Source organism: Rhizobacter sp. SG703, assembly GCF_012275445.1.
GTDB lineage: Bacteria > Pseudomonadota > Gammaproteobacteria > Burkholderiales > Burkholderiaceae_C > Rhizobacter.
The window spans coordinates 1-56915 of sequence record NZ_JAAZQK010000011.1; the positions used below are offsets into that span (position 1 = coordinate 1).

50 protein-coding genes and 1 pseudogene (1 of these 51 running past the window's edge) are annotated in these 56915 nt (G+C 69.9%); 12 read left to right on the forward strand and 39 right to left on the reverse strand.

Annotation, left to right across the window (positions count from 1 at the left end; genetic code table 11):
- Positions 1 to 266 precede the first annotated feature (266 nt).
- Together FHT26_RS22210 and glk are read left to right on the forward strand one after the other, a co-directional pair.
- The gene (locus FHT26_RS22210; protein ID WP_349238204.1) at positions 267 to 1952 is read left to right on the forward strand and encodes an alpha-amylase family glycosyl hydrolase; all 1686 of its coding nucleotides are present in this window, start codon (positions 267 to 269) and stop codon (positions 1950 to 1952) included.
- Positions 1949 to 3793 (forward strand): glucokinase, encoded by a 1845-nt coding sequence (gene glk / locus FHT26_RS22215; RefSeq protein WP_168562285.1) that lies wholly within the window; start codon positions 1949 to 1951, stop codon positions 3791 to 3793. The genes FHT26_RS22210 and glk overlap by 4 nt, the downstream gene beginning before the upstream one ends.
- 12 nt (positions 3794 to 3805) lie before the next feature.
- Here the strand turns inward: glk and FHT26_RS22220 are convergent, their stop codons facing one another.
- Positions 3806 to 6292, reverse strand: a complete 2487-nt coding sequence (locus FHT26_RS22220; protein WP_168562286.1) for a hypothetical protein — start codon at positions 6290 to 6292, stop codon at positions 3806 to 3808.
- 442 nt (positions 6293 to 6734) lie between these two features.
- On the opposite strand from FHT26_RS22220, the gene FHT26_RS22225 reads away from it, so the two are divergent.
- The 3 genes from FHT26_RS22225 to FHT26_RS22235 all read left to right on the forward strand — a co-directional run bounded on the left by FHT26_RS22225 (position 6735) and on the right by FHT26_RS22235 (position 10371).
- Positions 6735 to 7667 (forward strand): LysR substrate-binding domain-containing protein, encoded by a 933-nt coding sequence (locus tag FHT26_RS22225; protein ID WP_168562287.1) that lies wholly within the window; start codon positions 6735 to 6737, stop codon positions 7665 to 7667.
- A 114-nt stretch (positions 7668 to 7781) separates the two neighbouring features.
- Positions 7782 to 9317: a catalase gene (locus FHT26_RS22230; protein ID WP_168562288.1), complete on the forward strand. Its 1536-nt coding sequence runs from the start codon at positions 7782 to 7784 to the stop codon at positions 9315 to 9317.
- Positions 9318 to 9435: 118 nt separating this feature from the next.
- Positions 9436 to 10371: an FAD-dependent oxidoreductase gene (locus FHT26_RS22235; RefSeq protein WP_168562289.1), complete on the forward strand. Its 936-nt coding sequence runs from the start codon at positions 9436 to 9438 to the stop codon at positions 10369 to 10371.
- A gap of 21 nt (positions 10372 to 10392) precedes the next feature.
- Here FHT26_RS22235 and FHT26_RS22240 read toward each other — a convergent pair whose 3' ends face one another.
- The 6 genes from FHT26_RS22240 to FHT26_RS22265 form a co-directional block, all read right to left on the reverse strand.
- Complete coding sequence (locus FHT26_RS22240; protein ID WP_168562290.1) at positions 10393 to 10797, reverse strand: hypothetical protein; 405 nt, start codon at positions 10795 to 10797, stop codon at positions 10393 to 10395.
- A 120-nt stretch (positions 10798 to 10917) separates the two neighbouring features.
- A complete protein-coding gene (locus FHT26_RS22245) occupies positions 10918 to 11382 on the reverse strand; it encodes a hypothetical protein (protein WP_168562291.1) in 465 nt (154 codons plus the stop codon).
- Positions 11383 to 11447: 65 nt separating this feature from the next.
- The gene (locus FHT26_RS22250) at positions 11448 to 11846 is read right to left on the reverse strand and encodes a barstar family protein (RefSeq protein ID WP_168562292.1); all 399 of its coding nucleotides are present in this window, start codon (positions 11844 to 11846) and stop codon (positions 11448 to 11450) included.
- Between the two features lie 6 nt (positions 11847 to 11852).
- Positions 11853 to 13859, reverse strand: coding sequence for an RHS repeat-associated core domain-containing protein (locus tag FHT26_RS30535; protein WP_168562293.1), 2007 nt, complete (start codon positions 13857 to 13859; stop codon positions 11853 to 11855).
- A gap of 172 nt (positions 13860 to 14031) precedes the next feature.
- Positions 14032 to 14685, reverse strand: a complete 654-nt coding sequence (locus FHT26_RS22260) for a HEAT repeat domain-containing protein (RefSeq protein WP_168562294.1) — start codon at positions 14683 to 14685, stop codon at positions 14032 to 14034.
- 1 nt (position 14686) lies between these two features.
- Complete coding sequence (locus FHT26_RS22265; RefSeq protein WP_168562295.1) at positions 14687 to 15085, reverse strand: SpvB/TcaC N-terminal domain-containing protein; 399 nt, start codon at positions 15083 to 15085, stop codon at positions 14687 to 14689.
- Between the two features lie 196 nt (positions 15086 to 15281).
- Here FHT26_RS22265 and FHT26_RS22270 point away from each other — a divergent pair, with 196 nt between their 5' ends.
- Entirely contained in the window at positions 15282 to 15800 is a 519-nt protein-coding gene (locus FHT26_RS22270) for an energy transducer TonB (RefSeq protein ID WP_168562296.1), read from the forward strand.
- Here FHT26_RS22270 and FHT26_RS22275 read toward each other — a convergent pair.
- The 24 genes from FHT26_RS22275 to FHT26_RS22395 all read right to left on the reverse strand — a co-directional run bounded on the left by FHT26_RS22275 (position 15787) and on the right by FHT26_RS22395 (position 44657).
- Positions 15787 to 18822, reverse strand: coding sequence for a serine/threonine-protein kinase (locus tag FHT26_RS22275; protein WP_168562297.1), 3036 nt, complete (start codon positions 18820 to 18822; stop codon positions 15787 to 15789). The two genes, FHT26_RS22270 and FHT26_RS22275, sit on opposite strands and share 14 nt — an antisense overlap.
- Positions 18819 to 19373 carry an ECF-type sigma factor gene (locus FHT26_RS22280; protein ID WP_168562298.1) on the reverse strand — a complete coding sequence of 185 codons (555 nt, stop codon included), beginning with the start codon at positions 19371 to 19373 and terminating at the stop codon, positions 18819 to 18821. Before FHT26_RS22280 ends, FHT26_RS22275 begins: the two co-directional genes overlap by 4 nt.
- Positions 19374 to 19727: 354 nt before the next feature.
- On the reverse strand, positions 19728 to 20273 hold the full coding sequence (locus FHT26_RS22285) for an eCIS core domain-containing protein (protein ID WP_168562299.1): 546 nt from the start codon (positions 20271 to 20273) through the stop codon (positions 19728 to 19730).
- Positions 20270 to 22720: a hypothetical protein gene (locus tag FHT26_RS22290; protein ID WP_168562300.1), complete on the reverse strand. Its 2451-nt coding sequence runs from the start codon at positions 22718 to 22720 to the stop codon at positions 20270 to 20272. The genes FHT26_RS22285 and FHT26_RS22290 overlap by 4 nt, the downstream gene beginning before the upstream one ends.
- Positions 22721 to 22725: 5 nt before the next feature.
- Positions 22726 to 24093, reverse strand: a complete 1368-nt coding sequence (locus tag FHT26_RS22295) for an ATP-binding protein (protein ID WP_168562301.1) — start codon at positions 24091 to 24093, stop codon at positions 22726 to 22728.
- Positions 24077 to 25855 carry a contractile injection system tape measure protein gene (locus tag FHT26_RS22300; protein WP_168562302.1) on the reverse strand — a complete coding sequence of 593 codons (1779 nt, stop codon included), beginning with the start codon at positions 25853 to 25855 and terminating at the stop codon, positions 24077 to 24079. The genes FHT26_RS22295 and FHT26_RS22300 overlap by 17 nt, the downstream gene beginning before the upstream one ends.
- On the reverse strand, positions 25848 to 28385 hold the full coding sequence (locus FHT26_RS22305; RefSeq protein WP_168562303.1) for a baseplate wedge protein: 2538 nt from the start codon (positions 28383 to 28385) through the stop codon (positions 25848 to 25850). The genes FHT26_RS22300 and FHT26_RS22305 overlap by 8 nt, the downstream gene beginning before the upstream one ends.
- Complete coding sequence (locus FHT26_RS22310) at positions 28382 to 29176, reverse strand: hypothetical protein (protein ID WP_168562304.1); 795 nt, start codon at positions 29174 to 29176, stop codon at positions 28382 to 28384. The genes FHT26_RS22305 and FHT26_RS22310 overlap by 4 nt, the downstream gene beginning before the upstream one ends.
- The gene (locus FHT26_RS22315; RefSeq protein WP_168562305.1) at positions 29173 to 33012 is read right to left on the reverse strand and encodes a baseplate J/gp47 family protein; all 3840 of its coding nucleotides are present in this window, start codon (positions 33010 to 33012) and stop codon (positions 29173 to 29175) included. The genes FHT26_RS22310 and FHT26_RS22315 overlap by 4 nt, the downstream gene beginning before the upstream one ends.
- A complete protein-coding gene (locus FHT26_RS22320) occupies positions 33009 to 33431 on the reverse strand; it encodes a GPW/gp25 family protein (RefSeq protein ID WP_168562306.1) in 423 nt (140 codons plus the stop codon). Before FHT26_RS22320 ends, FHT26_RS22315 begins: the two co-directional genes overlap by 4 nt.
- Before the next feature lie 21 nt (positions 33432 to 33452).
- The gene (locus FHT26_RS22325) at positions 33453 to 33752 is read right to left on the reverse strand and encodes a PAAR domain-containing protein (protein ID WP_056809833.1); all 300 of its coding nucleotides are present in this window, start codon (positions 33750 to 33752) and stop codon (positions 33453 to 33455) included.
- 27 nt (positions 33753 to 33779) lie between these two features.
- Positions 33780 to 35576, reverse strand: coding sequence for a type VI secretion system tip protein VgrG (gene vgrG / locus FHT26_RS22330; RefSeq protein ID WP_168562307.1), 1797 nt, complete (start codon positions 35574 to 35576; stop codon positions 33780 to 33782).
- A 3-nt stretch (positions 35577 to 35579) separates the two neighbouring features.
- The gene (locus FHT26_RS22335; RefSeq protein ID WP_168562308.1) at positions 35580 to 36272 is read right to left on the reverse strand and encodes a CIS tube protein; all 693 of its coding nucleotides are present in this window, start codon (positions 36270 to 36272) and stop codon (positions 35580 to 35582) included.
- Between the two features lie 33 nt (positions 36273 to 36305).
- Positions 36306 to 36476 carry a DUF5908 family protein gene (locus tag FHT26_RS22340; protein ID WP_168562309.1) on the reverse strand — a complete coding sequence of 57 codons (171 nt, stop codon included), beginning with the start codon at positions 36474 to 36476 and terminating at the stop codon, positions 36306 to 36308.
- Between the two features lie 22 nt (positions 36477 to 36498).
- Positions 36499 to 37101 carry a phage tail protein gene (locus tag FHT26_RS22345; RefSeq protein WP_210427536.1) on the reverse strand — a complete coding sequence of 201 codons (603 nt, stop codon included), beginning with the start codon at positions 37099 to 37101 and terminating at the stop codon, positions 36499 to 36501.
- Entirely contained in the window at positions 37101 to 37559 is a 459-nt protein-coding gene (locus FHT26_RS22355; RefSeq protein ID WP_056809839.1) for a phage tail protein, read from the reverse strand. Before FHT26_RS22355 ends, FHT26_RS22345 begins: the two co-directional genes overlap by 1 nt.
- A 49-nt stretch (positions 37560 to 37608) precedes the next feature.
- On the reverse strand, positions 37609 to 39237 hold the full coding sequence (locus FHT26_RS22360; RefSeq protein WP_168562310.1) for a phage tail sheath family protein: 1629 nt from the start codon (positions 39235 to 39237) through the stop codon (positions 37609 to 37611).
- 33 nt (positions 39238 to 39270) lie between these two features.
- Entirely contained in the window at positions 39271 to 40128 is an 858-nt protein-coding gene (locus FHT26_RS22365) for a hypothetical protein (RefSeq protein WP_168562311.1), read from the reverse strand.
- 2 nt (positions 40129 to 40130) lie between these two features.
- Positions 40131 to 40703 carry a Pvc16 family protein gene (locus tag FHT26_RS22370; RefSeq protein ID WP_168562312.1) on the reverse strand — a complete coding sequence of 191 codons (573 nt, stop codon included), beginning with the start codon at positions 40701 to 40703 and terminating at the stop codon, positions 40131 to 40133.
- 91 nt (positions 40704 to 40794) lie between these two features.
- Positions 40795 to 41226, reverse strand: coding sequence for a response regulator (locus tag FHT26_RS22375; RefSeq protein ID WP_168562313.1), 432 nt, complete (start codon positions 41224 to 41226; stop codon positions 40795 to 40797).
- A gap of 228 nt (positions 41227 to 41454) precedes the next feature.
- On the reverse strand, positions 41455 to 42138 hold the full coding sequence (locus FHT26_RS22380; RefSeq protein ID WP_168562314.1) for a response regulator: 684 nt from the start codon (positions 42136 to 42138) through the stop codon (positions 41455 to 41457).
- Between the two features lie 52 nt (positions 42139 to 42190).
- Positions 42191 to 42991: a sensor histidine kinase gene (locus FHT26_RS22385; RefSeq protein ID WP_168562315.1), complete on the reverse strand. Its 801-nt coding sequence runs from the start codon at positions 42989 to 42991 to the stop codon at positions 42191 to 42193.
- A 131-nt stretch (positions 42992 to 43122) separates the two neighbouring features.
- Positions 43123 to 44352: a type II toxin-antitoxin system HipA family toxin gene (locus FHT26_RS22390; RefSeq protein WP_168562316.1), complete on the reverse strand. Its 1230-nt coding sequence runs from the start codon at positions 44350 to 44352 to the stop codon at positions 43123 to 43125.
- A complete protein-coding gene (locus FHT26_RS22395) occupies positions 44349 to 44657 on the reverse strand; it encodes a helix-turn-helix domain-containing protein (protein WP_168562317.1) in 309 nt (102 codons plus the stop codon). Before FHT26_RS22395 ends, FHT26_RS22390 begins: the two co-directional genes overlap by 4 nt.
- Before the next feature lie 231 nt (positions 44658 to 44888).
- On the opposite strand from FHT26_RS22395, the gene msrP reads away from it, so the two are divergent.
- Entirely contained in the window at positions 44889 to 45767 is an 879-nt protein-coding gene (gene msrP / locus FHT26_RS22400; protein WP_168562318.1) for a protein-methionine-sulfoxide reductase catalytic subunit MsrP, read from the forward strand.
- Positions 45736 to 46302 (forward strand): annotated as a pseudogene (locus FHT26_RS30405) (protein-methionine-sulfoxide reductase heme-binding subunit MsrQ); the annotation flags it as partial. The gene msrP and the pseudogene FHT26_RS30405, both read left to right, overlap by 32 nt.
- A gap of 154 nt (positions 46303 to 46456) precedes the next feature.
- On the opposite strand, the gene FHT26_RS22405 reads toward FHT26_RS30405, so the two are convergent.
- From FHT26_RS22405 to FHT26_RS22415, 3 genes are read right to left on the reverse strand one after another with little or no spacing between them, the layout of a single operon-like run.
- Entirely contained in the window at positions 46457 to 47131 is a 675-nt protein-coding gene (locus FHT26_RS22405; RefSeq protein WP_168562319.1) for a DUF799 domain-containing protein, read from the reverse strand.
- Complete coding sequence (locus tag FHT26_RS22410) at positions 47128 to 47502, reverse strand: DUF4810 domain-containing protein (protein WP_056809856.1); 375 nt, start codon at positions 47500 to 47502, stop codon at positions 47128 to 47130. Before FHT26_RS22410 ends, FHT26_RS22405 begins: the two co-directional genes overlap by 4 nt.
- The gene (locus FHT26_RS22415; protein WP_168562320.1) at positions 47499 to 48176 is read right to left on the reverse strand and encodes a CsgG/HfaB family protein; all 678 of its coding nucleotides are present in this window, start codon (positions 48174 to 48176) and stop codon (positions 47499 to 47501) included. The genes FHT26_RS22410 and FHT26_RS22415 overlap by 4 nt, the downstream gene beginning before the upstream one ends.
- Before the next feature lie 260 nt (positions 48177 to 48436).
- Here FHT26_RS22415 and FHT26_RS22420 point away from each other — a divergent pair, with 260 nt between their 5' ends.
- Complete coding sequence (locus FHT26_RS22420) at positions 48437 to 49324, forward strand: hypothetical protein (protein WP_210427537.1); 888 nt, start codon at positions 48437 to 48439, stop codon at positions 49322 to 49324.
- Positions 49325 to 49344: 20 nt separating this feature from the next.
- Complete coding sequence (locus FHT26_RS22425) at positions 49345 to 50508, forward strand: hypothetical protein (protein ID WP_168562321.1); 1164 nt, start codon at positions 49345 to 49347, stop codon at positions 50506 to 50508.
- Between the two features lie 173 nt (positions 50509 to 50681).
- Here FHT26_RS22425 and FHT26_RS22430 read toward each other — a convergent pair whose 3' ends face one another.
- Positions 50682 to 51953: an HrpF/NolX family T3SS translocon protein gene (locus FHT26_RS22430; protein ID WP_168562322.1), complete on the reverse strand. Its 1272-nt coding sequence runs from the start codon at positions 51951 to 51953 to the stop codon at positions 50682 to 50684.
- Between the two features lie 195 nt (positions 51954 to 52148).
- Between FHT26_RS22430 and pgm the strand changes: the two genes are divergently transcribed.
- Entirely contained in the window at positions 52149 to 53810 is a 1662-nt protein-coding gene (gene pgm / locus FHT26_RS22435) for a phosphoglucomutase (alpha-D-glucose-1,6-bisphosphate-dependent) (RefSeq protein WP_168562323.1), read from the forward strand.
- A 10-nt stretch (positions 53811 to 53820) separates the two neighbouring features.
- Here pgm and FHT26_RS22440 read toward each other — a convergent pair whose 3' ends face one another.
- The gene (locus tag FHT26_RS22440) at positions 53821 to 55320 is read right to left on the reverse strand and encodes a CYTH and CHAD domain-containing protein (RefSeq protein WP_168562324.1); all 1500 of its coding nucleotides are present in this window, start codon (positions 55318 to 55320) and stop codon (positions 53821 to 53823) included.
- A gap of 5 nt (positions 55321 to 55325) precedes the next feature.
- Positions 55326 to 55553: a hypothetical protein gene (locus FHT26_RS22445; RefSeq protein WP_168562325.1), complete on the reverse strand. Its 228-nt coding sequence runs from the start codon at positions 55551 to 55553 to the stop codon at positions 55326 to 55328.
- A gap of 101 nt (positions 55554 to 55654) precedes the next feature.
- On the opposite strand from FHT26_RS22445, the gene FHT26_RS22450 reads away from it, so the two are divergent.
- A complete protein-coding gene (locus tag FHT26_RS22450; RefSeq protein WP_168562326.1) occupies positions 55655 to 56104 on the forward strand; it encodes a hypothetical protein in 450 nt (149 codons plus the stop codon).
- 34 nt (positions 56105 to 56138) lie between these two features.
- On the opposite strand, the gene FHT26_RS22455 is transcribed toward FHT26_RS22450, so the two are convergent.
- Together FHT26_RS22455 and FHT26_RS22460 are read right to left on the reverse strand one after the other, a co-directional pair.
- Entirely contained in the window at positions 56139 to 56357 is a 219-nt protein-coding gene (locus FHT26_RS22455; RefSeq protein WP_168562327.1) for a hypothetical protein, read from the reverse strand.
- A gap of 137 nt (positions 56358 to 56494) precedes the next feature.
- Positions 56495 to 56915, reverse strand: the end of a protein-coding gene (locus tag FHT26_RS22460) for a bifunctional metallophosphatase/5'-nucleotidase (protein WP_168562328.1). Its footprint extends 1451 nt past the window's final position; the window shows 421 of its 1872 coding nt (coding positions 1452–1872); its start codon lies off the right edge, out of view; it ends in the stop codon at positions 56495 to 56497.

Sequence of the window (56915 nt, forward strand, 5' to 3'; positions counted from 1 at the left end):
GGAGACTTCGCGGCGGCCGCCATCCTCTCCGGGCTGCCGATCACCATCGTGTTCATCCTGGCGCAGAAGTGGATGATCTCGGGGCTCACGGCCGGGGGGATCAAGGGATGACGATGAACGCGCGAACGCCCCCCCGCACCGTTCGCCCTGAGCCTGTCGAAGGGCCTGTTCGCATGGCACCAGGGCTTCGACAAGCTCGGCCCGAACGGTTTCTTTTCGACCGACTTCTCGCCCTGATCGCCGCCCTGTTTCTGGTCGCATGCGCGGTGCCAGCACCCGCCCCGAAGCCCCCTGCCCCGCCGCCGATCAGCGGCCCGATCTCGGTGCCCGGCGCGTTCGCCGACAACCCGATCGTCTACTTCGCCGTCACCGACCGCTTCGCCAACGGCAACCCGGCCAACGACCATGCCTACGGCCGACACCGCGAAAGCAACCCGGCCGACGATGTCGCCACCTTCCACGGCGGCGACCTGAAAGGCATCACCGACAAGCTGAACGAAGGCTGGTTCCGCGAACTCGGCGTCAACGCGATCTGGATCACCGCGCCGTACGAGCAGATCCACGGCTGGGTCGTCGGCGGCGACAAGGCGTTCAAGCACTACGCCTACCACGGCTACTACGCGCTCGACTACACCGTGCTCGACCAGGCGATGGGCACGCCCGACGAGCTGCGCGAGATGGTCGCCACCGCGCACCGCCAGGGCATCCGCATCCTGTTCGACGTGGTGATGAACCACCCCGGCTACCTCGACCTGCAGACCGCGCGCGAGCTGGGCCTGAAGGTGCTGTGGCCCGGCAGCGAGCGCGCGACGCTGCGCGACTACCACGGCTTCATCGACTACAACAGCTTCAACTTCGCCGACTGGTGGGGCCGCCCATGGGTGCGTGCCGGCCTGCCCGGCTACCTCGACGGCGGCCGCGACGACCTGACGATGCAGTTGGCCTACCTGCCCGACTTCCGCACCGACAGCACCGAGCACGTGCGCCTGCCGGCCTTCCTGCGCCGCAAGCCCGGCACGCACGCCCGCGACCTGCCCGACGCAACGGTGCGCGACTACCTCGTGACCTGGCTCAGCGACTGGGTGCGCGAGTACGGCATCGACGGCTTTCGCGCCGACACCGTCAAGCACGTCGAGCCGGCAGCCTGGGCCGCGTTGAAACGCTCGGCCACCGCCGCGTTGGCCGACTGGAAGGCGCGCCATCCGGCCGACAAGATCGACGACCAGCCGTTCTGGATGGTCGGCGAGTACTGGGGCCAGGGGCCCGAGCGCAGCCCGCTGATCGACAGCGGTTTCGACGCGCTGATCAACTTCGAATTCCAGGACCAGGCACCGCAGTTCGCGCAACCCGAGGCGCTGTACAGCCGCTACGCGTCGCTGCTGTCGGGCCGGCCCGGCTACAACGCGCTGAGCTACGTCTCGTCGCACGACACCCGGCTGTTCGATCGCCGCCGCCTCGCCGAAGCCGGTGCCGCGCTGATGCTCGCGCCCGGCGCGGTGCAGATCTTCTACGGCGACGAGACGGCCCGCACGCCCGGCCCGGCGCCCGCATCGGATCCGCAGCAGGCGACCCGCTCCGACATGAACTGGGCCACGCCCGACACCGCCCAGCTGGCGCACTGGCGCCGCCTCGGCAGTTTCCGCGCCCGCCACGTCGCATTGGCACGCGGCGTGCATCGCCCGTTGTCGTCAAGCCCGTATGTGTTCAGCCGCGTCGACGCGCAGACCGGCGATGCGGTCGTCGTCGCGATGGCGGTGGACGGCCTCGTCACGCTGCCGCTGGGCGGCACCTTCGGCAACGGCGAGGCGCTGCGCGATGCGTACAGCGGCCAGCGCGTCGACGTCGTCGACGGCCGGGTGACCCTCGCCGCTGCCGGCTACGTCCTTCTCGAACGCGCGCCCGCGCCCATGCCGGCCGCCCCCCTCGCACCCGCCGTGTCCCCTCCTCCATGACCATCGACCTCAGCCTTCGTTCGACGCCATTCACCGAAGTCCGGCTGCTGGCCGACATCGGCGCGACCTACGCCCGCTTCTGCATCGAGCCCGCGCCGGGGCAGTTCGAGCATGTCGCGGTGCTGCCGTGCAGCGACCACGCCGGCATCACCGAGGTGATCCAGGCCTACCTCGGGACACTGCCCGAGCTGAAGCCGCGCCACGGCGCCGTGTCGATCGCCAACCCGATCCAGGGCGACCAGGTGCGCATGACGAATCGCGACTGGGCGTTCTCGATCAAGGAGGTGCAGCAGCAGCTGAAGCTGTCGACGCTGCTGGTCGTCAACAACTTCACCGCGCTGGCGATGGCGCTGCCCGGCGTCGGTCCGCAGGGCCGGCTGCAGGTGGGCGGCGGCGCGCCGCAGGCCAACGGCGTGATCGGGCTGCTCGGGCCGGGCACCGGGCTCGGGGTGTCCGGCCTGATCCCGTCGGGCGACCGCTGGACCACGCTGGCCACCGAAGGCGGCCACGTCAACTTCGCGCCCAGCGACGAACGCGAGATGCGGGTGCTGCAGCATGCGTGGAAGAGCATGTCGCGGGTGTCGGCCGAGCGGCTGATCTCCGGGCCGGGCATCGAGCTGATCCACCAGGCGCTCAGCTCCGGCCGCGAGCTGTCGACCGCCGAGATCGTGCGGCGCGCGCTGCAGCACGATGCCGCGTGCGTCGAGACGCTGGAGGTGTTCAGCGGGATGCTGGGATCGATGGCCTCCGACGTGGCGCTGACGCTCGGCGCCACCGGCGGCATGTACGTCGGCGGCGGCATCGTGCCGCGGCTCGGGCCCCTGTTCGCGCAGGCCATCTTCCGCGAGCGCTTCGAGGCCAAGGGCCGCATGAGCGACTACGTGGCCCGCATCCCGACCTATGTGCTGACGGCCGAGAACCTGGTGTTCCAGGGCATCTCGACGCTGCTGTCCGACCACGTGCCGGACGCCGGCGGCAGCCACCCGCTGCTCGAACGCGTGCGGGCGTCGGTGGCGACGCTGTCGCCGGCGGAGCGGCGGGTCGCGAACTTCGTGCTCGACAACCCGCGCACCGCGTTGAACGACCCGATCGCGCTGATCGCGCACGGCGCCGAAGTGAGCCAGCCGACGGTGATCCGCTTCTGCCGCTCGCTCGGCTTCCAGGGGCTGGCCGACTTCAAGCTGAAGCTCGGCTCGGGGCTGACCGGCACGCTGCCGGTGCAGCGCACGCAGGTGCGCCGCCAGGACGGCACCGCCGACCTGTGCGCCAAGGTGCTCGACAACACGATATCGGCCATCGTGCAGTTCCGCGAGGCCTTGAACGTCGACGCGGTCGACCGCGCGATCTCGCTGCTGCGCGAGGCGCGGCGCGTCGAGTTCTATGCGATGGGCAACTCGGCGATCGTCGCGCTGGATGCGCAGCACAAGCTCTTCCGCTTCCGGATCTCGTCGGTCGCGCACACCGATCCGTCGATGCATTCGATGGCCGCCGAGCTGCTGGGGCCGAGCGACGTCGCGGTGTTCATCTCGAGCTCCGGGCAGCCGCCGGAGTTGTCGCGCGCGGCCGGCCTGGCACTGGAGCGCGGCGCGAAGGTGATCGCGATCACCGCGAGCCAATCACCGCTCGCGCGCAAGTCGACGGTGTGCATCCCGGTCGAGCACAGCGAGGACGCGAGCACCTTCGTCTCGATGATCTCGCGCATCCTGCACCTGCTGGTGGTCGACATGATGTCGGTCGGCGTCGCGGTGCGGCGGCTGCCGTCGGCGAGCGTCGGCAGCGAGGCCCCCGCCGACGGCCAGCAGCAGCCGGCGCCGGGGGTGCTGATCTCGCACGTGGAGTGAGGGCCTCGTCGCTCAGCTCAGGCGCTTGTCGGCGATGCCTGCCCATCCGTCGGCCAGCGCCGCCAGCATCTGCGCCCGATGGGCAGGATCGGCCGAGGCGGTCGCGATCCCGAGCAGCGCCTGCTGTTGTTGCGGGTTCAGCTGCGAGGCCACCGGGCCGAGGCCTGCCATGGCAGCCACTTGATCGGCCCCCTTCAGGTGCTGCACGATGTCGTCGACCATCTGCTGCTTGTGCGCGCGGCCGAGTTGATCGACCTTCGGGCCGAGGCCTGCCCAGACCGATGCACGCTCCTCGGGTGGCCGCTTGAAGACCGCGTCGATGCCCTGAGCGCTCAGGTCCTGTGCTTTCGGGCGAAGCGCAGGCACCGAGCCGGCCAGCAGCGCAGCGGCGCCGGGGTCCATGTGCGCGAGCAACGGTGCGAAATGCGCCAGGGCAGCCTCCCGATCTGCCCCTGCAGGCAGCGCGAGGACCCCCTTGGCGATCTTCTCCTGCAGAGGCGCTTCAAGCTTGCCGATCGAAGGCCCGAAGCCCTTCAGCGCAAGCACCACGTTGTCGTCGCTGCCCATCTGGTTGAGCATCATGCGCACCACGTGCGCCCGCTGATCCGGTGCCAGCAGGTGCAGCCCCCCCTGGGCCATGGCGGAGAGGACTGCGGCATGGCCATCGGGATTGGGCGTCAGCGTCACTGCCGCCATCTGGTACACGTCGGTCCTCTGGCTCGGCGTCAGGTGCTGAAGCTCGCGGCCCATCGCGGACAGCATCGAGATCTGCTGGGGATTGCCGTTGTTCGACTTGTCCCATCCCGCTTTGCTGATGCCCGAGGCGTTCGAGGTCAGGATGACCATGCCCTCGCGCTGCTGCGGCGACATCAGGGCCAGCGGTACGCGTGCCGAGGGCGTCGTGAAGATCTTCGGCAGATCAGCCGGCGTGAACGTGTCGGTGACGGCATGCGTCAGCGGCTGCAGGAAGCGCACCGCCGCGTCGCCCGAGAGCACCGCCTGCAGCGGGCGCGACGTGTTCGACATCGCGTGCATCATCTTGCCCAGCTGGCGCGGATCGTCAGAGTGCACGTGGCCGGCAATCCGCTGCAGGAGCTCCGGCGGCAGGCCGTGAAGGCCTTCCAGGCTGCTCGGCGTCCCGGGCCAGTGGGCCAGGAACGCCGTATTCGCGTCGGCTTTCGCCGCCGAGTCGGGCAGCGAGTGCAGCGATGCCGCCAGCGTGTCGCGCTGTTTCTCGCTCAACAGCTGCAGGTTGGGTGCCAGCCGCTCCAGCACCGCCGCCTGCTCGCCACCGCGCAGGTTCTGCACGATGTCGTCGACCATGGACTGCCGCTGCGCCAGCGGCATGTGCGCGAGCGACGGGCCGAGGCTGCCCCACACCTGGGCGCGTTCCTGGGCGGTGCCGAGATCGAAGGCCGCATCGAACACGGCTTGGCGCTGGTCGTCGGTCAATGCCGGCATGCCGCTGGCCATCGCGCGCAGCGACGTCGCGCTCTTGCGGTCGCCCGTGGCATGCGCCAGCAGCGCCGACAGCCGCCCCTCGTCGAGACGCTTCAGGCCTTCCCACGCCGGCGGGAAACGACCCGGCGCCACGGAGGCCCCCTGGCTCGAGAACAACCGCATCGGGTCCGCGGACTGCATGACGGCATCGAACGCGGTTTCGCGGTCTTCCTTCTTCAGGTATTCCAGGGCCGACATGAAGCCCGACATCACCTGGGCCTTGGCTTCCACGCCTTGCACCTTCTGCGCCTCGACGAACAGCAGTTCGCGGTACTCCGGCTCCAGGTGCGCAAAGCCCTTGCACAGGGCCGACGCCATCGTGCTCGGCGTTCCGGTCTCGTTCGCAGCCTCCAGCGACGCCCCGACGATCTGGACCAGCGCCAGTCGCACATCCGGATGCAGATCGGCCATGCCCTGGCTCATGCAGTGAAGCGCGGCCTCGCGCGCTGCCGGATCCGTGACGTTCACGAAGATCGCATTGGCGAGCCCGAACTGCTGTTCGCCGGGGATGGAGCCCAACGACGGGCCGAGGGCTTGCAACGCCGCGAGCATGCGGGGCACGTCGTTCCCGCTCATCGCGAGGACCTCGTGGACCAGCGCGCTGCGTTGCTCGGGCTGCAGATGCTGTGCGCCCCCTTGCAGGAGCGCCACGACGCCGTCCCGCAGGCGCGCCGGGTCGGTCTCTTGCCCGACCTGCGCGACCAGCGCATCGCGCTGCGTGCGGTCGAGCTGCCCGATCTGCCGTGCCAGTGCATGCCGCAATGCCGGCGACCCCATGGCGAGGTCGACGACTTCGTTGCGTCTCGGGTGCGTCATCGCCATCACGGGAAACCTGGACGGCGCAGGGTGGCCGGCGAAGGTCTTCGCCAAGGCCTCGGGACTGAACTGCGCGAACAGCGTGTGCGCCACTGCCGGTGGGAGGCCGTCGATGAAGCCCCGCGGGGTCACCGGGGCCGCAAACGCCTGGCCGGCATGCCCCACGCTCTGCATGAGGGACATGAAAGCGCTCCTCAGCCCGAGAGGCTTGACATCGACGGCCGTGCCGCCGCGCGGCGCCCGCCCCGCGCCCGCCGCGCTCGACGCGCGGTTCGTGGATCCCGCCGAAGGCACGCCGGCCGGCCGCGTGCGCGCCGTGGACGCTGGCAAGTCCCCGACACCCGGCCGAGCCGGCTGCGTCGTGCGCGATGGGCTCGACCATTGCGGGTCGGGCGTCGAACTGCGGCGAACGAACGGGGGCACGGCCATCGAGGAACCTTCAGCTTTTTGCGATCCGGGGGCAGTCTGGCGCTGGCCCACCGCGCTCGACACGGAAAACGCGAAGCCGCCCGCACCCACGCGAAGTCAGGCGCCTGCGATTCAAATTGCCAATCGGCGCGCATCACAAAAGAAATCGCCGCCCGCCCCGGCGCTGGCAATACTCGCGCGGCAAAGGGAGACAACGATGACACTGCGCGAACTGCGCTACCTGGTGGCGCTCGCCGAGCACCGCCATTTCGGGCACGCGGCCGAGGCCTGCCACGTGACCCAGCCGACGCTCAGCACGCAGCTGCGCAAGCTGGAGGACTACCTCGGGCTGGCGCTGCTCGACCGCCACGGCAAGCAACCCGGGCTGACGCCGATCGGCGAGCTGGTGGTCGAGCGGGCGCGCCGCCTGCTGGCCGAGGCCGACCAGATCCTCGAGTTGAAGAACCTGCGCAGCGGGCCGCTGCAAGGCGCGCTCAACATCGGCCTGATCCCGACGCTCGCGCCCTACTACCTGCCGTGGCTGCTGCCGCTGGTGCGCCAGCGCTACCCGAAGCTGCGGCTGGTGGTGCACGAGGAGATGACGCGCCACCTGGCCGACAAGCTGGCCGACCAGTTGATCGACGTGGCCATCGTCGCGCTGCCGGGCCCGCTGCCCCAACCGGCCTTCGTCGAGCAGGCGCTGTTCGACGAACCGTTCTTCGTCGCGGCACCGCCGCAGCACGAGATCGCGGCGTACGACGCCGTGCCGCTGCACGTGCTGGCCGAACTGAAGCTGCTGCTGCTCACCGACGGCCATTGCCTTCGAGGCCATGCGCTGGAAGCCTGCGGCCAGCATGAATCGACGCAAGACGACGGGTGCGACTTCCGCGCCAGCAGCCTGGAGACGCTGCGGCAGCTGGTGGCCGCCGGCATGGGCTGCACGCTGATGCCGGCGCTGTCGGTCCGGCGGCGCGGCGACAGCGGGCTGGTCGTGCGGCCCCTGGCGCAAGGGCAATCGCGGCGCATCGGCATGGTCTGGCGCCCGGGCCATCCGCGCGCGACCGACCTGCAACTGCTGGCCGACACGCTGGGTGACGCGCTGCCCGACGGCGTGAGGCCGCTGCGCCGCACGCTGGCCACCGCCGCCTGAGCCCTGCGAGCGCGATCGCGATTGAAGGCGTGAATCGAGCCCGCTGAGGTTTTCAATTTCCCGGCGCGCACGCGGCTTCATAAGCTCCGCGCTCCTACTTCAGTGGAGCAGAACATGAACAAGCTTCTTCGTTGCAACGCGCTGCCGGTGCTGCTGGCCGTGGCCGCGGCGGCCGCCCAGGCGCAGGCTCCGGCGCCCACGCTGACACGCGACAACGGCGCGCCGGTCGGCGACAACCAGAACTCGCAGACCGCCGGCCCTGGCGGGCCGGTGCTGCTGCAGGACGTGCAGCTGATCCAGAAGCTGCAGCGCTTCGACCGCGAGCGCATTCCCGAACGCGTGGTGCATGCGCGCGGCACCGGTGCGCACGGCGAGTTCGTCGCGAGTGCCGACCTGTCGGCCGTCACCCGCATGAAGATCTTCGCGGCCGGCACGCGCACGCCGGTGTTCGTGCGCTTCTCCACCGTGATCCACGGCAACCATTCGCCCGAGACGCTGCGCGACCCGCGCGGCTTCGCGACCAAGTTCTACGGCAGCGACGGCAACTGGGACCTGGTCGGCAACAACCTGCCGGTGTTCTTCATCCGCGACGCGATCAAGTTCCCGGACATGGTGCACAGCCTGAAGCCGAGCCCGGACACCAACGTGCAGGACCCGAACCGCTTCTTCGACTTCTTCTCGCAGCAGCCCGAATCGACGCACATGCTGACGCGGCTGTACTCCGACCTCGGCACGCCGGCCAGCTACCGCCAGATGGACGGCAACAGCGTGCACGCCTACAAGTTCGTCGACGCGCAGGGCCGCTACACCTACGTCAAGTTCCACTGGAAGACGCTGCAGGGCGAGAAGAACCTGAGCGCGACCGAGGCCACGGCGCTGCAGGGCCGCAACTTCAACCATGCGAGCGAAGACCTGATCGCCGCGATCAACGGCGGCAACTTTCCGAAGTGGGACCTGCACGTGCAGTTGCTGAAGCCCGAGCAGCTCGACGGCTTCGACTTCAACCCGCTGGACGCGACCAAGGTGTGGACCGGCGTGCCGGAGACCAAGGTCGGCACGATGACGCTGAACCGCAACCCGGCCAACATCTTCCAGGAGACCGAGCAGAGCGCGTTCGCGCCGGGCAACCTGGTGCCGGGCATCGAGGCATCGGAAGACCGGTTGCTGCAGGGGCGGCTGTTCAGCTACAACGACACGCAGCTGCACCGCGTGGGCACCAATGTGCAGCAGTTGCCGATCAATGCGCCGAAGGCCGTGGTGGCCGCGAACAACCAGGACGGCAATGCGAATGCCGGTGCGCGCACCGGCGCCGTCAACTACGAGCCGTCGCGGCTGCGGCCGCTGCCGGCCGATGCGGCCTACAGATCGAGCAGCCTGCCGCTGGCCGGCAGCACGCAGCAGGCGCGCATCGCGAAGACGCTGAACTTCCGGCAGGCCGGCGAGTTCTGGCGCTCGCTGTCGAAGAAGGAGCAGGCGAGCCTGGTCGCGAACCTGGCCGGCGACCTGGGCCGCGTCGACAACGACGCGGTGAAGTACGCGATGCTGTCGCACTTCTACAAGGCCGACAGCGGCTATGGCAGCGAGATCGCGAAGGCGGTGAAGGCGGATGTGGGGCGGGTTCAGCAGTTGGCGCAGGCGCTGGCGGAGTGACCGGGATCCCGGACTGGCATCCGGGCTGCTTCGGTGGCGAGGCGGCGGCTTCGCGATCTGCACACGCCGCCTCGCCCGACATGGGCATCCTGTTCTGATCGAAAGAAAGGATGCTCCGATGAACGATGCCGTGGTGATCGGCGGCGGCCCGGCCGGTGCGGCCTGTGCCTTGTGGCTGCACCAGCTGGGGATGGACGTGCGGCTGCTGGAAGCCGGGCCGGCGGTGGGCGGATTGCAATTGCGCAGCCCGTACACGAACCGATGGATTCCCGGCATGCAGGGACGCACCGGGCAGCAGGTGGCGGCCGAACTGCAGGACCACCTGCTCGATGCGAACGTGCCGCACACGGTGGGCTTCGAGGTCAGCGCGATCCGCCAGTCGCCGGGGGGCCGGCAGTGGGACGTGGCGGACGGTCGGACAGTGCACCGGGCGCGCCATGTGGTGATCGCGACCGGCTCGAAGCCACGGCGCGGCGGGTTCGTCGAATCGGACTGCATCGGCATCGGGCCGGGCATCGCGATGGAGCGCATCGCCGTGGAAGGCCGCCGCGTCGCGATCCTCGGCGGTGGCGACAACGCGTTCGACCAGGCGGGCTTTGCGCTGCGGCGCGGGGCGGCCAGCGTCGAGATCTTCTGCCGCCATGCGCCGCGTGCCCAGCCGATCCTGCAGCGGCAGATTGCAGCGGAGGCGGTGCATGTCGGGCCGTTCCAGGCGGATGCGCAGGCGATGACGGTGAACGGCCAACCGTTCGACGTGTTCGGCGTGCAGTTCGGCTTCGAGGCCAGCATCCCGGGCGGGCTGCGATTGGCGCTGGACGACGGCTACATCGAGGTCGACCGCAGCGGTGCGGTGCCCGGTCTGCCGGGGCTGTATGCCGCCGGCGAGGTGACGAACTTCTGGCACCCGTGCGTGACGACGGCGTATGCGCATGGGGTGCAGGTGGCGAAGTCGATCCAGAACGCGGAGATGGCGGGGGTGGCCGGCTTGGGGGCTGCGATGCCGGTCGGGATGGCGGGTGAGGCGCAACGGCGGGGGAGCGTGGCGTTGTCTTGAAGGCGATTTTTGGCTGACGGATCAGGTGTCGGCAGTCTTCTTGGAATCCTCATCTTCCAACGCAACAGACTCTGCAACCACTTCGAGGCAACCGAAGCTGTCGACGAACACCATGAAGTGGCGCATGGCCCAACGGTCTCGCCACTCCGGCACGGCGTCATTGCGCAGTTCCGCAACCCAATCAGATTCCGGCAATTCGCATACCGCTTCGTGGACGTCATCGACATGCCAGCCGGTGCAGTAGATCTCCGACCTTTTCCGAAAGGCGCGTTGTTTGACGAACCGCAGGCAGACTGACCGTTTCTGTCCTTCATTTTCAAAGTCCATGGACAACAACAAGTCGCCACGATCAATGCAAAGCGCAGGCCCACGAATCACCTCTGCGGACGAACACGGCAACGCAAAAAGTTCTTTCTTGTATGTCATGGTGATCAGCGCTGAGTGCCGGACTTCAGCATCTCGGTCAACCGTCGAAGTTCGGAGATAAGATAAGGGACATCCTGCCGAGCAGTTGCCATGAATTTGATTTCAGTGTCCGAAGCGCCATCAAGCACCATGCCGTTGCTCACTGCGACCAGCGTTAAGCATCGCGCAGACAAAAAGGGCGACCTGCCGCGAAGATCTCACTTCGTCATAGTGCTCCAGGAACGTGAGAAGTTCTACTGAGAGAAAATAGTCGACGTCCCGCGCCAGCCTGCTCTCTGTGTCCAATGGAAGATTGTGGATCAAATTGAGAATCAGTCCTGCACTGCGAAGATCAGACGCCTTGACTTGATCTATTGCAATTGCGACACATCGCTCGAATGTTATTTTTATGGCGGCATCTTCTATTGCATCGATCTCAAGTAAAACTGCCTCCAACGTGTGCAGAACATGCTCTGTCAATCGCCCGGACAGCAACAGGTTTCTGCATGAGATCACCGCCTGAGATATTTTCCTCCTGGGAGGCATCGTATCTTTCCGCCTCAACCTTTTAACCATTGCCGCGCCCGCTGCATTTACGAATAACATAGACCGGCATCATCGGTAGCCTGTGGTAAGCGCTCAGTCATCGCGTCGAGACGGCTCGTCCCTCATTAAATAGATCTAATTATCAACAATTGCTTCGTTGGCCCAGCCGTGACGTTTTTGTCAGCGAGCGAATCTGGTAGCGCCCTCAAAACATCGACTGCAATTTCGTAGTCTTTGGGAGACCTCAATTCCATTATTGACGAATCAGGCCAAATGATAACAATTTTCTCCTCATCCAGGCCATCCAATCCGGCCCATAATGAATCCGCAAGCGCATCCCAACTCCGATTGCTTTGCAAAATCGGGTCTAACGGCAATACACGACGCACGCCTTCAAAGAACTCGTCTTTGGATGACAGATTGGTTGGCAGGCGAAATACACGCCAGCCCCGTCGTTCGCACTCGGCCACGACTTTCTCTACTTCCAATTCGTCAATCGAAAAAAGACCCGCCTTGTTAATCATTGCAAATCACCTTATCTTCACAAATGCTGGTTGAGCCGTATCCCCATAGTGTGTCCACGTATAGTACACCTCGCCGGTTTTGCCGTTTACAACGATGCGGTTGGGTCCGGCACCCGGTGTGCCCGCAGGTGGTGCGACTCGATACTCTCGATACGGCGAGGCAGTTCCCTGCCCCCCAGGTAAATCGCCAGCCCAGTTCTTAAACTGGGTACCCCATTTCTTCGCCAAATCGCCCAGCGGCTTGGTACCAGCATCTATATGTTTTAGCGTGTTCAACGCAGCAGCTTCTGCTGCAGAAGGTAAGGATCCAGGCGTGATCCGCGAAACCGTAGGACCCGCGCCAGAGTTTGGCCCCGGTAAACCTGCGCCGAGCATTCCGCTGCCGAGTGCCGCACTCGCCATAGGTGCAAGCGAAGAGAGATCATAGTTCCCTTGCCTCGCCTGAGCGCCCATTATGGCAACACCCATTCGCACGACATTCGGTGCCGAGCTAGGATCATCACCTTTCAACGCGACATATTTGTCGTACAAGGCTTGCATCGTGGCGACATCGCCAGCTGCGAGCGCCGTTTCGAAATGCCGATTGATCCTCCGAATCTCGGGGCCCGGGTCAGTCGAGGACTCCTGCTGGGACGCTGGTGGTGCACCCGAATTCAGTTGACTCGCTGCTGCCGGATCCTTCTGACCTAGAGGTGTCGCATGGAGATACTCCGTGATGGCGACACCCATATGGTGACCTTCTGTCTGCGTCGCGTCCTCGCCACTCGGCGCAATGTATACGGCGCACTCCGGCCGCCCGCCGCAAATGCTATCGCTGGTGCGATTGACATGTTCGGCCTCCAGTCCCGTCGGGTCGGTGAAGACCAACGCGTTGTTCAACACATAGCTGTAGCGATTGAACGCCTGCACGTTCGTCGGATCCGGCACCGTCGGGTCGGCGCTGGTGTGCCGCCCGAGCAGCGGGTCGTACATCCGCGCGTTCATGTTCACCAGCCCCAGCTGGTCCAGGTGCTCGTGGCCGGTGTAGCCGCTGTGGTCCTGCGCGTTCTTCAGGCTGCCCCATTGCGGGCCGGTGTCGTCGCTGCCGTCGGCGTTGCGACGGCGGCCCCACGCGTCGTAGCTCATGCGCTGCAGCACCGCCTGCGCCTGGTCCATCTCGGCGAGCGTGGAGCCGAGGTGGTCGGTCAGGAAGTAGCGCAGGTTGCGCGTGCCGTCCGCCGTCGGTGCGACGCTCGTGCCGCTGAGCTTCTCCTCGATGAAACCGAGCTGCGCCGGCAGCACCGTGCGAATCGTCGTCGTGTTGGCCGCGGTGTCGATCTCCTTTTCAATGGCGCCGCCGTACCAGATCGTCGTGGTCGGGCTTCCCGCCACCTCGCCGCTCACCGGGCTGATGGTCTGCCGGGTTCTCGCGTGATCTGGGCCGTACAGGAACGCCGTGCGCTGCACCGCGTTCGTCCCGTCCAGCTTGTCGATGCTCGACGGCATGTCGTAGGCCGTCCACGCATAGCGGCGGCCCATGCCGGTCTTCAGGTTGCCGTTGACCTCGTAGCTGAAGCCCGGGTTCGCCAGCCCGGCCACCGTGCCCAACACCGACGCCACCGCGTTCGGCGCGGTGCTGCCCGCGCCCGACGGCGGGTAGCGGTACAGCCCGACGCCGGTCTTGCTGGTCAGGTTGCCCAGTTCGTCGTAGGTGGTCGTCTTCGTGACCCCGCCGATCGTGCTGGTGTTCAGCCGGTTCAGCGCGTCGTAGGTGAAGCTCTCGTTCAACGCCGCGCCGCCGTTGCTCATCAACTGGCTGCGGCTCTCCAGGTTCCCGAGCACGTCGTAGTCGTAGCTGTCGTTCTGGTACTGCGCGTCGGCCGCCGACACCCCGCTGCGGATGCTGTTCAGGCGCCCGGTGTACGGGTTGTAGCCCCGGCGGGTCACCGCGCCATTGCCCAGTTGCTCCTGTGTCAGCCGGCCTTCGGCAATCATTGCCTGCGCAGTCCACAGCGTGATCGCCGTGATGCCCACGCCTTCGTAGCGGTCGATGCAGTCCAGGTAGCCGAACGCGTTGTCACGGCACGCCGCTCATCCTCAAGGCAGACGCACTTCGCATGCATGCGCAGGTATTCAGGTTCTTCATGGCCGACAACGGTACGTGGCTGGCGGATCAGGTGCCGGCCCGAGCTCGCGCTCGACCCGTTTAAATTTGAGGCCGCCCACCCCTTAACTTCTCAACAATCCGCTCAATCCCCTGCTCCTCCAAAACCGAGTTTTCCACCCTCTCCAATATTGGACCATGCTCCAACCTTACATAAATATAAGTCGCGGCCGGATCAGCCGGACACATATAATAGCCATCTCGAATGAGCCCAATTTCGATCAGCATTATTTTCCGTGTCTCAGGGTGATTCTCAATCTTGACTGCCTCCTCCATTCTTTCAACGACAGATAGCAGATTCAGACGTCCAGCCCAATCCGCAGCTTTCTGACGAACAAGAGAACTCTTGTCTTGTAGGCTTGAGCCGATGATCGCATTCACGAGCTCTGTAGATGAAGTCTCCGAGAGACACAGAATAGCATTTCGCCTAACGTGAGCAAGCTTTGATTGAGACATACCAAGGACCACCTGCTTCGCACTTTGCTGGCGCCCCAACAAAATATTTAATATTTCTGTTCCTATGTTGTACAAAGCTGGACTTTTTTCAGAGGCAACAGAGGCAACCAATGAGAGTGTTTTATCGTCAAGATTCTCATTCGAATTCAATAAACTAATCGCCCGCAACAGCCCAACTGAAGCATCAGGCCAATGCGGAGTCACATAACTTTGAATCGCATCGATGAGCAGGCTCAGCAATTTAATGTCCACCATCAGAACTGGACCATCTCACGAACATTAGGACTTGGGATCCCAGCGTCTTGCCGCAGCGCGCAATGCTCGACTGACCGCCCATGGCCCAGCCGCGCCCGAGCGTGCTCGTGCCGGACTGGCTTGAATAGTTCAGCGACACGCCGGGCGCCATGCCCGCCGTGCCCGGCGGCACCGCGATCGACACCGAATAGGTCGCCGCACCGGCACCCACCGAGGCCCGCCCGGCGAGGCTGCCGGACACCGCACCCGACAGGTTCGGCGGCTGGATCGTCACGGCGGTCTGCGCGAGCGACAACGGTGCGAGCGCTCCAAGCAGGGGCACACAGAAAAGCGCGACGCGCGCGCGGCGGGTCGCCCACGCGGCGATGGGGGTGAAATGCAGCAAGAGATCCTCCTCGAGGGGCTGTCGGTCAGTCCGCGCCGCTAGGTCTGCAGCGCTGGCCCTGCCGGGCCCCGGCGTCGCGATGAGCCCGCATCGGGACCCACCGCAACGCGGCGCATGTTAACGATGCGCCGGCTCGTTTCAACAGGACATGTGAATATTCACCAAGGCCAGCGCAGCAGATTGCTAAGCTTCGAGCATGCGAACCCATTCGATGCCCCTGGCCGCCGCGCTGCTGCTGTTCGCGCCATGGATTGCCTGTGCTGCGGACCCCGCGACGCCGCCGCGCTATTCGCTCAAGCAGGACAGGCCGGACACCGGCTCCCACATCCTTCGCGACATCGTCAGCGGCAGTGCCCTGCCCCTCGACAAGCCCTACGGCGAGCTGTCGCCTGAACAGCAGGCCCTGGTGAAATCGCAGTACGAGGCGCTGGGCGCGAACGACGAGCCGCCGTACCCGCTGAACGGACCCCGCGGGCTCTACAAGGCGATGTCGGCCGGCCAGGACAGGGTGCAGGTACACGGCCGCCTGTCGCTGCTCGTCGACGTCGACAGCCACGGCGAGGCGCAATCGGTCTCGGTGCTGGCCTCGCCGGATTCCCGCCTGACGACCTACGCCGCCGGCGTGCTGATGAAGGCGAAATACAAACCGGCCCGCTGCGACGGCGCGCCGTGCGCGATGCAGTACCCGTTCCGCATCAACTTCACGATGCGCTGAACTGCGCCCCCAGTTCGGCCTGCGCTGCATAGGCGGCACGCGCCTGCCGCAGCAACGCTTGCGACGCCACACGCTCGTTCAGCATGCGCAGGCAGCGCGCGAGCGCCACCCGCGCCTCGGCCACCCACGCGCCGCCCGACGGCACCAGCCGTTCGCGCAGCGCCACCGCGCGCTGCAGCGGTGCGCGCGCGGCCTTCGGATCGCCCTCGTCGAGCCAGGCCTGGCCGAGCAGCAGCAGCGCGTCGGCCTGCCGGTCTTCGAAGCGCGCCGGCTCACGCTCGGGCTCCAGCAACGCCAACGCATGCCGTGACTGCATCCGCGCATCGGCCGGCCGGCCGAGCTGCAACGCCGCCTGCGCGCTGAACAGCAGCCACTGCACCCGGTCGAGCGGCGGACCGCCGGCGTCCACCAGCACGATCTCCTTCAGCCGCTCGACGGCCTGCGCGCCCTGCCCTTGCGCCAGCAGCAGGCGCACCGCCTCGAAGACGAACGGGTTGTGCGTGGCTGGCGCCGCGACGCCGCGGCCCACCTCGCGCCAGATGCGGTGCGCCTCGTCGATCTGCCGACCGCTGTCGGCATAGCGGCCCATCGCTGTCCAGTTGCGCGCCTGCAGCAGCATCTCGCGCGCCAACGGCACCGAGCCGGGGTAGTGCGCGCGCAGGTCGTCGAGCTCCGGCGCGTAGTCGCGATCGGCGGCGGCGAAATCGCCGTCGGCATGGTGCGCGTCGCCGCGAAACCGGTTCACCGCGCCGACGGCCGGCGGCGTGGCATTGGCATCCGGCCGGCCGATCGCGGCGTGCGCATCGTCGAGCAGCCGCCGGCCTTCGTCGCGCCGACCCAGGGTGTGCAGCAGCCCGCCGAGCTTGGCCTGCGTCTGCAGCGTCGCGCCGTCCAACGGGCCGCTGAGCTTGGTCGACAACGCGAGCGCGCGCCGCAGGTGGCCTTCGGCCGCGCCGAAATCGCCGGCCGCGGCCTGCGCCTCGGCCAGTTGCACCAGCGGCGTCACCGACCAGGCCGACGGCTCGTGCTCATGGCGGTCGATCTCGGCCAGCGCCTCCTTCAGCAAGGCCTGCGCGGTCGTCGCATCGCCGGCCAGGTAGTGCGAGCGCGCCAGGTTGCGCAGCGCCTCGTAGCCGCTGGACCATTGCGCCGGGTGGTTCCGGAAATGCGCCACCGCATGGCGCGCCGCATCGCGCATGCCCGCCAGCGACACGTACTGCTCGATCTCGGCCCGGTTGATCCACATCCAGCCGCGCGTCTCCGACGCGTCGTCGCCGATCGCATCGAGCACCTGCCGGGCTTCGTCCATCGCCGCCAGTGCGCGGGCGCGGTCGTCGGTGTGGTTGACGTCGCGGGCATACGCCAGCAGCGCGTTGGCAACCCGCGCATCGCGGGGGCCGAAGGCCCGCCGCGCCGCCTCGACGCGCTGCAGCCGCAGCTGCCCGGCCTCGTCGAACAGGCCGAGCTGGAAGTGCATGTCGGCCAGCGTGTCGAGCACCTCGTCGAGCGCCTCCGGCGAATCCTTCAGGGCCTGCGAGGCCTGCTTCGCACCGACCTCCAGCAGCTCGCGCGCGGTGGTCTGGCGCGCCCGCAACGGATCGGCCTGCTGCAGCGAGTTGGCGGTGAACAGCCGGGTCAGGAAGCCCTGCACCGCCTGTGCCCGCTGGCTCTCGCGCTGCGCGAGCGCGGCCTGCTCGCGCGAACGCTGCGCCTGCTGCAGCGATACGGCCACTGCAGCGGCCAGCAGCAGCCCGGCGGCGGCCACCGCGGCCACCTGCCGGCGGTGGCGGCCGACGAACTTGCGCAGCCGGTAGGCGGCACTGTCGGGCCGGGCCAGCACCGGCTGGCCGCCGAGGTGGCGCACCAGGTCCTCGCGCAGCGATTCGGCGGTCGGGTAGCGCTGCGCCGGGTCCTTCTTCAGCGCCTTCAGCACGATGGTGTCGAGGTCGCCTGCCAGCATCTGGCGCAGGCGGCGCACGCTGGTGCCGCGCGCCTGCGCGGCCTCGTCGGTCAGCACGCGCAGGCTGGGCCGCTGCGGCTCGACGCCCAGCACCGCCTCTTCGAGCGCCGCGCACGAGGCGCGCACCGGCTCGTATGGCCGAGCCCCGCTCAGCAGCGTGTACAGCACGACGCCGAGCGAATAGACGTCGCTGGCCGTCGTCACGCTGCGCCCGGCCACCTGCTCGGGCGACGCGTACTCCAGCGTCAGCGCTCGGCCGGCCAGCCGCGTCAGCTCGGTCTCGTCGGCCTGGCCGTCGGTGGTCAGCTTCGCGATCCCGAAATCGAGCAGCCGCACCTGGCCGTCTTCGGTGACGAGGATGTTGGCCGGCTTCAGGTCGCGGTGGATCACCAGGTTCTGGTGCGCGTATTGCACCGCCGTCAGCACCTGCAGCATCAGCACCAGGCGCTGCATCAGGCCCAGCCTGCGCCGGTCGCAGAAGGCCGCGAGCGGCTCGCCCTGCACGTACTCCAGCGCGAGGTAGGGCTGGCCGTCGTCGGTGATGCCGGCATCGAGCAGCCGGGCGATGTTGGGGTGCTCCAGCGCGCCGAGGATGCGGCGCTCGCGCGCGAAGCGCTCGTGCACGTGCGGGCCGGGCAGATGGGTGCGCACCAGTTTCAGCGCGACCTGCCGCTCGTACAGGCCGTCGTCGCGCTGCGCGAGCCACACCGTGCCCATGCCGCCCTGCCCGATCGGCCGCAGCACGCGGTAGGCGCCGATGCGGCGGCCGACCAGCGACGGCCCATCGGCCGCGCGGGCTGCCCGTGCCGCGCGGTCGATGCCGCGCGCGACCAGGTCGTCGGTCTCGACGCGCCGCGCGACGGTGGTTTCATGGACACCAGTCAGGTGCAGCTGGTCGCGCATCTGGTCGTGCAACTGCGCGACCACCTCGGCGAGCTCCGGTTCGCGGCGGGCCAGCGCGGCGTGCCAGCCCGCGCGCTCGTGGCGCGGCAACTCGCCGACCTCGTCGAGCAGCAGCGAGATCCTGCCGACCTCGGCGGGCGTCAGCTCCCGCAGTTTCATGCCTCGTCCATCAGGCGCAGCAGGAAGGCCCGCGCCTTCTCCCACTCGCGCTCCACCGTGCGGGTCGAGGTGCCGCGCGCCTCGGCCACTTCGCGGATCGACAACCCGGCGAAGTAGCGCAGCTCGACCAGCTCGTGGAACTGCGGCGACAGGCGCTGCAGCACGTCGAGCGCGGCGCCCATCGCCATCAATCGACGGTCGTCATTCGCCTCGGCCTCGATGCCGGTGGTCAGCGTGACCAGCACATCGCCGCTGCCGCGCTTCTGCGCCTGGCGTTCGCGCACATGGTCGATCACGACGCTGCGCATCACGCGGGCCACGTAGCCGAAGAAGGCCGGGCGGTCGGAAGCCTTCAGCCGCCCTTCGCCGGACAGTTTCAGGAAGCTCTCGTGAACCAGCGAAGTCGTGTCCAGGTCGTCCAGCCCGCCGCTCCTGTAGAGCCGGTTGTGCGCCATGCGCTTCATGTCGGCGTAGACCAGCTCGAACAAGCGGCTTGATGCCTGCGGTTCGCCGGACTGGGCCGACCGCAGCAGATCGGTCATCTCCGTCATCGACGTGTCTCTCGTTGTCTGCCTGCCACTGCAAGGCACTCCGCCCGAGTATCGGGAGGGCGCCTTGCGAGCGTCAAAGTACAGATTGAGGATGGCGCCCCACCCATTGGGGGGCCCCGCGTCGGATACGGTTCGGTGCGCTGCTCAGTGATGCGCTCGACCTTGGCGCGCAGGTCGGCTTCGGCATGCAGCGTGTCGTCGGCCTCGGTGGTGAAACCAGCGACGAGCGAGCGGAGGAAGGCGGTCGTGCGACGCAGGAGCGCAGTGAGAGGGAGGCTGCGTGACCTGATGCGCACCCGCATCGATGCATCCATCACGGCGCCTCCCGCGACGCGTTCTATCCGACACCCTCGCTCAAGGCTCGTCGGTCTCGAGCCCCGCGCCCTGCAGGGCCTGCGCGCCCATCCTGTCGGCCTCTTCCTCCAGTCCTGCATCGTCGTTGATCGACACCCCCGCCATCTGCATCGTCGGCTCGACCCGGCCCTGGCGCTGCTGCACCACGTGCCAGGCCTCGTGCGGCAGGTGGTGGTCCTGGCCTGGCGCGAGGTGGATGTCGTTGCCCTGCGCGTAGGCCAGCGCATTCAGCTGCGCCGGCTGCGACGAATTGCGGTGCACCTGCACGCCGGACACGTCCATGCCGGACAGCGCCTGGATGCCGGCCTGCAGCCCGGCGGGCAGGCCGCCGTGGCCGGGGTCGGCCTTGGCCTGCATCGGTTCTTCTTCCTCCTCGAGTGCGCCCAGGTCTTCGGCGCGTTGCGCGGCCTCGCCGAAGGCAGCATCGATCTGCGCGCGCTGCGCGATCATCCGCGGGCTGTCGCGGAACGGGTCGGCCGTCGGGCGATGGGCGGCGGTCGAGGGACTGTTGCCGTCCCGGTCGTTGGCATGCAGTTGAACCTTCATGGGGCCTCCACTCTCGGCTTGAACGTCACGTAAACGCCTGCGGCGAACAGCAGCAGGATCAGTCCGTACAGCAGGTAATTCTGCTCGCGCCAGTGCTGCAGCGCCGGGTCGCAGCTGAACACGACGAAGGCCAGCGCGAGCGTCGCGAGCGCACCGGCCCACAGCATCAGCAGGTAGCGCCGGCCGATGCGCCGCACCCGGCAGTTCCATGCATACAACGCGATGCCGATGCCTTCGGCCAGCACCAACGCCTCGAAGAACAGGCGCAGCGGCAGCCGGTTCGGGCATGCGAACTCGCACAGCCCGGCCAGCGCGCCGCGCGGCACCATGTAGTTGTGCGTCAGCAGGCTGCCGACGGTCTCGCCGCTGCCGAGGCCGCTGGTCGGCAGCGGCCACAGCCCGATGCCGCCGTAGGTCCACTTGATGTAGGCCAGGTCGCGGTCCAGCTGGTCGCGCTCCTGCGGGGGCAGCAGCACCGGCTTGTCGCCGCGCTGGTGGAACTCGATCGGCACCACGCTCTCGAGAAAGGCGATGCGGCGGTGCCCGGCCAGGTTCGGCGTGGCATCGATCTGCGCGCGCAGCGCCATCGTGCTGGCGCCGGTCGGCTCGCTCAGCAGCACCAGGAAGTCGACCGTCAGGTCGGTGGTGCCGCGGTAGCGCACCTTGGCGCCCTCTTCGACGCCCTTGCTGCTGCGACGCGGCTCGGCGCTTTCGAGCACGTCCATCAGGTCCGAGAAGTTGTAGGCGCCGGTGTCGCCCAGCAGGTGGTCGGGCACGACGATGTTGGCCTGGTAGCTGCGGCCCGATGCCTGCATCTCGGCCACCAGCCGCTGCAGGAACAGCTTCAGGAAGCGTGCGAAGGCCTTCTGCCGCGGCCCCTCGGTCGGCGAATCCTCGAAGAACACGGTGATGCCGTCGTACACGTAGGCCGATTCGCGCCACTGCGGCAGCAGCAGCCCGTCGAACCGCGATTGCAGGTCGGTGTGGTGCGTGTCGGCCAGCACCACCGCATTGCGCGCCGCGTTGCGCGCGACCGCATCGGCCTGCGCCTCGGGCAGCGCCAGCAGCGAGGCCCAGTCGCGCCGGTACAGCACCAGGTCGACGCGCGTGCCGTGGCGCCGCGTCTCGCGCGCGAAGCCGCCCGACTGGCCGTCCCATCCGGGGGGCAGCACCCAGTTGCCGCTGTCGCCCAGCACCACGCCCATGTACTCGAGGCGGGTGAACAGGCTGAAGTCGACTGCCAGCGGCGCGTCGGTCGCGAGCCAGTACGGCACGAAGCCGATCACCTCGTTGTCGGTGCGCTGCGGCGTGCAGCCGCAGCCGGCACCGGTCAGGCGCAGCGGCTTCACGTCGGTGAACGGATGCCGCTTCTCGGCCACCTTGACGATGTCGTCGCGCAGCGCCGCCGGCAGCAGGTCGTCGTAGAACTCGCGCAGGCTCAGGCCGCTGGATGCTGCCGCAGGCTTGCGCGATGGGCCCGATGCGGGCGCCGGCGCAGCCTGTGGCGGGCAACGGGTGTCGACGCTCAGCTGCTTCTTCAGCGCCATCTCGTTCACATGCACGCGGTAGTAGTCGCAGCGGCTCTGCTCCAGCGCATCGACGAACAGCGCGCGCGTCGGGTACTCCACGTCGGTCAGCGGCAGCAGCACCGCCTGCAGTTGCTCGGCGCTCGGCACCACCGGGGCGGGGTCGGCGGCCGCGGGCGCTGCGGCCACCCCCGCAAGCGGCGCCGGGCCGTCGGCGGGCACCGGCCCAGTCTCCGGCGCCGGCACCAGCCCCGGGGCGGACGCCGCCGCCTCGGGCACCAGTCCGGCCTGGTCGGCCGGCGTCAGCTTGTAGGTCGCGGGCTGGCCAGCGCGGGTGTTCGCGGTGGCCTCGGCATCGGCGGTGCCGAGCGTCGTCATCGCACGCGGTGCCGCCGGCACCGACGCGGCCGATGCCGCCGCGGCCGGCTTGGTCGCTGGCGTGTAGACGTTCAGCACATAGGCCTGCTGCGCGACGCGCGGCGGCGATTCGGCGTCCTGCACGCCGAGCACGAAGCGGAAGCTGCCGTTCTCGGCCGGCAGGCCACCGAGCCGGCCGTCTTCGGTCAGCACCAGCCCCGGCGGCAGCTTGCCGTCGACCGTGAAGCGGTACGGCGGCGTGCCGCCCTTCACGACCTCGCGCGGGCCGTAGGGCGCGCCGCGGCGTGCCGACGGCAGCGTGACGGTCTTGTAGACCAGGCGCATGTCGATCGCCGACGCCGCCGGCCACGCGGCCAGCGGGACCATCGCGGTGTCGGGTGCGCTGGCCGGCGCTGGCGCAGGTGCCGCAGTCGGCACCGTCGCCGCGCGCAAGCCGAGGCTCGCGGCCATCACCAGCACGGCACCGGCCACCGCGATGCGCAGCCGCCGGCAGCGCGCGCACGGCGCGGCACGGGGAAAGGGTTGATCTCGACGGGTGTCCATGGCGGCTACGCGGTGCGTCCTTCCTTGCGCAGTTCCTTCGCGATGCCGCGGCGCAGGTCCGCCATCTCGATTCGCTCGCGTCCGCCTTGCAGCGCGCCCAGCGCGCCGAAGCGCACGACGTTCGCGATCGCCCCGCCCGACAGCTCGTGCCGCTCGGCCAGCCCGGGCAGGTCGACGTCGTCGGCCAGCCGGCCGGTGTGGCGCACCATGCCCTCCCACAGCAGGCGCCGCTGCTCGGCGTCCGGCATCGGGAAGTGCACCAGCGACTGGAAACGCCGCGCGAACGCATCGTCGATGTTGGCCTTCAGGTTGGTCGCGAGGATCACCGTGCCGGGGAAGTCCTCGACCCGCTGCAGCAGGTACGACACCTCCTGGTTGGCATAGCGGTCGTTCGAGCTGGAGGTCGCGGTCCGTTTGCCGAACAGCGCATCGGCCTCGTCGAAGAACAGGATCCACTGCCGGCTCTGCGCCTGGTCGAACACCTGGGCCAGGTTCTTCTCGGTCTCGCCGATGAACTTCGAGACCACCATCGACAGGTCGATGCGGTAGACGTCGCTGCCGACCTCCTGGCCGATCAGCGTCGCGGTCAGCGTCTTGCCGGTGCCGGGCGGGCCGTAGAACAGGCTGCGGTAGCCGGGCTTCAGCGCCTTGTCGAGCCGCCAGTCGCGCAGCAGCCGCTGGCCGTGGCGGAACCAGGCGACGATGGCCTGCACCTCGTCCATCACCTCGGCGTCGAGCACCAGGTCGCTCCAGCCGAGCCGCGTGGTGATGAGCCGCGCCGGGAAGCCGATGCCGTAGTCGGGCTTGCGGGCTTCGCCGGTCGCGAGCCGCTCCAGCGTGTCGCCGCTGACGTGCAGCGCGGCGCTGAGCCAAGGCTCGCCGGGGCCGTCGTGCTGCAGCCGCAGCAGGCCGTGGCGGCGCAGCGGGCGCTCTTCGTCGAGCAGTCGCTGCAGCGCGAAACGGTGCGCCAGGTCTTCGCCGGCGACCAGGAAGGCCGCGGTCTCGCAGGTCGGCAGGAAGCCGCCGTGCGAGCGCCCCTTCCAGCCGCCGAACTCGCTGAAGCCGCGGTCGAGGTTGCGGTTGCGCACGAACAGCATGTCGAGCAGCTGCGGCTTCAGGTGCGGCGCCAACGCCAGCGCGAGCACCAGCCGCTCGTCGTGGCCGAGGCCGGCCGCGAGCACCAGCTCGGCATAGTCGCCGTCGTCGCGCGCCAGCGCGGGCGCGGCGATCGACGCGGCGGCCGGCGCGCCGGCCTGGCCGAAATGCAGGCCGATGCGCGCCTGCAGCACCCGCTCCAGCCACGCGAGCTCGCGCCCGATCACGCGGGCATTCAGTTCGACGCGCAGCTGCCGCAGGTCAGCGCCATTCGACATGCAGCACCTCCTTCATCCACGGGTGGCGCACCGTCGCATAGCCCCACGGCAGCTGGTCGATCAGCATGTCGAACGGCCGCGGCGCGACGTGCAGCTGCCAGTGCTCGTCGGCATGCTGCAGCCGGCCGTCGCGCTGCAGGAAGGTCTCGCGCAAGCCGGCCACCGAGGTGCTGCCGAGCACCTTCCAGTGCTGGATCATCGCGGCCAGCAGCCCGTCGACCGCGCTGCGCTCGGCATCGGTCGGCGGCAGCGCGCGCGCCACCGGCGTCGCGAGGTCGATGCCGCACAGCAGCTTGTTCAGCACCAGCGCCGGCTCGGGCGCCGCCGCCTCGCCGGTGGCCACCAGCTGCAGCAGCAGCGCGGCGCGCTCGGCGGCCTCGGAGCCGGTGAAGGCGCGTTCGTCGGACAGGCCCAGCATCATGAAGAGCCGCGGCAGGTACGGCGCGGCCAGCACCAGGCCGGCATTGCCGACCGGCAGCAGCTCGCCCGGCGGCAACGCATCGATCCCGGGCTCCGGCGCCGGCCCGGCGGCGGGCTCGCGCGGCAGCTCGGCCGCAGAACGCCGGCCGAAGCCCAACTTGGCGACCGCCGAGGCCAGCACCGACGTGGCCGCGCGCACCACCCGTTCGAACCATGACGGCGGCAACGCCGGCACGCTGGCCGCGGCAACCTGCGAGCGCACGTGTTCGACGTAGCGCCACGCATCGAACGGTGCCTCGCCGCGTTGCAGCGCATGCTGCAGCGTGGCTTGCCACATCAGCTGCCGGCGCTCGGCGCGTTCGTCGGCCGACGCCGGCGCGCCCGACGCCACCGCCGCGATCCAGTCGTCGACCACCGCCGTCACGCCGCTGCCCAGCCACAGCCCGAGCACCTGGTGCAGCAGTGCCGCCGGCAGCGCGCGCACGATGCGCTGGCGCAGCGATGCGCGGTCGCCCAGCCGCTGCAGCGTGGCCTTCAGCCAGTCGCGGTCGTCCCTCAGCAACGGCGCCCAGGCGGACGCGACCGACTGCAGCGGATCGCTGCTGGCCGAATACGCCGAGTCCGCTTCGAGCGCCGCCAGCAACTGCGCGCGCAGCAGCGCCCGCCCGGTCGCCTGCGGCGCGGCCGCATGGGCCAGCGCCTGCCCGAGCACCGCCTCCCACAGCGCCGCGGTGCCGAGCGCCGCGGCCTTCAGCAGCCGGTCCGCCGCGGCCGGTTCGCCGGGCATCAGCGCATGCACCAGCGCGCCCAGCCAGCCGGCGTCGAACTGCGCCACCAGCCGGCGCAGCAGGCGCGGCCGGTCGTCCATCGTGCGCAGCGCGTCGGCCAGCGCGGCCGCGCCGTGGCACAGCACCTCGGCGGCGAGCGTGGCCGGGTCTTCGCCACGGCCCTGCCACGGCAGGTGCCCGTGCCGCAGGTAATGCAGCAAGGCTTCCAGCCGCGCCTGCGGCAGGCTGCGCCGCACGCCGCCGGAGCCGCTGCGCGCCGCGGCCGCGCCGCCTGGCCCGCGCAGGTCGGCCAGCCGCTCCTGCAGGCGCTCGCGCAGCCGCTCGGCCCAGGTCTCTTCCAGCCCGTCGAGCGCGACCTCGCCGAGGTCGATCGCCAGCTCGTCGATGCGCCACACCTCGTCGGGGCCGCAGGCGGCGTCGAACAGCGCATCGATGATGCGCAGCGCCGGGCCTTGCGCGAAGGCGGCGAGCCGCGCCTCGGCCTCCGGCACCGCCAGCCCGCCGACGAAGCCGACCTCGACGTGCAGGTGCTCGACCAGGTGGGCGTCAGGCATGGCCTTGCAGCCAGGGCTCGTCGCCCTCGCCGTCCTGCGGGTTGCCATCGTCGTCGCCGGGCTGGCGCAGGCACTGGATGACGCGGCAGGCCGCTTCGTCGGCCAGCGCGGCCAGCTGCGTGTTGCCGGGCGCGGCCGCGAGGTTCCTGCGCGCGACGAGCCACGGCAGCCAGCACCCCTCGAAGCGCTGCATCGCATCGACCTCCAGCCACAGGCAGCGCAGCGACAGGTGGGCCGGGCAGTTGATGCGCAGCGTCTCCTGCGCGAAGCGACGGAACGCCGGCTGGCGGGTGCGCGCGGTCCAGCCCGGCATCAGCACGCTGATGCGCAGCGCATGGAACCCGGCCGGCAGCTCCAGCGCCGCATGCGCGCGGCCGCCGTCGGCGAGCGGCCGCAGCAGCACGTGCTCGACCACGTGCAGCCCTTCGCTCTCCTGGTGCAGGTGCAGCAGGAAGAGCCGCAGGCTGCCGGCGGCGCGGCGCGCGCTCGCGGCATCGGCGTGTTCGCCGAGGTCCCACCAGCGGCCGTCGTCGTCGGGGCCGAGCACCAGCCGGTGCGGTGCGCCAGGCGAGGCATCGCCACCGGCCAGCAGCCGGTACCGGTCGCGCCACAGGCCCGCGTGGAACACACCCGCCGGCAGCGGGCCGCGCAGCACGGCCATGCGCTGCAGGTCGGCCTGCAGCTCGGCGCGGGTCGGCGGCGTCGTCGCCTGGCCGGCCGCGCCGGCGGCCTGCGCCTGCTGCGGCGTGAGCTGCAGCGACGCATGCTGCGGCAGCGGTTGCGGCACCAGCCGCAGCCGCTGCTGCTGCAGCGCCTTCGCCAGCGGCCGCGGGTGGCCGATGCGCAGGCCGAGCAGCAAGGCCACGCGCCGCTGCAGCCCGCTGCCGTTGTCCGGCGTGTCCCAGGCGTCGCGGCCCAGGTCGAAGCCGGCGGCGCGGTCGCGCGTCAGGCCGACCACGTCGCGCAGCCAGGCCGCCTTGTTCTCCAGCAGCAGCGATTCCAGCTCGTGCGGCGAATGGTGGCCGCAGAACTGGCGCATCGAACTCTGCGCACAGGTCTCGCCATACAGCGCCAGCAGGTGGTCGAGCGCGCGGCTCTTGCGCCGCGCCGAGCGGTCGAACGGCGGGTACATCGCCTGCTCGACCTGCGCGGCCGGCGCGAGCAGCAGCCGCTCGACGCCGGGCACGCTGTCGGGCCCGATCATCTGCGACCACAGCGTCTGCCGCGAGCCGCCGTTCACCGAGAACAGCTCGCGCAGGTGCTGCACCTGGGCCAGGCCTTGCGCGATCACCTGCTCCATCATCAGCAGGTAGGCCTGCAGCTGCTGCGCGCGGGCCCGCGCCTGCGGCGGCGCCGAGCGCGACACGCCATGCCGGCCGACGCCATAGATGGCCGGCAGCAGCCGCTGCACCGAGTGGTAGCGCTGCAGGTCGCGGTGCTGGCCGCGCGGCAGCGCGGCGGCGGCGCGGCCGGCCTGGTCGGCCTGCTGGCGCGCGCGGTTCGAGCGGCCGGCGGCGCGCAGGTCGTCGAGCTTGCGGCGCAGGTCGTCGGGCGTCACCGCGACCCGGTTGCCGCGCCGCGTGACCGCGATGGTGGCCGGTGCGCCGTCGGTCGGCATCGCAAGCCGCAGCGCCCAGCCGTCGCCGCGCCAGGCGACCGAGCCGTTGCTGGCCACGTCGTTGGCCGGCCGCAGCTCCGACAGGCGCGCGAGCGCGACGCCCGGCACCGCCTGCACCACCGCGGCCAGGTCCGACAGGAACAGCCGCTGCGTGCCGTCCTGGCCCTCGGGCAGGTCGTCGATGAAGCCGTGCTTCAGCGCCGGGCCGGTGTAGATGTCCTCCAGCGACGCGCCGGCGCGCCGACGCTCGTCGAGGCTGCGGCAGGTGGCGGCGCGGGCGATGAAGCGGTCGCAGCGGTCGTAGACCTCGGCCAGCACGTCGGCGGCGTCGCGCGGGCCGTCGATCTCGATCTGCGCATGCAGCTCGCAGGCCACGTCGCGCACGCAGGTCACGACCAGGTCGAGGTCTTCGCCGAGGTTGCGCTGCGCATGGAAGGCCTCGCGCGCGGCCGCGATGCGCTGCGCCGCGCCGTCGACCGCGCCCTGCGACAGCTGCAGCACCAGGCGCAGCACGCCGTCGTCGCGCGGCTGCAGCGTCGCGTCGTCGAGGCCGGGCACCGCGTCGAGCAGCACGCGGCGCATGTCGGCCGGGGTGGTCGCGCGGCACGGGAAGATGTCGGCCGGTGGGTGCAGCGACAGCCCCGCGTAGTCGATCGTGCCGTCGGGCCCGGTCAGGTGGTCGGCGACCGGAAAATCGGCGCGGTACACCAGGTCCGTCAGCGCGTAGCACAGCTGCTCCAGCAGCGTGATGCCGGGGTCGTGCAGGTTGTGGTCGGTCCAGGTGTGGCCGCTGACGGCCTGCAGCCATTCGAGGCCCTGCTCGCGCAGCCTCGCGAAGCTCGCATCGCCGCGCTCCTTCGCGGGCGGCCGGGCGGGTCCGGGCTCGGGGCGGGGCAGCGGATTCGAGATCATGGCGCCGAGCCTTCCATCGTCTCGTCGAACCACAGCCGAGTCAGCGTCGCGCGGATGCGCACGCCGCTGCCGTAGTCGCACTTCGAGCGCACCTGCAGCCGGTAGCTGGCGTTGCGCCCGCTGCTGCCGTCCCAGCGCAGTTCGAGCTTGTCGCAGCGGCGCCCATACCAGGCGTTGTCGCAGCGAATGCGCTTGCGACGCGACAGCAGGTCCAGCCAGCCCGAGCTCGGGTTGTAGGTGTTCATCGCGATCGCATGCATCAGCGCGAAGCGGCCGCCGCCCGGGTGCCCGGCACCGGCCATCACCTCGAAGGCCTGGCAGCCGGCGAGCGGGCCGGTCAGGTCGTGCCATTCGCCGTCGGCCAGCGCCGGCGCCAGGCCCGGCCAGCGGCACGAACCGATGCGGCCCTGCGACGCGATCACGCCGGCCACGTCGAGCGCCTGGCTCGGCTCGGCGGTGCCGATGCCCACGCGCTCGCGCGGATCGAGCGCGAGCACCGGCGCGCGGCCGCGCGATGCGGTGACGCCGGCGCGGTGGAACAGCAGCTGGTCGCGGTCGCCGCCATGGCTGATCGACCACAGCGCGGTGCGCGCGCTCTGCTCGCGGTAGAAGCTGACCAGCGCGTCGTAGCCGGCCGGCGTCGACACCTCGATGCCGTTCTCGGCCGACTTGCGGAAGCCCTCGTCGCTCATGTTGAGCATCGAGTCGATCAGGTCGCCGAAGTGGTCGCGCGTCGGCAGCTTCCCTTCGTCGAAGAAGTGGCGCAGCGTCTCGCGGTTGCGGATCGTCATGCGCCGCCTCCGTCGAGCGTGCCGATCACGAAGGTGCTGCCGACCGACAGCCGCGCGATGCCGGTCGGCTGCGGCGCCGGGTCGGGGAACGCGGTGGCCGCGGTGACGATGTGCGTGGCCATCGGCAGCGCGAGGCTCCACGGCGCGAGCGAGGTCGCATGGCCGCGGCCTTCGGTGTTGGCGCCGAGAGGGGCCGGCGCGCGGCGCGCGGTGTCGCCCAGCGTGTAGACGCCGTCGTCGCTGCAGGCCACGTGCAGCAGCGACAGCTGCGTGACGTAGTCGACGCAGTCGAGCGCGCGCAGCCGGGCCTCCAGGTCTTCGCCGCGCACGACCCAGTCGAACTCGGCGCCGCAGCCGTCGTCGAACCACGGCGACAGCGTCTCGACCACGCTGCGGTTGATGCGCTGCAGCGACGCGCCCTCGTGCGCGCCGCGCACCAGCCCGACGGTGCAGCGCAGCTGCAGCCGGTCGTAGGCCGGGTTGCGCACGACGATCTTCGCGAACGGCGACGCGCGCTCGCGCAGGTGCTCGGCCATGCGGCCCAGCTGGATCGCGTTGAAGCGCGGCGCGGCGCAGGCGAAGTCGGGATCGTTGCGCGGAACCTGCGGCACGACGACGACCACCACCTGCCCGGCCGGCGGGCGCGGCTGGCCGGTCATCGCGATCTCGTCGCCGGACAGGCAGCGCACCTTGAACACCTCCGGGAAGCGCGCCAGCAGCAGGCGCTCGGCATCCCAGGCGACGCTGGCGCGCTGCTTGTGGCGCAGCCGCTCGCCGGCACGGGTGTAAAGCAGGCCGGCGTCTTCGGCGCTGCGCAGCCCGAACGACGGGCCGACCTGCTGCACCCCGGCCAGCCCCGGCACCGACGCCAGCGACCGCGTGATGCGGCCGTGCGGCACGATGGCCAGCGGGGCCGCTTGCGGCAATGACGACAGCGACTGCGGCAGCACGCGCCGCGCGCGCAGCGCATGCGCCTGCACCGACTGCAGCGCCGCGAAACCCTCGAAGCCTTCGGCGGCCGAGGCGCGCAGCCAGAACAGGCCGGCCGGCATCACCTGGTTGTCGCGCGTCAGGTCGCCCGGCAGGTCGAGCGTGACGATGCCCGAGGCCAGGAAACCTTCGGTGCTGTCGGCCAGCACGCGCGCCGGCGGCAGCGCGCGCCAGTGGTCGTCGGCCAGCGTCGCCCAGCGCACGCGGGCGCGCACCGCGCCGGGCCGGGTCGCATCGGCCGCCGATTCGCGCAGCGAGAACAGCAGCGTCAGCGTGCCGCCCGGGTCGCTGGCCGACAGGCCGATGTAGAGGTTGCCGTCGTCTTCGGCGCGCGCCAGCAGGCCGTGGCCCGCACCGGCCGCGGCCGAATGCAGCGTCTCGACGCCGAACGGGTGCAGGTGCAGCAGGCGCTCGACGTCCGCGTTCGCGTGGGCCTCGCCCTGCCCGGCCTCCGGCATCGCTGCCGGCCGGATCACGCCGCTGGCCTCGTAGCTCAGCGTCAGCCGCTCGATCAGCGGCGTGTACGGCGGGTTCGGCAGCGGCTGGCGCCAGCGGGCGCGCAGATTCTTGCGGGCGTTCGCGGTGACGGTGTCGGCCAGCACCATCGGGTACGCGGCATGGCCGAACGCGCCGCGCGGGCACGCGAGGTGCAGCCGGACCAGCCCGTTGCGCGGCATCGCACCATCCCACTCGGCCGGGTCGCCGGCGCGGCTGTGCTTGCGCACCGAACCGGGGTCGACCTCGATGTCCTGCATCGGCTGCAGGCAGCCGGCGGCATCCGGCGGCGCGAACAGCGGCTGCTGCGCCGACAACCCGGCGCACGGCTGCCACAGCCCGTCGCGCAGGATGGCCAGCGCGGCGCGGAAATCGCCGTCGCGCTGCTCCACCGGGTAGCCGCGGTAGTGGGTCGCAAAGCCGCCGGCATCCGCCGGCAGGCCGCCCCATTCGAGCTGCATCGACAGGCGCTGGATGTTCTTGCACGCGATCTCGCGCGCGCCGACCACCAGGTACGACGACAGCGTCGGCAGCGGCCCGAACGGATGGAAGGCCTTGGTCGGATCGAGCCGGCCGAGGTTGTTGTGCAGCACCACGTCGCGCACACCGCTCGCGCGCACGTTCAGCCGCGCCTCGGCCAACGGCAGGTCGGCCAGCAGCGAGTACGGGTAGAGCCGCCCCTGCGTGCCGAGCTCGATGCGCAGCACCGGCAGCCGCGTGCCCCAGTCGGCGCCATGCAGCAGCGGGTCGCAGCCGACGATGGCCGGCGCCTCGGCGCGCAGCCGCAGCGTGATCGCGATGCCGCCGTCGGCCGCGCGGTCGATGTCGGCATCGGTCACCTCCAGCCAGCCGTGGGCGGCGCTCAGGTGCAGCTTCAGCAGCCCATGGAACAGCTGCTCGAACACCAGCTCGCGCTGCGGCGCCTGCGCGCCGGCCAGCAGCGTCAGCGGGTCGCCCAGGCTGCCGGGTTGCGGCAGCCGCTCGCGCAGCACGCGGCGCGCCGCGAGCCGCAGCCGGCGCAGTTGCGCCTCGGTGAAATCGGCGCGCCCGCCGAGCAGCCACTGGCTGAGCAGCCGGCCGAAGGCCTCGCGCAGGGTGCGCGCATCGGTCGCGAAGGTGACCTCGTCGACGCGCAGGTCCAGCGCCTTCTCGTCGTCGACCGGCGTCGCGGCCTCGGCCACGCTCAGTTCGAGCCGGACCTGCCGCTCGCCCTCGTGCAGCAGCAGCAAGGGCGACACGATCGCCAGCCCCAGCCGCGCGTCGTCGGCACCGCGGCCGCCACCGAACAGCGGCCAGGCGCTGCTGCCGTCGGGCACCAGGCGGGCCGCCTTCGCGCGGGTCACGAAGCCGAACTCGCGCTCCGGCGAGATCAGCGCGTCGCGCTCCAGCCGCAGCGTGCACAGCGCCGCGACACGCGCATCGGTCACCACCAGCGGCGCCGCGCTGTGGAAGCGCAGCGGCTGGCCGGCCGCGTCCTTGCCGGCGTCGAACAGCGTGCCCTGCGGCACGTTCAGCAGGCGCTCGCCGCGTGCATCGCGGGCGCAGGCCAGGTGCACCTCGTCGGCCTCCGGGCCGGCCGGGCCGAAGCCGAGGCAGTCGCGGTAGTAGAAGTCGACATGCCGCGCAGTGAAGCGGTTGACCTCGCGCTGCGCCGATTCGCAGACTTTCAGGAATGCGATCAACAGCCCGACCGCCGCCTCGTGGGTGCCGGTGTGCAGCGTGGCGGGCAGCAGCTCGCGCGCCAGGCCCTGCAGCCCGTCGATCGCGCTCAGGAACGCGACATAGCGCTCGCGCAACAGCTCGCGCGGGCTGCGGCCGGCCGCCAGCGTCGCGAGCAGTGGCCGGTCGGTGTCCCAGATGGCGTCGAGCCGGGCTTGCGCATGAGCCACCGCACGGCCTTGCCAGCGGCGCTGCCCGAAGCTGCCATGCACCCAGCGCAGGTCTTCGCCGAGCTGCTGGTCGACGAGCTGGCGGATGCGCTCGCGGAACGCATGCGCCTGCGGCTCGGTGCGGCCATCGAGCGACTTGAACCACAGGTCGATCCACTGCGCCAGGTCGACCACCTGCTGCGCCAGCCGCGCCAGCGGCGCCGAGTCGACATCGGCGAGGAACTCGTCCTGCAGCGCCCCGAGGTCGATGCTCGCGATGCGCGCCAGCACCATCGTGACGTCGCTCGCGAACATCGCGCGCCAGTCGCCCGCCTCGCGGTTGTCGAGGTCGACGAAGCGCAGCTGCCGCGCGAGCGTCGCGGTCATCGCGACCCGCTGCTCGAACGACAGTTCGTCGACGCGGAAATACCCGTCGGCCAGCGCCGCCGGGAAGCGCTCCCGCTGCGAGGTGCCGCGGCTCATGCCGGTCCCTCCTGCAGCGCGCCGTCGCGCAGGTACAGCGGGTACACCATGTTGCCCCGGGCGTTGGTGCTGCGGATCGTGTAGTCCAGCTGCAGCCGCAGCAGGCCGTCGTACAGGTCGCTGGTGTCGATGTCGATCCGGTCCAGCGTGACGCGCAGTTCGAAGAACAGCACCGCCTTCTCGACCAGGCTGCGGATCTCGGTCAGCGTGCTTTCGGTGATGTTCTCGAACACCATGCGCCGCAGGCCACAGCCGTAGGTCGGGTGCATCACGCGCTCGCCGGGTGCGGTGGACAGCAGGATGCGCAGGCTCTCGCGCACGTCCTGGTCTTCCGACACCGTCACCGCATGCAGCGTGCGGCCGTCGAAGGCCGGCGGGAAGGCCCAGCCGGTGCCGAGGAAGCGCTTGTCGATGCCCATGGGTGCCTGCTCAGCTGCCGCTCAGCCGCCGATCAGCACGGTGGGCCAGCCCATCGCGATGCTGCCGCCGTGCGCGGTCGGGTCGCCGATGCGCGCGGCCGGCCGGCTGCCGATCAGCACCGTCGTCGAGCCCTGGATGATGGTGTCGGGCGGGCCGACGCAGACCGCGCTGTCGCCGAGCACCGCGGCCGGCAGGCTGCCGATCAGCACGGTGGGCACGCCCGGGCCGACCACCGGCCCGCCGACGTGCGGGATCGGCGGCAGGCCGGGCGTGACCATCGGGCACACGTGCATGTCGGTGAGGCGGGCGGCGGGCGGCATGAGGCGTCTTTCGGGCGGGCTGGGGGGTCAATTGATCATCACCATCGCGCCCTTGACCACCGTCTGGCCGGCAGCCGAGAGTTCGGCGCTTGCGTTGCCCTTCGCGGTGAAGCCGACCTGGGCCTGCGCGGCGATGTTCAGCCCGGCGAGCTGGACGTCGGCCTTGGACGTGACGCTGACGGCGCCGACCGCATCGAGCGTGATCGTGCCCTTCGCGGTGACCTTGATGTCGGCCGGGCTGTCGAGCGTGATGCCGCCCGGCGCGAGTTCGACCTTGTTGCCGTTCTGGTCCTGCAGCAGGATCGACTGGTCCTTGTCGCTCAGCACGATCTTGTTGTTGCCCGGCGTGGTGATGGTGATGACCTTGTCGGCCTCGTTGAACTCGAGCTTCGACTTGCAGCGGGTGACGATGGCCTTGATGTCGTTGGCCGCCTCCAGCGGGTACGGCGGGGCCTGCTTGCTGCTGTACAGGCTGCCGAGCACGACCGGGTGCGACGGGTCGTCGGCGAAGTAGCCGAGCACGACCTCGTCGCCGACCTCCGGCAGGAAGAACGCGCCGAAGGCATTGCTGGCATGGAACTGCATCAGCCGCGCCCAGATGCCTTCGGTGGCGGCCTGCAGCACCGGCAGCTTGACCTGCACGCGCTGTTCGCCGGCGGGGTCGGCGTCGAGCTTCATCACGATGCCGACCTGCAGGCCGTGCACGCCGGGCAGCAGGCCGGCGCCGGGAGGCGCGATCACGTCGGCGCGTTCGACGAACCAGTCGGGCGCGAGGCCGAACTCGGCTTCGGTGACCCAGTTGCCGTCGACGATCTCGTGGTGCAGCCCGGTGACCAGCAGCTTGCCGCTGAAGCGCGTGCCGACGCCGCTGAGCTCGATCAGGCCGCCCACCTTCGCGAGCGCCGAGCCCTGGAAGCTCAGGCGCCCGCGCAGCCGCGCGAGGCCCGACTTCAGCTGCTGCGCCTTGGCCCAGCTGGTCAGCGCGGCGAGCGGCTGCGGCGCGCCGGACTGCAGCCGCCAGGTCGGCAGGCCGATCACGCCGGAGAGCGTGGCCGAATCGAGGTCGCCCTGGGCCGGCAGCGTGACCGGTGCGCTCGCACTGCCTTCGAGCGCGGCCTGGCCCTTGATGTCCCACGAGAAGGCCTGGGCGCTGGCGAGTTGGCTGCTGGCGTCGAGGTCGGCCTGGAAGTCGATCAGCTCGTTGCCGTACGCGACCTTCAGCGCCGGCTCGGCGCCGACCTCGGGCGCCTTGACGGCGAGCTTGCCGTCTGTTGCGATCACGAGGAGACCGTTGACCTCGGCGCGCGACAGCATGAAGTCCCAGTCGCTGCAGTAGTGCTGGACGAGTTCGGTGTGGCTGAGCTCGGTGGCGTCGACGTCGATCGCCAGGCCGTGGTCGCCGGCCAGCGCCTCGATGATGGCGCTGTCGGTCTGGTCGATGAAGTTGGCATTGCGGCGGCCGACCGTCATCAGCACCGCCTTGTCGCGGCATTCGACGATGAGGCGCGCATCGTTGTCGCCGCGCACCTGCAGGCCGTGGCGCACGATGAGGCCTTCGAACAGCACGGCGGTCGGGTCGGACTGGTAGCCGGCCTTGATCGACAGCAGCACGCCGGGCTTGAAGTGGGCGGAGTCGCTGAGCGGAAAGGTGTGGCTGGGCATGTCGCCGTCGGCCAGCTCGATGCGGGCCGACGGCACGCTGTTGACGCCGCGCCGAACCGACACCGAGATGACCTCGACGGTCTCGTCGAGCGCGACGCCGTCGGCGCTGAGCAGCAGGCGGACGACGCCATCCGAATCGTCGAGGGGAGAGACCGCGGGCACGGCTTACCTCGACGCCGGCACCAGCAGCTGCGTGCCGGGCGCGACGGACATCAGCGTCGGCAGGTTGTTCGCGCGCGCTACGTCGGCCGCCATGTCGGCATCGCCGCAGTGCTCGGCGCAGATCTGCGGCAGCGTGTCGCCGTCGACCACGGTGATGCTCCTGGCGCCGCCCGGCGGCGTTCGGTTGGAGACCAGCTGAGATTCCTCCTTGCTCATCGCGCCGAGGAAGCTGAGCTCGACGCGGGCACGCAGCGGTTCTCCGCTGGGCTTGAAGAGCGTGTACTGCGTGTTCAGCGATTCGAGCCGGCCGAAGAAGATCAGGCTGCCCCACAGCAGGCGGACGTACGGCGGCTCCTGCGTGTCGGCCAGGTACTGGTAGGCCACCGCGTTGAGCTTCTTCATCTGCGTGCGCACGTCTTCGCGCTGGCCGTTGGCGCCGGGCGGCACGACGCCGGTGCCGTCGAGCACGAGCGAGAACGAGACATGCTCGTCGCCGACCGAGCTGAACTTCGGGCTGGCCTGTGCATCGCCCTGGGTCTTCTTCTTGTCGTAGGTGATGCCGGCCGTGTGCTTGAAGTCGGCCGGGTTGATCTGCACGGTGAACGTCGCCGAATCGTCGAGCTTGACCGTGCCCTTCACCAGCGTGAAGCGGGTCATCACCAGGTGCGTGAGTTGGCCTAGGCGGTCGGTGGGCATGGTGTGCTCCTGCTCTGGAATGAAGGGGCCATCTCACCGCTCCCGCTGAGCACGAAGCTGCTGCGCCAGCCAGGCCTTGCACTCGGACAGCACCTGCTCGCGCACCCGCTGCAGCTCGGCCGACGAAAGAACCTGCCGCGGCGCCACCACAGGCGTCGAATGGACCTGCGAGCGGATCAGCAATTGACGCACCTCGATGCTCATCTGAATCCTTTGCAAAAAGCGCTCAGTAGATGCGGTTCGAGCGGGCATAGGCCAGCTCGATCTTCTCCATCGCCACCTCGTTGCGGGTGGACTGGAAGCCGTCGATCTCCCACTTCACCGGCCAGGCGTTCTCGATCGACCAGCAACGCAACGGATCGCCGCCCTGGTCGAGCAGGAACACGTGCACCAGCTTCGGGAAGATCGGCTTCACGAAGCCGCCGTCCAGCACCGCCTGGCACCACTGCACCAGCCGCGAATCGCTGACCGCGATGCCGCGCTTCAGCACCAGCCGCGGGTGCTTGATCGCCTTCGGCAGCACGTGTGCGAAACCGTTCAGCCCGCCCTCGTTCACCGTCTCGGTCTCGACCTCCGGGCCGATCCCGCTGACCTCGCGGAACGCGCCGTCGGCATCCCTCGGCTGCGTGCCGAAGGTCACCGCGAAATGAAACGCCGGCGGCGGGTAGAACTCCAGCGGCTTCGTGGTCCGCAGCTTCGCCTTCGCCGCCTGCAGCGACTGCGGGTTCACGCCGCGCGCGACCGGTGCCGCTGCGGGCGGCGGCGCCGCGGGCCGGGGCGGCGCCTTCGGCGGCGGCAGCGGCGGGGCCGGCGGGATCGCAGTCGCCATCAGGCGTTGGCGATCGTCAGGCCCTCGTGCGCGATCACGATGGTCTCGACCGCCACCTCGTTGCCTTGCGCCTTCAGGTCGGTGCCGGTGATCTTGGTCGGCCAGGCGTTCGCCAGCGTCCACACCATCGTCACGCCGCCGGCTTCATCGAGCAGGCTGATCGTCACCGACTTGCGCTTGATGACGTTCATCTTGATCTCGTTGAACCAGTCCCACAGCTTGTTGTCGGACTTGAAGACGCCCTTCTTCATCGTCACGTCGCTGTACTTCTTCAAGCCCGGCATCTTGATCACCGAGAAGGCCGGGCTGTCGCCGTGCCGGTATTCGATCGGCTGGGCCTCCACGTCGAGGCCGGAGACCTCCTGGAAGTGCATCTCCGTCGAGTCCCACTTCACCGAAAAGCGGAACTTGGGAAGCGGCCACACCGTGGTCGATTGCGCGGATCCGTCGTCTGCCATGGTCTGCCTCCTGAAGGGTCAATTGATTCGTGCGGATTGCGGGGATGGGTCACGACTTCTGCATCTGCTGCTGGAAGGTGATCTCGATGAACTCGGCCGGCCGGCTGATCGCCACCAGCACCGTCACGCGCAGGATCCCCTCGAGGATGTCCTCGGGCGTCATCGTCTCGCCCAGCCCCACGTGCACGCTGAACGCATCGTCCGGCACCGCGCCGGCCAGCCCGCCGCGCTTCCAGATGCCGGTCAGGAAGTTGGTGACCATGCTCTTGATGGTCACCCAGGTGCTCGACACGTTCGGCTCGAACACCATCGCCTTGGCCGCCAGGCGGCACGACTCCTCGAGCATGATCATCGTGCGCCGCACGTTGATGTAGCGCCAGTCCAGGCTGTTGCCGTCCAGCGTGCGCGCTCCCCAGACCAGCACGCCCTCGCCGATGAACGAGCGGATCGCGTTGATCGACTTGCCCTGCGTCGTGACGTTCAGGTCCTCCTGGTCCTCGTGCGAGATCGTCACCGCCGGCGACACCACGCCGTTCAGGCTGACGTTGGCCGGCGCTTTCCAGACGCCGCGGGTGTTGTCGACCATCGTGTAGATGCCCGCCATCGCCGGCGACGGCGGCATCAGGTTCAGCCGGTTGCGCGCCTCGGCCATGATGGTGTTGAACAAGGTGCTGGACGCGCCCAGGCTCTTGTTCAGCAAGGCCTTGTGCGTCTCGACCGCCAGCTTCAGCGCCGCCGGTGCGAGCAGCTTCTGCTTCTCGTCGTCGGTCTTGTCCGACGCGTTGACGTCGGCGGTGATGCCGGCGGCCCACTGGTCGTCGGTCTTCGCGACGTCCTGCACCGCCTGCCACTGCTGCGCGGTGCGCGCCGGCGTCTTCGGGTCGAACTGGGCCGGCAGCGCGAGCTCCGCCATCAACAGCTGGATCAGCACGTCCGGGTTGGCCACGCGGGTGTAGTCCAGGTCCTTGTCCTGCACCACCGTGGTGTTGACCCACGGGTAGTAGGCGGTCGCGAAATCGAGGAAGTTGACGCCGAGCGCGCCGCGGAAGCCCTCGATCGGATCGACGCCGGTCGGGTTCTTGCGGTCGAGGTGGCCGCCCCACACGTCGAGGATCGCCACCCGGCTGCGCATGCGCCCGCCGCAGTGCTGCAGCATCGCCTGCTGTACCGAGATGCAGTCCTTGGCCGACAGCAGCACCGCATCGGGCACGACGACCATCGTCGGCTCCTGCTCCTTGACCAGCGGCTCGATGCCGGCCATCAGCTTGTCGGCCTCGATCAGCGCCGACTTGCCGTACTCGCCGACCGACACCACGTAGCACGGGCCGCCACCGTTCTGGAAGAAATGCAGCATCCCGTAGTACAGCAGGAAGCGGCCGCCCGCCAGGCCGTCGGCCTGCGTCAGCAGGTATTCCTTGTCGCCGGCCTTGAACGCGGCGACCGCGTTCGCGTCGGTCTTCTCGGCGATGCCGAACTTCGGGTCCGGACCGAAGCCGAAGTACTGGTGGTACTCGGCCATCGAACCGATGCGCCACGGCTTCATGTTCAGCGACTTGCCGGCGTTCTCGGCGCGGTCCGTGTAGCCGATGAAGGCCGGGACCGCGGTGGCCACCTCGACCACCGAGTTCGGAAAGGCATTCTTCTCGACGATATAGACGCCGGGGGTCTTCATGGCCATGGCGGCCTCCTCTGCGGTTAGTGTTGACGGGGCCTAGCGATGCACATGGATCTCGGAGACCAGGCGGCTCTCGCTGCCGACCTGCTCTCGCGCCAGGAACTGCGCTGCCGCCACCGGCAAGCGCTTGACCAGCACCTTGTCGCCGCCGCGCTGGCGGCTGCGCAACTGGAATCGGCGTTCGCTGCGCTGCGCGAGCGCGATCGGCGAGCGCGAACGGATGGCCAGCAGCGGCGCGCCGTTGTCGAGGCGGCCGGGCTCGGGATCGCCGAACTCGATGCCGCTGGCCAGGTCGACGACCTGCAGTTGCGGCTCGGGCCAGTCGCCATGCAGGCAGTATTTCCACACCGTCTCGCGCGGCGCGAACCGCACCGTGCACATGAGCGGGGCCCGCGGCAACGCGGCCAGGGGCACGCGCAGCAGCGCGAGCGGCGGCATCAGGCGGGCGCCGTTCGGTGCCTGCGCGCCGAGCGACTGCGACACCAGCGGCCAGGTCAGCGGACGCACGTCGGCCCGCGAGACGGTCTCGCCCGCGTGCAGGCGCAGCGGCGCGTCGCCGCCTGCCCTGCCCTCGTCCCACAGCGCCTCGCCGGCATCGAGCCACAGCAGTTCGGCAGGCCACTGCGCCGGGTTGTCGGTGCAGGTCGGGAAGGCCTCGTCGGTCGCATGCACCTGCCAGGCGAGCACTGCGTCCGGCTCCATTGCCAGCGCCTGCGCCGGGCCGAACAGCGCGAGCGCGCTGCCGGTGTGGCGCTCGATCGCATCGGTGGCGCGCAGCCACGCCGCGGTGTCGCCCACCGGCACGAAGCGCAGCCCGGGGCAGCGGCCGTCGGCGAAGAAGCCGTGCGCGAAGTCGACGCGCAGCAGCGGGACGTAGGGGCCGAGGTCGATCATGCTCAGGCTCCCACCCCGGCCTGCGCGCGGCGGATCACCGGCAGCTGCGCGTCGAGCTGGCCGGCGTCGAAGGTGACCATGCGCACGCGGTACAGGACCGACGGCAGGTAGCGGCCGCTGAACAGGCCCCACAGGTTGCTCAGGTCGCTGACGCCGAGGTTCTCGATGTCGAGCGTCAGCTTCTCGATGCGCGGGTCGAGGTCGGGCGTGTTCTGGTGGTCGAGCACCGGCCACGACTGGAAATGCGCGATCGTGCTGGAGATGAACTTCAGCGCCTCGGGGTAGTTGGCCGCGCTGAAGTTGGCGGCGAACATGACCATCAGGTTCAGCGACACCGGCACCGGCAGCCGCGCCTGGCGGCCCACGCCGGCCTCGGAGCGCGTGCGGTGGCCGGGCATCGTGTCGCGCTCGATGTTGACGAGGAACACCGCCAGCTTGTTGTTGATGTTGGCGGCGACGCTGCCATCCGGCTCGTACGGGCTCGACACGACGACCAGTTCCTCGCCCAGCTGGAACGAACGCCGCAAGGCGTTGTTCAGCTGGTTGGCAACGTGCGCGATGGCCGCGTCGATCATGGGGACCTTGGTGGTGGCGGTGAAGGAATGCGCCAACGATAGGGACGCGTGCCGCCCGCGCCCATCGGTCAATCTCTGAACTTGCGCTTCCTCATTGCTGAGACGGCGGTGGCGGCCGGCTGATGCGGCCGACATCTCGCGCACCCGCTGCCACGGCGCGGATCGCCTGCGCCAGGTCGGCGATCGGGTCGTCCTTCAGCACGTAGCCGCAGGCGCCGGCGGCCCGCATCGCGTCGACGATCGCCGGCTCGTCGTGCATCGACAGCACCAGCACGCGCAGCTGGGGGTGCTGTGCGAGCAGCGCGGTCATTGCCGCGGGGCCGCCGCCGGGCATCTGCACGTCCATCAGAAGCACGTCGGGGAGCGTGGGCGCGTGCGCGAGCCACGCCTGCAGCGCGGGCACGTCGGCGGCTTCACCGACGACCACGAAGCCGAGCGGGCGCAGCAGATCGGCCACGCAGGTTCGGTAGGCCGCGTGGTCGTCGGCCAGCAACAGGGTCAGGGGGGACGCAACAACGGCCATCGTGAAGCGCAGCGTGAACCGCTGTGCGGCGCTGCGCCATCAGGAAAGGGCTGATACGGGAGTGCGCGAAATCTGAGAGGCCCCACTCCGTTCGGGGCCTCGCACCGCTGCATTCGGGGCGAGCCCCTCCGTTCGGGCTGAGCCTGTCGAAGCCTGGTTCGATGCGCGCAGCCCTTCGGCAAACCCAGAGCGAAACGGGGAAAGGTCTGCTTCGCGAGGCCGCCGCGCTCAGGCCGGCACACGCGCGGCGTTGCGCCACGGCTGGTCGAGCGAACTCAGGCCTTCGCACAGCGCATAGCGCGTCAGCTCCGCCAGGCTGCTGATGTCCAGCTTCTGCATCACGTGCTCGCGGTGCGTCGCAACGGTCTTGATGCTGACGTGCAGCCGGTCGGCGATCTGCTGCGTCGACAAGCCCTCCGACAACAGCTGCACCATCTCGCGCTCGCGCGGCGTCAGCGCCGCAGTGCTGCCGGCCGACGGCGGCTGGCCGCGGCTGCGCACCTCCTTGACGACCAGGCCGACCAGCTCGGCGCTCAGGTGGATCTGGTCGGACATCGCCTTGCGGATCGCCAGCGCCAGCTCGTCGTACGAGCAATCCTTCAGCACATAGCCCGACGCCCCCGCCTCGAGCACCGCGAGCACCATGCGGCTCTCGGCGTGCACCGACAGGCACAGCACGCGCACCGACGGCTCGTCGGCCCGGATGCGCCGTGTCGCCTCGACACCGTTCAGCCCCGGCATCGACACGTCGGTGACGACGATGTCGGGCCGCAGCTCGCGCGCCAGCCGCACGGCACCGAGGCCGTCGTCGGCCTGGCCGATCAGCTCGATGTCTCTCTCGCGCGCCAGCAGGGCGCACAGCCCGTCGCGCACGATGCGGTGATCGTCGGCCAGCACGATGCGAATGCCCATGGTCGCTCCTCTCGGGGTCGTCTGAGGCCGCGCAGCGCGCGACCGGATGCGTTCAGCCAGCGGCTTTCACTGCCGCGTTGACGGCATTCGGCAGCAGGATGGTGATGCGCGTGCCCAGGCCGGCGCAGGACGAGATCTCGAGCCGCCCGCCGATCGCCTGGATCTGCGCCTGCGTGCTGGCCAGCCCGAAGCCGCCGGTGCGGCTGAACACGCCGCGCGACGCATCGGTGCGAAAGCCGACGCCGTCATCGGCAACGCACAGCTTCAGGCTGCGGCCGTCGCCCCACCCGCTGATGCTGACGCGCGCCGCATGCGCATGCTTCTGCACGTTCAGGCACAGCTCGCGCACGCCGCGGAACACGACCGCCTGCACCGCCTCGGGCAAGTGGAGCGGCGGCAGCGCGCCATCGAAGATGACCTGCAGCCGGCTGTCGGCGGCGAGCCGGTCGGCCAGGCTGCGCAAGGCCTGCTCCAGGCCGAGGCGCAGCACCGGGCTGCTGAGGTCGAAGGTGGCCGAACGGGTGGCGTGCGAGGCCTGCGCCAGCAGCGAGGCGATCTCGTCGAGCAGTTCGCTTGCTTCGACACCCGGCGGGCTGTCGCGCAACGCACCGAGCTTGAGCCGCGCGAGCGTCAGGAACTGGCCGATCTCGTCGTGCAGGCCGAGCGCGATGCGCTCTCGCTCCCGCGCCTCGGCGACGGTGATCTCGTAGGCCAGCGTGCGCAGGTGACCGCGCGCAGGCCGGGCGAGTTGCCGCGGCAGCAGCCGGGGCGACACGTGGCCGCGCGCCGGCAGGCGGCCTCGACACCCGGTCCCCGGCAGCAACCGGACCGTCGGCTCGACTCGTGCTCTCATTGTTCGCTCCCTGGCGATTTGTTGGCGCCCGCAGGCGGTCGTCCTGTTGTCGGACGACGAGACGATTATGGGCACGCGACATCGCCCGTGTCAGCGATGCCCCGACATGGTTCAGCAGTTTTCAGCACGCTTCAGGCGGCGCAGCGGTGCAGGTTCTCGCGCACTGCGGCGGCGATGGCCTGGCGCGTCGCGCGGCGCACGCCAGCCTCGTCGAGGCGCTGCGGCAGCAGCGCGGCCTCGGTGCAGACGCGCTCCAGCGCATCGAGCGCCAGGCGCTGCGGCACCTGCGCCGCGCGCGCCAGCGCCAGCAACTGCGAGCGCCCCGGTGCCAGGCCCTCGCCCATCACCGAGGTCTGGTGGTGGCCGCGCGGACCGTGGCTGAAAACGAGGTCGTAGGCCGGCGAAAGCTGCCACGCCAGCCGCTCGTTCATGCGCAGCGCGAAGTTCTTCGCGTGATCGTCGCGGTTGTGGAAAACGACGTTGAAGACGCAGCGCAGGAAAGCCCGGCTCACCTCGACCTCGTCGCGGGTGAAGAAGCGGGTCGCGCGCAGCACGGTCTGGTAGTCGAGCGACGGCAGCCGGAAATCGGCCTGCAACGCGCCGGCGAACGAATGCACCGGCACCCGCATCGTGCCGGCGCGGTCGAAGCGCTCGACGCCGAATGCCGCCATCGCGCGGCCGAGGCGGAAGTGCTCGGTGCGCGGCATCGCGATGCCGCAGGCGCGCGCCGCGTGCGAGTAGGCGTATTCGACGGCGCACACCTCGGCATGCTCGCCACGCGCCGGGAACTTGATCAGCCAGGGTGTGCCATCGCCGGCGCTTTCGTCCGTGCTGACCCGGCGCGTGTCCGGATCGAAGCGCACCAGCACCTTCGGCCGCGCGCCTTGCGGCGAGCCGCCCATTACCGCCAGCGCGTTCAGCGCGGCGACGTCGTCGCCGTCGACCACCGTCTGCGCCGCGGTGGCCAGTTGCAGCAGCGAGAGGCCCTGTTCTGCCGGCGCCACCGCGTCGGCCGGGCGGAACGCCAAGGCCCCCATCGCACGCTCGCCGATGAACGCCAGCCGGTCGAGCGGCGACAGCCGCGCCGGATCGCGGCCACTCTTCAGGAACAGCTTGTCCATCAGCAACAGGCCCCAGCCGTCGGGCAGCGCATCGGCCAGCAGACCGGGCAGCTGCGACTGGAAGCCGGGGAAACCGCCGTAGGCCTCGGCGCGCAGCGGCAACTGCATCGCCGAGAACTCGACACCGCGCCGCAACGCCTCGGGCGAGTACTCGAACAGCAGCTGCGCGCCGTCGTCGGCCAGCCGGCCGAGCAGCCAGTCGTGACCCCAGCCGCGGAACAGGACGTCGAGCGCCTTCATCGCGGCAAGGCGGGCCGGCGGGCGCGCTGGCGCGGGGCCGCGGCGGCGCGTTCCATCTCGGCGATGCTGGTGTGCGGCTTGAGCTCGAGGATGTGCTCGAGGTCAGCGCTCAGCGACAGCGCCTGCACCACGCGCACGAAGGTCTGCAGCGTGGTGTTGCCGTCGGACTCGAGCTTCTTGACGGCGCCGAGCGCGACGCCGGCCCGCAACGCCAGCTCTTGCTGGGTGACGCGCGACGCGAGGCGCTGGCTGCGAAGGCGGCTGCCGAGCTCGCGGACCAGCTCGTCGGGGGTGGCGAATTTCATGTCGATCATGGAACTCAACAATGGACATTAAAGCATCCATTATTGAGTTATTTCAACTATAAAAGACATTTAAATGTCTTCTTTACGAGAAAAACTGAAAGCTGTCCGCACTGTAGCCACCTTTCCCGGCCGAGGGCGATCGGCCACGCGATTCAGGACAAATGTCCCCTGCACCGATGCCGGCCGCAGGTCGAAGACCCGGAGGTCCGCCACCTTCGCCGAGCACCCCGCATGAACCCGTCCCCGAGTGAGATCACGCCGCAGCGCCTGGGGTTCGACCGCCGCCAGATGCTTGCGCTGACCGGCGCGGCGCTGGCCGGCCCGGTCGCCGCGGCCTCGGCCCCGGCCCTCACCGCCGACGACATCACCCCGCGCGAAGCCGCGACCCGGCACAACAACTACTACGAGTTCTCGCCCGACAAGGCCGCCGTCTGGAAGCTCGCCGAAGAGTTCCGCACGACGCCGTGGACCGTCACCGTCGACGGCGAGGTCGAGCGCCCGCGCCGTTTCGACCTCGACGACCTGCTGCGCCGCTTCCCGCAGGAAGACCGCATCTACCGGCTGCGCTGCGTCGAGGGCTGGTCGATGGTGGTGCCGTGGCGCGGCTTCCCGCTCGCCGCGCTGCTGAAGCTCGTCGCTCCGACCTCGCGCGCACGCCATGTGCAGTTCATCTCGGTGCTGCGGCCGTCCGAGATGGTCGGGCAACGCCGGCCGATGCTCGACTGGCCCTACACCGAGGCCCTGCGCATCGACGAGGCCATGCACCCGCTGACGCTGGTGGCCACCGGCCTGTACGGCAGCGCGCTGCCGCCGCAGAACGGCGCACCGCTGCGGTTGGCGGTGCCCTGGAAGTACGGCTTCAAGAGCCCGAAGGCCATCACACACATCCGCCTGGTCGAGCAGCCGCCGGTCACCACCTGGATGCAGGCCGCGCCATCGGAATACGGCTTCTTCGGCAACGTGAACCCCGAGGTGCCGCACCCGCGCTGGTCGCAACGCCGCGAGCTGCGGCTGGGCGAACTCGCCAAGCGCCCCACCCTGCCTTTCAACGGGTACGCGGCCGAGGTCGCGTCGCTGTATGCCGGCATGGACCTCGCGCGGCAGTTCTAGGCCCGCAGCGTTGCTGCGCCGGCTGCTGCAGGTCGGCGTGCTGACGCCGCTGACCTTCGCGCTGTGCGCCTGGCCGGCGCTGCGCGGGTCGATCGGGTTCGCGGCCGGCGCGCTCGGCCCCGACCCGATCGCTGCGTTGACGCATGCGAGCGGCTGGTGGGCAATGGGCCTGCTGCTGGCAACGCTCGCGGTCACGCCGCTGCGCCGCGTCTCGGTGTGGCTGTCGCAGGCTGTGGCGCTGCGCTTCGGCCGGCGCATCGGCGACTGGAACGCACTGATCCGCCAGCGTCGCCAGCTCGGGCTGTGGAGCTTCGCTTATGCGGTGCTGCACCTCGGGCTGTATGTCGGCTTCGACATCGGCATCGGTGCCGGCACGCTGCATGCGTATGCGCAGGACCTGGCCGAACGGCCGTTCATCGCGCTCGGCTCGGCGGCGCTGCTGTTGCTGCTGCCGCTGGCGTTGACCTCGACCCGCGCGGCGATCCGCCGGCTGAAGCGGCACTGGCTGCGGCTGCACCGGCTGGTGTATGCCGCCGCCGTGCTCGCGGCACTGCACGGCGTGCTGCAGGCGAAGCCGGGCCAGCTGTCGGCGGGGGTCTTCGCCGGCACCACGCTGGCGCTGCTGGCGTTCCGGCTGGCCGCGCAGGCGTGGGGCCAGCGGGCGCAGCCGGGCGGGTCGACGGGTGCGGCTATTGCACCGGCATCGGCTGCCCGTGCAGCGGCGAACGCGGCCCCGGCGGCACGCCGTTGCGGCGAGGCCCGCCCAGCATGCGGTCGTCGGCCACGCCCGCCCAGCGGTACGACTCGTCGGTCGCGTTGCTCATGACGTGCCGCACCAGCGCGCCCACCAGCGCGCCGATCAGGCCGCCCTGCGACTGCTGCTGCTCCTCGGACGAGCTGGCCACCGCCGACCCGTTCCACAGCAGCTCGCCGCTGCGCAGGTCGACGATGCGCGCCTCGACCTCGACGCGCGTCTCGCTGGACAGCACCGTGTAGCTGGCGCCGTACTTGCGCACCTTGATGTAGACCGCCGCGTCGGCACCGAAGACCTCGCGCAGCTTGCGGGCGGAGATCTCCTGGGCGTCGTGCGCGGTGTCGACACCGTTCTGGCGCAAGGTCTCGTCGACCAGCGTGACCGGCAGCACGTAGTAGCCGGCTTCGGCCAGCGGCCGGGTCGCGTGGCTCCAGACGGACGCGGTCGCGCTGATCTCGGGCGATTCGTTCAGCGGCGGCAGCACCAGCAGCGAGGCCGGCCGGGCGCGGTTGAACGCGGTGTAGTCGTAGCCCGGCGAGGTCGCGCAGCCGCCGAGCAGTGCCGCCGCGGCAACGCACGCCCACAGGCCCATCGATCGAAGGGTCGTCATGCCGGTTTCTCCGCCTTGGTCACCGGGCCGTCCAGGCGCTTCAGCAACTGGTCCATGTAGGGTGCCGACTCCGGAAACGCCAGCTTCTCGGCCTGCCACAGCTGGCGGGCCTCGCCGGGGTCGCCGATCGACAGCTTCAGCATGCCGAGGTGCGCGCGCAGGCCGGGCGGCAGCGCGGCGTTCTGCGCCCGCGCCTTCACGACGTGCTCTTCCAGCGCGGCGATCTGCTCCTGCGCGCCGGCGCCGCCGCGCTGCAGCGCGTCGTACTGCTGGCGCGGGAACGACTCCCACAGGTACAACGGCGGGCGCGGCTTGGCGCAGCCGGCGAGCATCGCCACCGCGCAGGCGGCGACCCACAGGCCCAGCCTCACCTGGCGGCCTCCTTGCCCCACTGGCCGGCGTCCTTCGCGGCGACGAGGTCGTCGACCGCCTGGCGCATCGCGAGGTCGAGCACCTTGCCGTTCAGCGTCGCGTCGTAGCTGGCGGTGCCGCCGAAGCCGAGCACCTCGCGGTTCGACAGCTCGTACTCGCCGGCGCCGCGGGCCGAGTAGACGACCTCGGCAGTCAGGCTGTTGACGATGTTGAGCGTGATCTTCGCGTAGGCGATCTGCGTCTTGCCGCGGCCGAACAGGCCGAACAGCTGGTGGTCGCCGACCTCCTTGCGGCCGAACTCGGAGATGTCGCCGGTCACCACGTACGACGCGCCGCGCAGCTGCTGGGCCGCGCCCTGCAGCTTGGCCTCCTGGCCGGTCTCGGACAGGTTGTCGCGGTCGAGCACCGAGAAGCGCTGCGACTGCTGCAGGTGCGCGACCAGCGTCGTCTTGGCCTGGCTGCCGAGCCGGTCGACGCCATCGGAGAACACGCCGCGCATGAAGCTGGAGCGGTTGTCGAACTTGCCGACCGAGACCGGCAGGCGCGTGCCGTTGAACGGCGCCGCGGCGGCCTGCGTCTTCGCGACCTCCAGCGTGCGGGAGCTTTCGGTGGCGCAACCGGCGATGAGCAAGGCGCATGCAGCCGCGAGCACGGCTGTCGGACGTTGGAGCATGGGGATCCTCGAGGTGATGAAACCGGCCGCGCGAGGCGCAGCCGGTCAGGCGGCAGGATTATCTGACGGGCTTGTCGGCAAAAGTCGGCCGGCGGCGGCGAAAAGATTGATGACGCCGCGCAGGGCCTATCGCGCTGCGCCCTCGCCACGTCAAGAGGGGAACTTCGGGCTTCTGGTCTTTTCCGCACGAGCGTACTTTTCGGGCCTCGCGAGATCGGTTTCACAACGCCGGTTTCCACAACACACAGGGAGACAACCCGATGCGACACCTCACGCGGCTGCGCCTGGCCGGGCTCGTTGCTGGACTCGTCGGCCTGGCGACGGCAGCACTCGCCACCAACTACTCGCTGTGGATCAACGGCCGCACCGGCGGCGGCATCCTCGGCAACTACGCCGACTTCACCTACTGGGGACCGTCGAGCGTCGAGGCCGGCGTCAACAAGAAGTCGGTCAATTGGGACGGCTTCAACCACGTCTCGGACCAGAACTACCTGGTGCGCAACGCGCTCGACTGCTACTGCACGGGGCCGAACTGGTGCTACGTCGCGGCCCACAGCGCCGGCGACCTGATGATCGGCTACGCGCTGTCGCTGTACGGCGGCACCGCGCGCTCGAAGAAGAACGCAATCCCGAGCTCTACCGGCGAATGCGGCAACAGCGACGGCACGACGCAGGTCGGCTGGAACATCAAGTGGGTCGACATCGCAGCGGGTGCCGGCGGCGGCAGCGAGCTTGCCGATGCGGGCGACTGGGCGGTCTCGGAGCCGCTGGTGTCCGACCTGAAGACCAGCACCGCCCGAGCGCTGTACGACCACAACAACACCCGTTCGACCTGGTTCTACATGCACGCCGGCTCGAAGGGCACGCTGTATTCCTTCGTGCTGCCGGGGCAGGACGACGAGGTCGTGGCCTACCACTCCAGTGGCGGCGTGTCGGGCAGCTCGGGCGGCAGCTACTGCAACCCGAGCGACTGGTTCTGCAACGACCTGACGCTGGGCACCGCGAGCAATGAAGGCGGCCGCGCGAAGTGGAGCAACCATTCGGTGGTCTTCCGCGACGATGCCGAGGCCTTCAACCACTACACGAACAAGAACTGGGAAGGCGTCGTCTCGAAGGTGCGCGCCGACATGGTCACCAACGCAAGATGATGGCTTGAGCGCCACGCTGAATGGGCCGGCCTGCACTCATCGCGATCGCCTGCGGCGGCATCGTCGCGGTGATCGCCGCGCTGTCGTTCGGGCGCGATGCGCCGGCCGTCGTGCCGGCGCCCTTGCCTGCTGTCGCGGCAGCAGTTGCGCCACGGCCGGCGGCGGCGGCATCGGCGGTGTCGTTCGGCGCCAGCGCGGTGCAGGTGCGCCGCGCGCAGCTCGACCTCTGGCAGCAGCGGCTGGTGCGCGCCGAAGACACCTTGTCGAAATACAAGACGTCGACGCGCTACCCGCACGAGGCGCGGCCGCTGGCCGAGCACCCGGACCAGCAGCGCCCCTTCGATCCGGTGGCCGAAGAGATGCCGCTGCGCACGCCGGGCGGCCAACCCGCGAAGGGCGTGCATGTGCGCAGCACGCAGGACCGCGTGTTCGCGAGCGGCGCCGAATCGGTGCGGGTCACGGTGCGCGCCGTCGATGACGACGACCGCCCGCTGCCGCTGCTGGTGACGCGCGCGGTGGCATTCGACCTGCCCGACGCGCGCCGGCCCGCGGGACGTCCGCAGGTGCCGGTGAACTTCACCGAGGCCGCGGACGGCAGCCTCGCCGCGGTGCTGCAGCCGTCGACGCAAGGGTTCCCGGATTTCGCCGGCACGATCCGCATCCAGGCGTACCTGAACCAGGCGGGCCAGCTGGGCAACGTCAACTTCGATGTGGTCTACAACCCGCTGGTGCCCGCCGAATGGGCCGGCGTGCGCGAGGCGCTGCAGGCCGGTTCGCTCGATTTCTTCCTGAAGGCGAAGGTCGCGCAGCCCGGCCGCTATGTCGTCAGCGCGCGCGTCGACGATGCGGCCGGCAAGCCGTTCGCGCTGCTGAGCTTCAACGACGAGGTGGCGGTGGGCGAGCAGGAGTTCAGGCTGCGGCTGTTCGGCAAGCTGGTGCGCGACGGCAAGCCGGCATTTCCGCTGACGCTGCGCGACGTGCAGGGCTTCCTGCTGGTGCCCGACCGCTTTCCGGACCGCGCGATGCTGCCGCGGCAACCCGGCACCGTGCACACCAGCCAGGCCTACGCGCTCGACAGCTTTTCAGATGCCGAATGGAGCAGCGAGGAGCGAAGCCGCTACCTCGCCGAGCTCAGCAAGGATGTGGACGAAGCGAAACGGCAGGTCGACGCCTTGAACCGCTGAGGGCCTGCCTGCACCCCGGTTGCTCAAAGCCAGCGCCACACGCGGACCAGCCAGGCCGGCACGCGCTGTCCACGGGGACGATAGTTTTGGCGAAGTTGTGCGTACATGAGTGACCTCCGAGGCGATGACTGTATCTTTATACAGTGCTGTGTGCAAGCACAGTATATGAAGGGTCAGCCTTTGTAGCTGCCGCGCACCGCATCGCCCGCCGCCTTCGCACCCAGCCCGGTCGGGTCCGCGAAGCCGACCGCGGTCTCCGTCAGGCTCGCGCCCATCTCGACACCGGCCTTCTTCACGTCGCCGCCGATCACCGCCGTGTCGGCCACGTGCAGCGCGCCGCCGATCGCCTTGGTGCCGAGTTCGGCCAGCGCGGAGAACACCTTGCCGAGGCCCGGGATCTTGCCGATCGTGTTCTTGATCAGGTCGCCGATGAAGTTGAAGACCTTCGACAGGCCATCGAGGATCTTGTGGCCGATGTATTCGGCGTTGTCCATGTTCGTGCCGTTCTTCTTCACATGGCCGTCGTTGGTCTGGTCGAGCCGCTGGTCGGCCTTCAGGTGGCCGTAGCCGTACTTGCCGAAGTCCTGCAGCAGGCCGGCCTCGGTGCCGTGGCGGGCATCGCCGTCCTTCGTGAAGCCTTCGATCTTGCCGTTCTTCACCAGCTCCGGGTCGCGCACGTCGCCGTCGCGGTCCTTCGCGTTCTTGACCCAGTCGACGACGTTGGACGCGCGCTGCGCCGCGTCGGCGCGCTCCTGCGGACTCTTCGACGGATCGTCCCAGTCGCCGCACTGCTTCTTCAGGTTGTCCTTCACGCCGCTCTGGTTGCCCAGGTTCTTCAGCGTCGGGTTGCCGTCGACGATGCTTTGCGCCGACGCACCGGGCGCCGCCTTGTCGTTGGCCGACGGCATCGCCGGGCCGCCTGACGCCTGGCCGCCTTGCGCACCCTGCGTGGCGGCGGCCTGGCCACCCTGCGGTGCGGCCAGCGCCTGCTGCGGCTGCGACTGCGGCATCGACGGCAGCTTCGTCATCGCCGACAGCGACGCGGAACTCATGCCGGGGTCGCCGCCCTCGTCGTCGTTGCCGACCGAGAAGCTCGGCATCTGCAGGCCGCCCATCGCGGCGCCCTGGGCACCGCCCGGCATCTGCAGGCCGCCCATCGCGGCGCCCTGGGCACCGCCCGGCATCTGCAGGCCGCATTGCGGCTGGCCGCCGCCGTGCAAGGCCAAGGCCTGTTGCGGCTCCGCGCCCAGCCCCTCGGCCAGCCCGGGAATCTGCAGGCCGCCCATCACCTGGTCGATGAAGGCGCCTTGCGGCTGGCCGCCGTGCAAGGCCAGGCCCTGCTGCCCGGGCATGCCCGGCATGCCTTCGGCCGGCAACCCGGCGACACCGTTGGCCGGTGCGAAATGCGCGCCGGCCTGAAGCAGTTGGGTGAATGGAACCTTCATGATCGAGACGCTTTCGACGCATCACCCAGGCACGCTGCGGCGCAGCGATGGAAACCCGGCGAACGGTTCCGTACCTTAGGAGCGAGCGTGCAGCCACCACCCCACGGGATGCGAAGCTGCCGCCCGGAATCCGAAAAGTCCCTGCCTGCCACACGGCGACACCCGTACCGCCAGCTCGCTGCCTATCATCGATCGATGAGCACAACGCACGAACTCGCCGGGCAACCGGCCCCCGCCTCGGTGCTGATCGACGTCGGCCGGCTGCTCGCCGCGTACGCCGACGAACGCCCCGACCCTTCGGTGCCGGCACAGCGCGTCGCGTTCGGCACCTCCGGCCACCGCGGCTCATCGCTCGACCGCTCGTTCAACGAATGGCATGTGCTCGCGATCGCGCAAGGCATCTGCGACCACCGGCGCCAGGCCGGCATCGACGGGCCGCTGTTCCTCGGCGTCGACACGCATGCGCTGTCGGCGCCGGCCGCGCTCACCGCGCTCGAGGTGCTGGCGGCAAACGGCGTCACCGTGATGCTGGCCGGGCGCGACGAGTTCACGCCGACGCCGGCGGTGTCGCACGCGATCCTGGTGCACAACCGCCGCCACCGGGGCTCGGAGACCACCTCGGGCCTGGCCGACGGCATCGTGATGACGCCGTCGCACAACCCGCCGCGCGATGGCGGATTCAAGTACAACCCGTCGCACGGCGGCCCGGCCGATGAAAAAGTCACCGGCTGGATCCAGGCCGCGGCGAACCGCCACCTCGAGACCGCGCTGAAGGACGTGAAGCGCATGCCGGCCGCGCGCGCGCTGCGCGCCGACACCACGCGCCGCCACGACTACCTGCACCACTATGTCGGCGAACTCGGCGAGGTGGTCGACCTCGACGCGGTGCGCGCCGCCGGCGTCCGCCTGGGCGTCGACCCGCTGGGCGGTGCCGGCGTGCACTACTGGCGTGCGATCGCCGAGCACTACCGCCTCGACCTCACTGTCGTCAGCGAAGAGGTCGACCCGACCTTCCGCTTCATGTCGCTCGACTGGGACGGCCAGATCCGCATGGACCCGTCGTCGCCGTATGCGATGCACCGGCTGGTCGCGCTGAAGGACCGCTTCGACATCGCGTTCTCTTGCGACACCGACCACGACCGCCACGGCATCGTGACGCCCGGTGCCGGCCTGCTGCCGCCGAACGACTACCTGTCGCTGATGATCGAGCACCTGTTCCGGCAGCGCCCGGCGTGGGGCCGCGAGGTCGGCATCGCGAAGACCGTCGTGACGACCCAGCTGATCGAGCGCATCGCCGCGCGGCTCGGTCGCCCGCTGTTCGATGCGCCGGTCGGCTTCAAGTGGTTCGCCGACGGCCTGCTGAAGGGCAGCCTCGGTTTCGCCGGCGAGGAAAGCGCCGGCGCGAGCTTCCTGCGCCGCGACGGCACGGCGTGGAGCACCGACAAGGACGGCATCGCCGCTGCGCTGCTGTCGGCCGAGATCACCGCGACGCAACACCGCGACCTCGGCGCCGTGTACGACGAGCTGGCAGGCGCGCTCGGCCGGCCGGTCGCCGGCCGGGTGTCGGCCGCCGCGACCGCGGCGCAGAAGCGGCAGCTCGCGGCACTGTCGCCGCAGCAGATCCGCTCGACCGAGCTGGCCGGCGATCCGGTCGTGCAGGTGCTCAGCCATGCACCGGGCAACGGCGCGGCGATCGGCGGCATCAAGGTGGTCACCGCGAACGGCTGGTTCGCGGCGCGGCCGTCGGGCACCGAAGAGATCTACAAGATCTACGCCGAGAGCTTCCGCGATGCGGCGCACCTGCAGCGGCTGCTCGACGAGGCGCAGCGGGTGGTCGACGGCGCGCTCGCCAGCTGAGGTCGGCCGCTCAGCGCCGCGGCGTGCCGTGCCAGAACGGCCCGGCCGCGCCAGCGCGCTTCAGCGCCTTGCGCGCCGCGCGGGCCGAACGCGCCTGCTGCGCGGACAGCCAGCCCACCGCGAACCAGGCCTCGGGTTCGGACTCGGCCCGCTCGCGGTAGGCCGCCCGTGCCACTGCCAGGTCGTTGTGGCGGCCGAGCGCGTCCTGCGCCGGTGCCAGCGCGTCGAAGAAGCGCGCGACCGGCTTGTCGCGGTACAGCGGCGCGATGAATTCCGCGAGGTAGCGCAGGCGCTTCAGTTCCTTGCGCACCGCGTGCTGGTCGTCGACCGACGCCTCGACGAACCTGCGCGAATGGGCGACGAGGCGGTGCAACAGCGCATCGAGACGTTCGGCCATCGCATCCACCGCGGGCCCGTCGTGCGCGCCGCCGCCGACTTCGGAGGCCCCCATCGCGTAGGCCTGCGCGGCCAGCAGCACCTGTTGCACGTCGGCATGCTGCACCCAGGCGGCCAGCGCGCCGGCATCGGACGACGGCCGCGGGCGCGTCAGCGGCGGCGAGCCGGCGGCGACCAGCGCATCGGCGGTTTCGTCTTCGAGGATCTGCTGGTCGCGGTCGACGCCGAGTGCGCGGAACAGCTCCGCGATCGGCGCCTCCCAGCCGGGGTCGAGCCCGCAGTCGAGCGGCGCCATCTCACGCAGCACGACGCGCAGGCGCCGCAGGCCGATGCGCAGCTGGTGCACATGTTCCGGCTGGCGGCTGCCGGCAGCGACGGCGCTCGCATTGCGAAGCACCTGGGCCAGGCAGGAACCGATGGCGGCCCGCGCGAGGGCCGGGCCGTCGGCATCGGCGGACAGCTGCAACGGCTTCGCGCGCGCCGCCGCGGGATGGGCCTGGCCGCGCGACAACAAGGTGCCGCGTTCGGCTTTCGAGACGATGTCCAGCCACAGGCCGTGCGCGGCGACCCAGTCGGCGGCCAGTGCGAACAGGCCGTGCAGCGGGCCGGCCTTCCATTCGAATTCGATCTCGCGCAGCGGATGCGTCGCGCTGCCTGCGACGACCTGCCCGGTGTCGAGCGCCGCTTCGATCTCGGTGCCGCCGGGCAGCGCGAAGACGCGCACGAGGCGGTCGACCTCGGTGCGGAACACCTCGTGCAGCACGGCGCCGCCGAGCACGTCGACCAGCCGCCGGTGGGCCGGCGAGCCGCGGTGGCGGTCGATGTCGAGGGCCGGCGCGCCGGCGGTGGCAGTGGGGGCGTCGTCGGCCGGCAGCGGTGCGTTGTGTTCCAGCCGCGACACGCCATGCGCGCCGCTGGCCTTCAGCGTCTGCACCCACTGCGTGCCTTCGAGCCGCAGGCGCAAGGCGATCTCGTGGCGGGCCAGCAGGCCGTCGGCGGTGTCGAAATAGTGCGCCTGCATCCGCACGGCCTCGGTGGGCCCCTGCAGGAACTGGCGGTGCAATGACGCGAATCGGGTCTCGGGAATCTGGAACTTCAGCTCGATCTCATGCATGGGAATCAGGGTTTCCGTCGTGTCAGGCGCGTGCGCCAACGGTGCCAACCGGCGTGCCAGCGCGCGCGAAGCGTCGGCGGATCATCGCCCGGCGATGCACTGCCGGGCTCGCTGTCGGACGAGGCGAGCTCGTCGCCGCGGTCTTGCGCCGCTCGCCGGACGAACTGCGGGTCCATCATCAACGCGCCGATCGACATCAGGCCGAGCCGCGCGCGAAGCCGTCTTGTCTCCATGGTCTGCTCCCGTCCACCGGATCTCGGGCCACCCCGACCTGGCGCGACGCCGAGATCTGATATAAACGGTATATATCGTATAAACCATTGAAGTCAAGCCGATGACCACGACACCGACCGTACGCAAGACCGCCACCAGGACCTCCACCAAGACCGCTGCCGCCCCGGAGAAGAAGGCTGCCGTGGCGGCGAAGAAGGCGCCGGCCAAGAAGATGCCGGCCAAGAAGGCCGCCCCGGACAAAGCCGGCGCCACGAAGGCGCTTGCCCGCAAGCCGGCGACGCCTGCAGCGCCGACACCGGCGCCCGAGAAGCCCAAGCACAAGCTGGTGCGCGACAGCTTCACGATCCCGAAGTCCGAATACCAGTTGCTCGATGCGCTGAAGCTGCGCGCGGCCGCGCTGAAGCGCCCGACCAAGAAGAGCGAGCTGTTGCGTGCCGGCATCGCGGCCCTGAACGCGATGGCCGACAAGCCGCTGCTCGACGCGCTGGCCAAGGTGCCCAGCCTGAAGACCGGCCGCCCGAAGGCGGATGGCAGCGCCTCGAAGGCCTGACGTGAACCGAACCTGAGTCCGGACCGGGCTCAGTTCAGGTCAGTTCACCCCATGCCGTCGCGACCCGGCGGAAGCGGCCGAGCTCGTCGAGCGCCTGCGCATCGACCAGCTCGGCGGTGCCTTCCATCACGGTGCCCTGGAAATCCTGTTCGATCACCGCTCGCGGCGCCTTGAACGTGGACGGGAGCTGCTGGCCCGACTCGATGTCGAACAGCGAAAACCCATAGACGGTGACCAGCTTGTCGACTTCCATCTCGGCTCCTTGTGCAGGTGGTGCGGGGTGGGTTGCTGCAATGCAGCAGTGAAAATTATAGGAATCCACCCCACCGCGCTCACCTGACATTCCACCCTCGCGGGTCGGGATTGGCTTGCGCTGCATCAAGGATTGGCTCACGGATTCACATCGGCCCCCAGCGGGCAGGTGCCGCCCCCGGCGGGCGCATTGACGCGCAGCACGCGCGGCTTGCCGAGCGCCGGGGACGCGGGGTCGTAGGCTGCGCTCGGCGCCTTGTACGACGCCAGGTAGGCCGTCAGCGCATCGATGTCCTGCGCGCCGCCCAGCAGTGACGTGCCCTGCAGGAAGGTCGAGAATCCGTCGCCACCGGTCGCCATGAAGTTGTTGATCGTCACGCGCCAGGTCTTCTGCGGGTTCAGCACGGTGCCGGCCGCATCGACCAGCGTCTCGGTGCCGGCGGCCGTCGTCAGCGTCACGCCGCGCACGCGCGCATCGCAGGCGGCGCTGCCGTCCCAGCTGTAGCGCAGGCCGGCGCTCGGCACCATCAGCCGCGTCGCGGTCGCGAGCTGGCCGCGG

Coding starts and splice junctions, on each gene's coding strand:
- glk (WP_168562285.1), top strand. CDS start 1,949: ATGACCATCGACCTCAGCCTTCGTTCGACGCCATTCACCGAAGTCCGG.
- FHT26_RS22220 (WP_168562286.1), bottom strand. CDS start 6,292: ATGTCCCTCATGCAGAGCGTGGGGCATGCCGGCCAGGCGTTTGCGGCC.
- FHT26_RS22225 (WP_168562287.1), top strand. CDS start 6,735: ATGACACTGCGCGAACTGCGCTACCTGGTGGCGCTCGCCGAGCACCGC.
- FHT26_RS22230 (WP_168562288.1), top strand. CDS start 7,782: ATGAACAAGCTTCTTCGTTGCAACGCGCTGCCGGTGCTGCTGGCCGTG.
- FHT26_RS22235 (WP_168562289.1), top strand. CDS start 9,436: ATGAACGATGCCGTGGTGATCGGCGGCGGCCCGGCCGGTGCGGCCTGT.
- FHT26_RS22240 (WP_168562290.1), bottom strand. CDS start 10,797: ATGACATACAAGAAAGAACTTTTTGCGTTGCCGTGTTCGTCCGCAGAG.
- FHT26_RS22245 (WP_168562291.1), bottom strand. CDS start 11,382: ATGTTATTCGTAAATGCAGCGGGCGCGGCAATGGTTAAAAGGTTGAGG.
- FHT26_RS22250 (WP_168562292.1), bottom strand. CDS start 11,846: ATGATTAACAAGGCGGGTCTTTTTTCGATTGACGAATTGGAAGTAGAG.
- FHT26_RS22270 (WP_168562296.1), top strand. CDS start 15,282: ATGCGAACCCATTCGATGCCCCTGGCCGCCGCGCTGCTGCTGTTCGCG.
- FHT26_RS22275 (WP_168562297.1), bottom strand. CDS start 18,822: ATGAAACTGCGGGAGCTGACGCCCGCCGAGGTCGGCAGGATCTCGCTG.
- FHT26_RS22280 (WP_168562298.1), bottom strand. CDS start 19,373: ATGACGGAGATGACCGATCTGCTGCGGTCGGCCCAGTCCGGCGAACCG.
- FHT26_RS22285 (WP_168562299.1), bottom strand. CDS start 20,273: ATGAAGGTTCAACTGCATGCCAACGACCGGGACGGCAACAGTCCCTCG.
- FHT26_RS22290 (WP_168562300.1), bottom strand. CDS start 22,720: ATGGACACCCGTCGAGATCAACCCTTTCCCCGTGCCGCGCCGTGCGCG.
- FHT26_RS22295 (WP_168562301.1), bottom strand. CDS start 24,093: ATGTCGAATGGCGCTGACCTGCGGCAGCTGCGCGTCGAACTGAATGCC.
- FHT26_RS22300 (WP_168562302.1), bottom strand. CDS start 25,855: ATGCCTGACGCCCACCTGGTCGAGCACCTGCACGTCGAGGTCGGCTTC.
- FHT26_RS22305 (WP_168562303.1), bottom strand. CDS start 28,385: ATGATCTCGAATCCGCTGCCCCGCCCCGAGCCCGGACCCGCCCGGCCG.
- FHT26_RS22310 (WP_168562304.1), bottom strand. CDS start 29,176: ATGACGATCCGCAACCGCGAGACGCTGCGCCACTTCTTCGACGAAGGG.
- FHT26_RS22315 (WP_168562305.1), bottom strand. CDS start 33,012: ATGAGCCGCGGCACCTCGCAGCGGGAGCGCTTCCCGGCGGCGCTGGCC.
- FHT26_RS22320 (WP_168562306.1), bottom strand. CDS start 33,431: ATGGGCATCGACAAGCGCTTCCTCGGCACCGGCTGGGCCTTCCCGCCG.
- FHT26_RS22325 (WP_056809833.1), bottom strand. CDS start 33,752: ATGCCGCCCGCCGCCCGCCTCACCGACATGCACGTGTGCCCGATGGTC.
- FHT26_RS22335 (WP_168562308.1), bottom strand. CDS start 36,272: ATGCCCACCGACCGCCTAGGCCAACTCACGCACCTGGTGATGACCCGC.
- FHT26_RS22340 (WP_168562309.1), bottom strand. CDS start 36,476: ATGAGCATCGAGGTGCGTCAATTGCTGATCCGCTCGCAGGTCCATTCG.
- FHT26_RS22345 (WP_210427536.1), bottom strand. CDS start 37,101: ATGGCGACTGCGATCCCGCCGGCCCCGCCGCTGCCGCCGCCGAAGGCG.
- FHT26_RS22355 (WP_056809839.1), bottom strand. CDS start 37,559: ATGGCAGACGACGGATCCGCGCAATCGACCACGGTGTGGCCGCTTCCC.
- FHT26_RS22360 (WP_168562310.1), bottom strand. CDS start 39,237: ATGGCCATGAAGACCCCCGGCGTCTATATCGTCGAGAAGAATGCCTTT.
- FHT26_RS22365 (WP_168562311.1), bottom strand. CDS start 40,128: ATGATCGACCTCGGCCCCTACGTCCCGCTGCTGCGCGTCGACTTCGCG.
- FHT26_RS22370 (WP_168562312.1), bottom strand. CDS start 40,703: ATGATCGACGCGGCCATCGCGCACGTTGCCAACCAGCTGAACAACGCC.
- FHT26_RS22375 (WP_168562313.1), bottom strand. CDS start 41,226: ATGGCCGTTGTTGCGTCCCCCCTGACCCTGTTGCTGGCCGACGACCAC.
- FHT26_RS22380 (WP_168562314.1), bottom strand. CDS start 42,138: ATGGGCATTCGCATCGTGCTGGCCGACGATCACCGCATCGTGCGCGAC.
- FHT26_RS22385 (WP_168562315.1), bottom strand. CDS start 42,991: ATGAGAGCACGAGTCGAGCCGACGGTCCGGTTGCTGCCGGGGACCGGG.
- FHT26_RS22390 (WP_168562316.1), bottom strand. CDS start 44,352: ATGAAGGCGCTCGACGTCCTGTTCCGCGGCTGGGGTCACGACTGGCTG.
- FHT26_RS22395 (WP_168562317.1), bottom strand. CDS start 44,657: ATGAAATTCGCCACCCCCGACGAGCTGGTCCGCGAGCTCGGCAGCCGC.
- msrP (WP_168562318.1), top strand. CDS start 44,889: ATGAACCCGTCCCCGAGTGAGATCACGCCGCAGCGCCTGGGGTTCGAC.
- FHT26_RS22405 (WP_168562319.1), bottom strand. CDS start 47,131: ATGACGACCCTTCGATCGATGGGCCTGTGGGCGTGCGTTGCCGCGGCG.
- FHT26_RS22415 (WP_168562320.1), bottom strand. CDS start 48,176: ATGCTCCAACGTCCGACAGCCGTGCTCGCGGCTGCATGCGCCTTGCTC.
- FHT26_RS22420 (WP_210427537.1), top strand. CDS start 48,437: ATGCGACACCTCACGCGGCTGCGCCTGGCCGGGCTCGTTGCTGGACTC.
- FHT26_RS22425 (WP_168562321.1), top strand. CDS start 49,345: ATGGGCCGGCCTGCACTCATCGCGATCGCCTGCGGCGGCATCGTCGCG.
- FHT26_RS22430 (WP_168562322.1), bottom strand. CDS start 51,953: ATGAAGGTTCCATTCACCCAACTGCTTCAGGCCGGCGCGCATTTCGCA.
- pgm (WP_168562323.1), top strand. CDS start 52,149: ATGAGCACAACGCACGAACTCGCCGGGCAACCGGCCCCCGCCTCGGTG.
- FHT26_RS22440 (WP_168562324.1), bottom strand. CDS start 55,320: ATGCATGAGATCGAGCTGAAGTTCCAGATTCCCGAGACCCGATTCGCG.
- FHT26_RS22445 (WP_168562325.1), bottom strand. CDS start 55,553: ATGGAGACAAGACGGCTTCGCGCGCGGCTCGGCCTGATGTCGATCGGC.
- FHT26_RS22450 (WP_168562326.1), top strand. CDS start 55,655: ATGACCACGACACCGACCGTACGCAAGACCGCCACCAGGACCTCCACC.
- FHT26_RS22455 (WP_168562327.1), bottom strand. CDS start 56,357: ATGGAAGTCGACAAGCTGGTCACCGTCTATGGGTTTTCGCTGTTCGAC.